This window comes from Leucobacter sp. CX87 (genome assembly GCF_018682295.1).
GTDB lineage: Bacteria > Actinomycetota > Actinomycetes > Actinomycetales > Microbacteriaceae > Cx-87.
On the sequence record NZ_JAFIRI010000002.1, the window covers coordinates 113,839 to 171,509 of the forward strand.

52 protein-coding genes and 1 tRNA gene (2 of these 53 only partly in view) are annotated in these 57,671 nt (G+C 67.3%); 11 read left to right on the top strand and 42 right to left on the bottom strand.

Annotation, left to right across the window (positions count from 1 at the left end; translation table 11 throughout):
• From atpD to prmC, 11 genes are all read right to left on the bottom strand, one after another.
• Positions 1–1,140: the 5' portion of a F0F1 ATP synthase subunit beta gene (gene atpD / locus KOE53_RS03525; RefSeq protein WP_188044195.1), read on the bottom strand. 324 nt of this gene lie to the left of the window's left edge; the window shows 1,140 of its 1,464 coding nt (coding positions 1–1,140); its start codon is at positions 1,138–1,140; the stop codon falls past the left edge of the window.
• Positions 1,141–1,165: 25 nt separating this feature from the next.
• Entirely contained in the window at positions 1,166–2,059 is an 894-nt protein-coding gene (locus KOE53_RS03530; protein ID WP_188044196.1) for a F0F1 ATP synthase subunit gamma, read from the bottom strand.
• A 79-nt stretch (positions 2,060–2,138) separates the two neighbouring features.
• The gene (gene atpA / locus KOE53_RS03535; protein ID WP_188044197.1) at positions 2,139–3,764 is read right to left on the bottom strand and encodes a F0F1 ATP synthase subunit alpha; all 1,626 of its coding nucleotides are present in this window, start codon (positions 3,762–3,764) and stop codon (positions 2,139–2,141) included.
• Positions 3,765–3,817: 53 nt separating this feature from the next.
• Positions 3,818–4,603 (bottom strand): F0F1 ATP synthase subunit delta, encoded by a 786-nt coding sequence (locus tag KOE53_RS03540; protein ID WP_188044198.1) that lies wholly within the window; start codon positions 4,601–4,603, stop codon positions 3,818–3,820.
• Complete coding sequence (locus KOE53_RS03545; RefSeq protein ID WP_188044199.1) at positions 4,603–5,160, bottom strand: F0F1 ATP synthase subunit B; 558 nt, start codon at positions 5,158–5,160, stop codon at positions 4,603–4,605. Before KOE53_RS03545 ends, KOE53_RS03540 begins: the two co-directional genes overlap by 1 nt.
• Before the next feature lie 32 nt (positions 5,161–5,192).
• Positions 5,193–5,420: an ATP synthase F0 subunit C gene (atpE, locus tag KOE53_RS03550; RefSeq protein WP_241095399.1), complete on the bottom strand. Its 228-nt coding sequence runs from the start codon at positions 5,418–5,420 to the stop codon at positions 5,193–5,195.
• 45 nt (positions 5,421–5,465) lie between these two features.
• The gene (gene atpB, locus KOE53_RS03555; RefSeq protein ID WP_188044200.1) at positions 5,466–6,269 is read right to left on the bottom strand and encodes a F0F1 ATP synthase subunit A; all 804 of its coding nucleotides are present in this window, start codon (positions 6,267–6,269) and stop codon (positions 5,466–5,468) included.
• Positions 6,270–6,445: 176 nt separating this feature from the next.
• Positions 6,446–6,925 (bottom strand): Cg1360 family ATP-synthase-associated protein, encoded by a 480-nt coding sequence (locus KOE53_RS03560; RefSeq protein WP_188044201.1) that lies wholly within the window; start codon positions 6,923–6,925, stop codon positions 6,446–6,448.
• Entirely contained in the window at positions 6,922–8,109 is a 1,188-nt protein-coding gene (locus KOE53_RS03565; RefSeq protein ID WP_188057397.1) for an MraY family glycosyltransferase, read from the bottom strand. Before KOE53_RS03565 ends, KOE53_RS03560 begins: the two co-directional genes overlap by 4 nt.
• Before the next feature lies 1 nt (position 8,110).
• Positions 8,111–8,776: an L-threonylcarbamoyladenylate synthase gene (locus KOE53_RS03570; RefSeq protein ID WP_188057398.1), complete on the bottom strand. Its 666-nt coding sequence runs from the start codon at positions 8,774–8,776 to the stop codon at positions 8,111–8,113.
• A gap of 62 nt (positions 8,777–8,838) precedes the next feature.
• On the bottom strand, positions 8,839–9,744 hold the full coding sequence (gene prmC / locus KOE53_RS03575) for a peptide chain release factor N(5)-glutamine methyltransferase (RefSeq protein WP_353055572.1): 906 nt from the start codon (positions 9,742–9,744) through the stop codon (positions 8,839–8,841).
• Between the two features lie 149 nt (positions 9,745–9,893).
• Between prmC and cysK the strand changes: the two genes are divergently transcribed.
• Positions 9,894–10,832, top strand: a complete 939-nt coding sequence (gene cysK / locus KOE53_RS03580; protein WP_188044205.1) for a cysteine synthase A — start codon at positions 9,894–9,896, stop codon at positions 10,830–10,832.
• A gap of 108 nt (positions 10,833–10,940) precedes the next feature.
• Positions 10,941–11,501, top strand: a complete 561-nt coding sequence (gene epsC, locus KOE53_RS03585; protein ID WP_188044411.1) for a serine O-acetyltransferase EpsC — start codon at positions 10,941–10,943, stop codon at positions 11,499–11,501.
• A 42-nt stretch (positions 11,502–11,543) separates the two neighbouring features.
• On the opposite strand, the gene KOE53_RS03590 is transcribed toward epsC, so the two are convergent.
• The 10 genes from KOE53_RS03590 to argS form a co-directional block, all read right to left on the bottom strand.
• The gene (locus KOE53_RS03590; protein ID WP_188057400.1) at positions 11,544–12,953 is read right to left on the bottom strand and encodes an MFS transporter; all 1,410 of its coding nucleotides are present in this window, start codon (positions 12,951–12,953) and stop codon (positions 11,544–11,546) included.
• Positions 12,950–13,495 carry a GNAT family N-acetyltransferase gene (locus KOE53_RS03595; RefSeq protein WP_188044207.1) on the bottom strand — a complete coding sequence of 182 codons (546 nt, stop codon included), beginning with the start codon at positions 13,493–13,495 and terminating at the stop codon, positions 12,950–12,952. Before KOE53_RS03595 ends, KOE53_RS03590 begins: the two co-directional genes overlap by 4 nt.
• Before the next feature lie 70 nt (positions 13,496–13,565).
• Complete coding sequence (gene prfA / locus KOE53_RS03600; protein WP_188044208.1) at positions 13,566–14,648, bottom strand: peptide chain release factor 1; 1,083 nt, start codon at positions 14,646–14,648, stop codon at positions 13,566–13,568.
• Positions 14,649–14,675: 27 nt separating this feature from the next.
• A complete protein-coding gene (rho, locus tag KOE53_RS03605) occupies positions 14,676–16,865 on the bottom strand; it encodes a transcription termination factor Rho (RefSeq protein ID WP_353055573.1) in 2,190 nt (729 codons plus the stop codon).
• A 170-nt stretch (positions 16,866–17,035) separates the two neighbouring features.
• A complete protein-coding gene (thrB, locus tag KOE53_RS03610) occupies positions 17,036–17,974 on the bottom strand; it encodes a homoserine kinase (protein ID WP_188057402.1) in 939 nt (312 codons plus the stop codon).
• Complete coding sequence (gene thrC, locus KOE53_RS03615; protein WP_188044211.1) at positions 17,971–19,056, bottom strand: threonine synthase; 1,086 nt, start codon at positions 19,054–19,056, stop codon at positions 17,971–17,973. The genes thrB and thrC overlap by 4 nt, the downstream gene beginning before the upstream one ends.
• Entirely contained in the window at positions 19,053–20,363 is a 1,311-nt protein-coding gene (locus KOE53_RS03620; protein ID WP_188044212.1) for a homoserine dehydrogenase, read from the bottom strand. The genes thrC and KOE53_RS03620 overlap by 4 nt, the downstream gene beginning before the upstream one ends.
• Complete coding sequence (gene lysA / locus KOE53_RS03625; RefSeq protein WP_188044213.1) at positions 20,360–21,805, bottom strand: diaminopimelate decarboxylase; 1,446 nt, start codon at positions 21,803–21,805, stop codon at positions 20,360–20,362. The genes KOE53_RS03620 and lysA overlap by 4 nt, the downstream gene beginning before the upstream one ends.
• Positions 21,806–22,023: 218 nt before the next feature.
• The gene (locus KOE53_RS03630; RefSeq protein ID WP_188057403.1) at positions 22,024–22,785 is read right to left on the bottom strand and encodes an LmeA family phospholipid-binding protein; all 762 of its coding nucleotides are present in this window, start codon (positions 22,783–22,785) and stop codon (positions 22,024–22,026) included.
• 2 nt (positions 22,786–22,787) lie between these two features.
• Positions 22,788–24,449 (bottom strand): arginine--tRNA ligase, encoded by a 1,662-nt coding sequence (gene argS / locus KOE53_RS03635; protein WP_188044215.1) that lies wholly within the window; start codon positions 24,447–24,449, stop codon positions 22,788–22,790.
• Between the two features lie 107 nt (positions 24,450–24,556).
• Between argS and KOE53_RS03640 the strand changes: the two genes are divergently transcribed.
• A tRNA-Arg gene (locus tag KOE53_RS03640) sits at positions 24,557–24,629 on the top strand.
• A 68-nt stretch (positions 24,630–24,697) separates the two neighbouring features.
• Here the strand turns inward: KOE53_RS03640 and KOE53_RS03645 are convergent.
• Positions 24,698–26,341: an alpha/beta hydrolase gene (locus KOE53_RS03645; protein WP_188057404.1), complete on the bottom strand. Its 1,644-nt coding sequence runs from the start codon at positions 26,339–26,341 to the stop codon at positions 24,698–24,700.
• A 115-nt stretch (positions 26,342–26,456) separates the two neighbouring features.
• On the opposite strand from KOE53_RS03645, the gene KOE53_RS03650 reads away from it, so the two are divergent.
• On the top strand, positions 26,457–27,200 hold the full coding sequence (locus KOE53_RS03650) for a VIT1/CCC1 transporter family protein (RefSeq protein WP_188057405.1): 744 nt from the start codon (positions 26,457–26,459) through the stop codon (positions 27,198–27,200).
• On the opposite strand, the gene KOE53_RS03655 is transcribed toward KOE53_RS03650, so the two are convergent.
• Together KOE53_RS03655 and KOE53_RS03660 are read right to left on the bottom strand one after the other, a co-directional pair.
• Complete coding sequence (locus KOE53_RS03655) at positions 27,197–28,474, bottom strand: APC family permease (RefSeq protein ID WP_188057406.1); 1,278 nt, start codon at positions 28,472–28,474, stop codon at positions 27,197–27,199. The two genes, KOE53_RS03650 and KOE53_RS03655, sit on opposite strands and share 4 nt — an antisense overlap.
• A 127-nt stretch (positions 28,475–28,601) precedes the next feature.
• Complete coding sequence (locus KOE53_RS03660) at positions 28,602–30,278, bottom strand: DUF6923 family protein (protein WP_188057407.1); 1,677 nt, start codon at positions 30,276–30,278, stop codon at positions 28,602–28,604.
• A 415-nt stretch (positions 30,279–30,693) separates the two neighbouring features.
• Between KOE53_RS03660 and KOE53_RS03665 the strand changes: the two genes are divergently transcribed.
• A complete protein-coding gene (locus KOE53_RS03665; protein WP_188057408.1) occupies positions 30,694–31,839 on the top strand; it encodes an RNA polymerase sigma factor in 1,146 nt (381 codons plus the stop codon).
• A 211-nt stretch (positions 31,840–32,050) separates the two neighbouring features.
• On the opposite strand, the gene KOE53_RS03670 is transcribed toward KOE53_RS03665, so the two are convergent.
• From KOE53_RS03670 to KOE53_RS13775, 11 genes are all read right to left on the bottom strand, one after another.
• On the bottom strand, positions 32,051–32,899 hold the full coding sequence (locus tag KOE53_RS03670; protein WP_188057409.1) for a class C sortase: 849 nt from the start codon (positions 32,897–32,899) through the stop codon (positions 32,051–32,053).
• Between the two features lie 139 nt (positions 32,900–33,038).
• Positions 33,039–35,885 carry a DUF7927 domain-containing protein gene (locus KOE53_RS03675; RefSeq protein ID WP_353055574.1) on the bottom strand — a complete coding sequence of 949 codons (2,847 nt, stop codon included), beginning with the start codon at positions 35,883–35,885 and terminating at the stop codon, positions 33,039–33,041.
• 152 nt (positions 35,886–36,037) lie between these two features.
• A complete protein-coding gene (locus KOE53_RS03680) occupies positions 36,038–37,564 on the bottom strand; it encodes a SpaH/EbpB family LPXTG-anchored major pilin (protein WP_188057411.1) in 1,527 nt (508 codons plus the stop codon).
• A gap of 206 nt (positions 37,565–37,770) precedes the next feature.
• The gene (locus KOE53_RS03685) at positions 37,771–37,980 is read right to left on the bottom strand and encodes a hypothetical protein (RefSeq protein WP_188057412.1); all 210 of its coding nucleotides are present in this window, start codon (positions 37,978–37,980) and stop codon (positions 37,771–37,773) included.
• 87 nt (positions 37,981–38,067) lie between these two features.
• Positions 38,068–39,516, bottom strand: coding sequence for a catalase (locus KOE53_RS03690; RefSeq protein WP_188057413.1), 1,449 nt, complete (start codon positions 39,514–39,516; stop codon positions 38,068–38,070).
• A 119-nt stretch (positions 39,517–39,635) separates the two neighbouring features.
• Positions 39,636–40,055 (bottom strand): Fur family transcriptional regulator, encoded by a 420-nt coding sequence (locus KOE53_RS03695; protein WP_188057414.1) that lies wholly within the window; start codon positions 40,053–40,055, stop codon positions 39,636–39,638.
• 72 nt (positions 40,056–40,127) lie between these two features.
• Entirely contained in the window at positions 40,128–40,907 is a 780-nt protein-coding gene (gene trmB, locus KOE53_RS03700) for a tRNA (guanosine(46)-N7)-methyltransferase TrmB (protein WP_188057415.1), read from the bottom strand.
• Positions 40,908–42,065, bottom strand: coding sequence for a flavodoxin-dependent (E)-4-hydroxy-3-methylbut-2-enyl-diphosphate synthase (gene ispG, locus KOE53_RS03705; protein ID WP_188057416.1), 1,158 nt, complete (start codon positions 42,063–42,065; stop codon positions 40,908–40,910).
• A 93-nt stretch (positions 42,066–42,158) separates the two neighbouring features.
• Complete coding sequence (locus KOE53_RS03710; protein ID WP_188057417.1) at positions 42,159–43,538, bottom strand: M50 family metallopeptidase; 1,380 nt, start codon at positions 43,536–43,538, stop codon at positions 42,159–42,161.
• A 33-nt stretch (positions 43,539–43,571) separates the two neighbouring features.
• Positions 43,572–44,657: a 1-deoxy-D-xylulose-5-phosphate reductoisomerase gene (gene dxr, locus KOE53_RS03715; RefSeq protein WP_188057418.1), complete on the bottom strand. Its 1,086-nt coding sequence runs from the start codon at positions 44,655–44,657 to the stop codon at positions 43,572–43,574.
• Positions 44,658–44,786: 129 nt separating this feature from the next.
• The gene (locus KOE53_RS13775; RefSeq protein WP_188057419.1) at positions 44,787–45,746 is read right to left on the bottom strand and encodes an FKBP-type peptidyl-prolyl cis-trans isomerase; all 960 of its coding nucleotides are present in this window, start codon (positions 45,744–45,746) and stop codon (positions 44,787–44,789) included.
• Between the two features lie 132 nt (positions 45,747–45,878).
• On the opposite strand from KOE53_RS13775, the gene KOE53_RS03725 reads away from it, so the two are divergent.
• Positions 45,879–46,562, top strand: coding sequence for a lysophospholipid acyltransferase family protein (locus KOE53_RS03725; protein ID WP_188057420.1), 684 nt, complete (start codon positions 45,879–45,881; stop codon positions 46,560–46,562).
• Between the two features lie 24 nt (positions 46,563–46,586).
• Here the strand turns inward: KOE53_RS03725 and rsmI are convergent, their stop codons facing one another.
• Positions 46,587–47,483, bottom strand: coding sequence for a 16S rRNA (cytidine(1402)-2'-O)-methyltransferase (rsmI, locus tag KOE53_RS03730; protein ID WP_188044228.1), 897 nt, complete (start codon positions 47,481–47,483; stop codon positions 46,587–46,589).
• Positions 47,484–47,524: 41 nt separating this feature from the next.
• Here rsmI and KOE53_RS03735 point away from each other — a divergent pair, with 41 nt between their 5' ends.
• Together KOE53_RS03735 and KOE53_RS03740 are read left to right on the top strand one after the other, a co-directional pair.
• A complete protein-coding gene (locus KOE53_RS03735; protein WP_188057421.1) occupies positions 47,525–48,682 on the top strand; it encodes a thioredoxin domain-containing protein in 1,158 nt (385 codons plus the stop codon).
• 48 nt (positions 48,683–48,730) lie between these two features.
• Entirely contained in the window at positions 48,731–50,017 is a 1,287-nt protein-coding gene (locus KOE53_RS03740) for an MFS transporter (protein WP_188057422.1), read from the top strand.
• Here KOE53_RS03740 and KOE53_RS03745 read toward each other — a convergent pair.
• Positions 50,001–50,678, bottom strand: a complete 678-nt coding sequence (locus KOE53_RS03745) for a trimeric intracellular cation channel family protein (protein WP_206348543.1) — start codon at positions 50,676–50,678, stop codon at positions 50,001–50,003. The genes KOE53_RS03740 and KOE53_RS03745 overlap by 17 nt on opposite strands.
• A 131-nt stretch (positions 50,679–50,809) precedes the next feature.
• On the opposite strand from KOE53_RS03745, the gene KOE53_RS03750 reads away from it, so the two are divergent.
• Complete coding sequence (locus KOE53_RS03750; RefSeq protein WP_188057423.1) at positions 50,810–52,198, top strand: aminotransferase class V-fold PLP-dependent enzyme; 1,389 nt, start codon at positions 50,810–50,812, stop codon at positions 52,196–52,198.
• A complete protein-coding gene (sufU, locus tag KOE53_RS03755) occupies positions 52,195–52,662 on the top strand; it encodes a Fe-S cluster assembly sulfur transfer protein SufU (RefSeq protein WP_188057424.1) in 468 nt (155 codons plus the stop codon). Before KOE53_RS03750 ends, sufU begins: the two co-directional genes overlap by 4 nt.
• Positions 52,663–52,722: 60 nt before the next feature.
• Here sufU and KOE53_RS03760 read toward each other — a convergent pair whose 3' ends face one another.
• The 3 genes from KOE53_RS03760 to mtnC all read right to left on the bottom strand — a co-directional run bounded on the left by KOE53_RS03760 (position 52,723) and on the right by mtnC (position 54,736).
• Complete coding sequence (locus KOE53_RS03760; RefSeq protein ID WP_188044233.1) at positions 52,723–53,310, bottom strand: 1,2-dihydroxy-3-keto-5-methylthiopentene dioxygenase; 588 nt, start codon at positions 53,308–53,310, stop codon at positions 52,723–52,725.
• Positions 53,311–53,381: 71 nt separating this feature from the next.
• Entirely contained in the window at positions 53,382–54,029 is a 648-nt protein-coding gene (gene mtnB / locus KOE53_RS03765) for a methylthioribulose 1-phosphate dehydratase (protein ID WP_188057425.1), read from the bottom strand.
• Complete coding sequence (mtnC, locus tag KOE53_RS03770) at positions 54,026–54,736, bottom strand: acireductone synthase (protein WP_188057426.1); 711 nt, start codon at positions 54,734–54,736, stop codon at positions 54,026–54,028. The genes mtnB and mtnC overlap by 4 nt, the downstream gene beginning before the upstream one ends.
• Positions 54,737–54,870: 134 nt before the next feature.
• On the opposite strand from mtnC, the gene KOE53_RS03775 reads away from it, so the two are divergent.
• Entirely contained in the window at positions 54,871–56,082 is a 1,212-nt protein-coding gene (locus KOE53_RS03775; RefSeq protein WP_353055575.1) for a pyridoxal phosphate-dependent aminotransferase, read from the top strand.
• 96 nt (positions 56,083–56,178) lie between these two features.
• Here the strand turns inward: KOE53_RS03775 and KOE53_RS03780 are convergent, their stop codons facing one another.
• Positions 56,179–57,111 (bottom strand): putative endonuclease domain-containing protein, encoded by a 933-nt coding sequence (locus tag KOE53_RS03780; protein ID WP_188057427.1) that lies wholly within the window; start codon positions 57,109–57,111, stop codon positions 56,179–56,181.
• Positions 57,112–57,208: 97 nt separating this feature from the next.
• Positions 57,209–57,671: the 3' portion of a hypothetical protein gene (locus KOE53_RS03785; RefSeq protein WP_188057428.1), read on the bottom strand. Its footprint extends 11 nt past the window's final position; the window shows 463 of its 474 coding nt (coding positions 12–474); the start codon falls outside the window, past its right edge; its stop codon occupies positions 57,209–57,211.

Sequence of the window (57,671 nt, forward strand, 5' to 3'; positions counted from 1 at the left end):
CGCAACACGGTAGTGGTCCGCACCTAAGTAGCGGGGGTCCATGATGCGGCTGGTCGAGGTGAGCGGGTCGATGGCCGGGTAGAGGCCCTTCGACGCGATCGCACGCGACAGCTCGGTGGTCGCGTCGAGGTGCGCGAACGTCGTGGCGGGAGCCGGGTCGGTGTAGTCATCGGCCGGCACGTAGATCGCCTGCAGCGAGGTGATCGAGTGGCCACGGGTCGAGGTAATGCGCTCCTGGAGCACACCCATCTCGTCCGCGAGGTTCGGCTGGTAGCCCACGGCCGAAGGCATGCGGCCCAGCAGGGTCGACACCTCAGAACCGGCCTGCGTGAAGCGGAAGATGTTGTCGATGAAGAGGAGCACGTCCTGCTTCTGCACATCGCGGAAGTACTCCGCCATGGTCAGTGCCGACAGGGCGACGCGCAGACGTGTTCCCGGCGGCTCGTCCATCTGGCCGAATACGAGAGCAGTCTTGTCAAAGACGCCCGCCTCTTCCATCTCGTGGATGAGGTCGTTGCCCTCACGGGTACGCTCGCCGACGCCGGCGAACACCGAAACGCCACCGTGATCCTGCGCAACACGCTGGATCATCTCCTGGATGAGGACGGTCTTGCCGACGCCTGCACCACCGAAGAGGCCAATCTTGCCGCCCAGCACGTAGGGCGTCAGGAGGTCAATCGACTTGATGCCGGTTTCGAAGAGCTGCGTCTTCGACTCGAGCTGGTCGAATGCCGGCGGCGTGCGGTGGATACCCCAGCGCTCGGTGACCTCGATGGTCTCGCCCTCAGCAAGGTTCATGACCTCACCGGTGACGTTGAACACCTTGCCCTTGGTGATGTCGCCCACGGGAACCGTGATCGACGAACCGGTGTCGGTGACTTCCTGGCCGCGGACGAGGCCGTCAGTCGGCTTCAGCGCGATGGCGCGGACAAGGTTGTCGCCCAGGTGCTGAGCGACCTCGAGGGTCAGCTTCAGGGGCTCCTGGCCGTCGCCGAAGTCAATCATGGTCTCGAGCGCGTTGTACACACCCGGGATCGCGTCGTGCGGGAACTCGATGTCGACGACGGGCCCGGTCACGCGGGCAATACGCCCGACGACCTTCGCGGCAGCCTCAGTCGCCACAGTGGCGGTTTCGGTCATGTTTCTCTCTCTTCTAGCGTTGCGACTAGTTGGACAGCGCGTCGGCGCCGCCCACAATCTCGGAAATCTGCTGGGTGATCTCGGCCTGACGAGCGTTGTTCGCGAGGCGCGTGTAGTCGCGGATGAGGGTATCCGCGTTATCGCTCGCCGACTTCATCGCCTTCTGCGTCGCCGCGTGCTTCGCCGCAGCAGACTCGAGCAGCGCGTTGAAGATACGCGACTCGATGTAGACGGGAAGCAACTTGTCGAGCACAGTCTCTGCCTCGGGCTCGAACTCGTACAGCGGCTGTGCGACCTTGTCCTCGACCTCAGCAACACCCTCAACGATCTCGAGGGGAAGCAGGCGGTGTACCTGAGGAACCTGGCTCATCATGCTGACGAGGCGGTTGTAGACGAGGTGAATCTCGTCGGCGCCGCCCTCGGACGCGGGCTTCGCGAACGTCGCGAGCAGCGCGTCCGTGATTTCCTTGGCCGTCTCGAACACGGGGTTCTCGGTGCCACCCGCCCAGGCACGCTCTGCCTTGCGGTTGCGGAACGTGAAGTAGCCCTGAGCCTTACGACCGATAAGGAAGTACTGGACGTCCTTGCCCTCGGCGCGCAGCAGCTCGTTGAGCTCCTCAGCCTCGCGCAGCACCTGTGAGTTGAACGCGCCAGCAAGGCCGCGGTCAGAGGTGAAGATGACGATCGCTGCGCGCTCGACCTTCTCCGGCTCGGTGGTGAGCATGTGGTCGATGTTCGAGTGCGTGGCAACGGCCGACACGGCGCGAGTAATCGCGTTCGCGTAGGGCGTGGACGCCGCGACGCGAGCCTTCGCCTTCTGGATGCGAGAGGCTGCGATCAGCTCCATCGCCCGGGTGATCTTCTTGGTCGTCTGAGCAGAACGAATTTTCTGCCGGTAGACCCGAAGTTGCGCTCCCATGTCTCTCCTGTGTCTGTGAGGATCTCGTCAAGAGGTAACCGGTCGGGGCGGGGAATCACTCCCCCGCCCCGGGGCCGAGTTACTTCTTGATGACGAGCTGCTCCTGCTGGATTTCGGACTCATCGAGCTTCTGGAACTGCTCGGCCAGGGTCTGGCCGGCGGAGGTCCGGAACTCGAGGGTGAAGCCCTCGATCTTTGCCGTGAGCTCGGAGACGATGTCGTCGGTGAGGACGTTCGTCTCTCGCAGCGTGGTGAGCGCTTCCGAGTTGCGGCCGAGGAAGTCGAGGAACTCGCGCTCGAAGCGCAGGATGTCCTCAACGGGGACCTTGTCGAGCTTGCCCGTGGTGCCGGCCCAGATCGAGACGACCTGCTCCTCCACCGCGTACGGCGAGTACTGCGGCTGCTTGAGCAGCTCGGTGAGGCGTGCGCCACGCTCGAGCTGACGACGGCTGGCCGCGTCGAGGTCCGACGCGAACATCGCGAAAGCCTCAAGCGAACGGTACTGAGCGAGCTCGAGCTTCAACGTGCCCGAAACCTTCTTGATCGACTTCACCTGAGCGTCGCCGCCCACGCGCGAGACCGAGATGCCGACGTCCACTGCGGGACGCTGGTTCGCGTTGAACAGGTCCGACTGGAGGAAGATCTGGCCGTCGGTGATCGAGATCACGTTGGTCGGGATGTACGCCGAGACGTCGTTCGCCTTGGTCTCAATGATCGGCAGGCCGGTCATCGAGCCAGCGCCCAGCTCGTCCGAGAGCTTCGCGCAACGCTCGAGCAGACGCGAGTGCAAGTAGAACACGTCGCCCGGGTATGCCTCGCGCCCCGGCGGACGGCGAAGGAGCAGCGATACGGCGCGGTACGCCTCGGCCTGCTTCGACAGATCGTCGAACACGATGAGGACGTGCTTGCCGTCGTACATCCAGTGCTGGCCAATGGCCGAGCCGGTGTACGGGGCGAGGTACTTGAAGCCAGCCGGGTCAGAGGCGGGCGAAGCGACGATGGTGGTGTACTCCATCGCGCCGGCTTCCTCGAGCGCGCCCTTTACCGAAGCAATGGTCGAGCCCTTCTGGCCGATGGCGACGTAGATGCAGCGCACCTGCTTCTGCGGGTCGCCGGTCTCCCAGTTCGCACGCTGGTTGATGATCGTGTCGATCGCGAGAGCCGTCTTACCGGTCTGGCGGTCACCAATGATCAGCTGGCGCTGGCCGCGGCCGACGGGGATCATGGCGTCAATCGCCTTGATACCGGTCTGCATGGGCTCGTGCACCGACTTGCGCTGCATGACGCCGGGAGCCTGGAGCTCGAGGGCGCGACGGCCTTCGATGCCCGTGATCTCGCCGAGGCCATCGATCGGGGCGCCGAGGGGATCAACCACGCGGCCGAGGTAGCCCTCGCCCACGGGGACCGAAAGGACCTCGCCGGTGCGGGTGACCTCAAGGCCTTCGACGATGCCGGTGAACTCACCGAGCACGACGACGCCGATCTGATCCTCTTCAAGGTTCTGAGCAAGGCCCAGCGTGCCATCCGCGAAGCGGATCAGCTCGTTGGCCATGACGCCGGGGAGACCCTCGACGTGGGCGATACCGTCGGCTGCGTCGATGACGGTGCCGACCTCAGTCGACGCCGCACCACTGGGCTCGTACGATGCCGCGAATTCCTTCAGCGCATCACGGATCTCGTCCGGGCTGATTGAGAGTTCTGCCATTTCGTTTCCTCTGTCTGTACCGGAAGCGCCGCCCCCGGGGTGGAAGTTGTGCTCTAGCCTGCGAGCTGCAGTCGGAGATCGTCGAGGCGGGCCCGGACGCTGCCGTCAATGACGGTGTCAGCCATCTGGATCCGCACGCCCCCGACGAGGTCGGGGTCGATGACGGTCGTGATCTTGACGGGACGACCGGCACTCGCGGAGAGCGCAACCCGAAGACGCTCGGTGCGCTGCGCATCGAGCGGAGCGGCAACCGTGACGGTGGCAAGCGCGCTGCCACCCTCGTCGGCGACGATCACTGCGGCCTGCTTCAGCAGGGTACGCAAGCGACGACCGCGCGGGTTCGCTACAAAGTAGGCGACCAGTGCGAGCGCGGAGGTCGAAACCTTGCCCTTGAGCAGGCTGGTGACCAGTTCGGCCTTCGCCGCAGGGGCGACCAGCTTGCTGCCGAGCGTGAGCTCGAGTTCGTGCTGGCTGCCAATGATGGCGGCGACAGCCTCGAGCTCGTCGGCCAGGTTCTCGGCCGCCCGCGCCTCAGCGCGGATACCGATCTCCTCGACGCCGTCGACCAGTTCCTCTGCATTCGACCAGCGCGCCGAGGCGACTGCGTCGAGCACCCGGCGGGCCGGATCCTGCAGCGAACCGAACAGTTTCGCAACGACCTGCTGCTTCGAGGAAGCTGCTGCCGCCGGATCTGCCAACGAGCTACTCAGCGCGGGGGCGGCCGCAATGGTCGCCGCCGCACCGAGAAGCTCGCGGCCGAAGCCGAGGGGTGCCTGGCCGGTGAGGTCGCCCAAGACGACCCTCACCTGGCTCAGAGCTTCACGAGACGCGCTTCCCATTACTGGGCTGCCTTCTGCGATTCCTCGAGATCGGCAAGGAAGCGGTCGACCAGCGCAGCCGACTTCGCATCGTCAGAGAGGGACTCTCCGACTACGCCCGAGGCCAGGTCGATCGCGAGCGAGCCGACCTCCTTGCGCAGCGAGACAACAGCGCTCTGGCGCTCTGCCTCGATCTGCGCCTGAGCGGCCTGCGCGATGCGCGTCTGCTCGAGCGTTGCGTCCTCCTTGGCCTTCGCCACGATCTTCGCGGCGTCGGTGCGAGCGGAATCCCGGATATCTCCGGCTTCCTGACGCGCACCAGCAAGCTGGGCGGTGTACTCCTGGAGTGCGGCCTCGGCCTTCGCCTGAGCCTCATCGGCCTTGGCGATGTTGCCTTCAATGGCCTCAGCGCGTGCGTCGAGCATCGTCTGCATCTTGGGAAGGAAAACCTTCCAGAATGCGACGAGGATGACGATGAAGCAGACCGCCGACCACATGATGTCGTACGTCGCGGGCAGCAGGGGGTTTTGGGACGCCGCGGCGACCGGCCCTGAAACAGCGACAACTGCGTTGATCATCGAGCCTCCCTTTCGAGACTAAGAGGGGCTGCTTAGGAAGTGAAGATGAAGTACGTGGCGATACCGATGAACGCGAGCGCCTCGGTGAACGCGATACCGATCCACATGAGGACCTGGAGACGGCCGGCGAGCTCGGGCTGACGAGCAACACCCTCGATCGTCTTGCCTACGACGATACCCACACCGATGGCGGGGCCGATCGCGGCGAGACCGTAACCGACGGTCGCAATGTTGCCCGAGATTTCAGCGAGAACAGACACTGTGTTTTTCCTTCCGTAGTGAGCTTGGCGGTTGCCAAACCCGATTTAGTGCTCTTCAGCCAGCGCGAGCTGGATGTAAACAGCGGTAAGCAGTGCAAAGACGTAGGCCTGGAGAACAGCAACCAGGATCTCGAACAGCGTGAACGCGAATCCGAAGGCGAGGGTGCCGACGCCAAACAACTTCATGAAGCCGTCAGCTTCGAACAGGAAGAACTGGGTCGCGGCAAAGAACAGCACCAAGAGGAGGTGCCCGACGACCATGTTCATCAGGAGACGAAGCGTGAGCGTGACCGGCCGAATGACGAACGTGGAGATCAGCTCGATCGGGGTGACGATGAAGTACACCGGCCACGGAACGCCCGCGGGGAACAGCGAGTTCTTGAAGAACTTCGCCGGACTCTTGCGGATACCGGCATAGATAAAGGTGATGTACGAGACAAGCGCCAGCACGAGCGGGACACCGATCACCGACGACGCGGCGATGTTGAAGAACGGCACCACGCCGGTGAGGTTGAACGCCAGCACCATGAAGAAGATGGCGGTCAGGATCGGCAGGAAGCGACGTCCGTCCTTCTTGCCCAGGAGGTCCTCGGCAATGTTGACGCGCACGAAGTCCAGTGCCATCTCAGCAAGGCTCTGGCCGCGACCAGGGACAACCTGCATGCGGCGAGTGCCCAGCCAGAAGAGGAGCACGAGAAGCACCGTCAGGATCACGCGAATGATCATGATGCGGTTCATCTCGAACGGGGTTCCTACAAAGAGGATCCCCTCCGGGAAGAACTCGTCAATCGACGGCGGGTGGAAGCCGCCTCCCTCGGAAGCGGCAACGAGTGGGGCCACGAGATTCATAGCGTTAGCAAACAGCGCTTTTCTCCTGATTCGGGGTGCGACCTCTGGCCGCACGGCGTCGAACGATGGTGAGCCCCCTCACCCGCAAGCGCACACCCGAAGGGGGCGCGCGGCAGGGAACTTCTCAATCCTACCAATAGATTCGCCCTCAGAGAAACCGAGGAGCAAGTTTGTTCCTAGCTATCGCTGACGTACGGGAGGCGGGAGCGCAGGATCACGATCGCGTCCACTGCGAGCGAGAAGATCACGCCCGTGATGACCCCAATAAACAGGATCGTCGGGTTGAGCCAGGGCTGGTCTCGCAACAGCACCGCGGCGACGATAAAAGCAATGAATTTGATGAACCAGGACCCGAGGATCAAGGAAAAGAAGATGATGACGTAGAGATCCTGGCCGTAGAAGCGGTTCGAGAAGGCGATGCTCCCCACCGTGATCGCCAGGAACACGACCGAGAACGCGGCACCGAGTCCCCCGCCAATGGCGCCGCGCGAACCGTCGATGAGGAAACCGATGACGACGAAGGCCAAGATCAGCAGGATCCCACTGATCGCGCTCCAGCGCAGCGCCTTCAGCAATAGCGGCTGCGAGCTCGGCCGCTTGGGTTCGGGGGCCGAATCTGCCGCCGGGGCGGCGCCGGTCTCCTGGGGGTCCGTCACGCTGAAGTCCTCTCATCGGGGTGTGGTGCATCGGCCGGATCCGGCCCTGTCAACGGTAGCAAGTCCTGCTGACCGCTCGATTCAGCTACAGCCGGTCGTCGCTTGAGCGGGAAGATGGTGACCAGCACGCATACGAGCGCGCCGCCGAAGAACACGATTCCCGGAATCACGAAGTCTTGCAGGGTAAAGACGAGCAGGCACGCGAGGGAGATCACGGCTGTCCACAGGTAGAAGATGCTCACCGCCTGCACGTGGGAGTGCCCCATGTCGAGGAGCCGGTGGTGCAGGTGCTTGCGGTCCGCCGAAAAGGGACTCTTTCCCGCCTGCACGCGGCGCACGACGGCCAGCGTGAAGTCCGCGATCGGAACCGCGAGCACCGCGATGGGCAGAATGATCGGGATGTAGCCGGCGAGCACGACTTTCTGGTCGAGCGCGGCTGGGTTCAGCTGCCCAGTCACCGAGATTGTCGACACCGCCATGAGCAGGCCAATCAGCAGGGCCCCGGTGTCTCCCATGAACATCTTGGCGTGATGCCAGTTGAAGGGAAGGAAGCCGACGCACACCCCCACCAAGATCGCGGCGATCAGGCTCGAGAGTTCGACCGCGTCGGCGGAGCCCGATTGGGCCACGAGGAGGCGCGTGTAGATAAAGAAAGCGAGGTTTGCGATGATCGCGACCCCCGCGACGAGGCCGTCGAGGCCGTCCACGAAGTTGACCGCGTTCATCACGAGCGTGATGAGGAAGACCGTAATCACAAAGTTCACGACGGGCGAACCCACGATGAGCGTGTCGCCAAATGGCAGCGACACGATCTGCACGCCTTGCCAGGCGAGGAGGCCGGCCGCGGTGAGCTGCACCGCAAGCTTGACCATCCAGTCCAGGTCCAGCAGGTCGTCGAGCACGCCGACCGCGACGATCAACGCACACGCGCCGAGCACCGCGAAGAGCTGCGCCGGACGGGCGGCCAGACCGGAGAACTCCTCCTGCAGGTTCGCGAACCCGAATGCCGCGAGCACCCCCACGAACATCGCGATGCCGCCGAGGCGCGGAGTCGGGTTGCTATGCACGTCCCGCTCGCGCACCTCGGGGGCGAGTCGGAACCGGCGGCTCAGCCGGAGCACCACCATCGAGGCCGCAGCCGAAACTAGTGCCGCGACGGCTGCGACGATGAGGTACGGGGTCACGCTACGGCTCGATCGTGACCTGCGGGAGCAGCTCGGCGATCGCCTCCCGGCTCACGCCTCCCTCGCGCAGAATTCGGATGCTTCCGCCGTCATCGTCGAGCTTCGTCGCGTCAATGATGGTGGAGGCGACGCCGTCGCTTGAGGAGGGTCCGTCGTTCAGATACACGGCGATCGAGTCCCCGAGCATTGCCTGGGCCTCAGCGACCGTCATCGCCGCCGGCTCGCCGGTGCGGTTCGCGGAGGACACGGCCAGGGGGCCCGTCTCGCGCAGGATCTCGAGCGTGAGCGCACGGTCCGGCATGCGCAGCGCCACGGTGCCGCCGGTCTCGCCCAGGTCCCACGCGAGCGAGGGCTGCGCGGGAAGGACGATCGTGAGCGGCCCAGGCCAGAACGCGTCAACGAGCTGCTGCACCGGCGCGGGAACGCGTTCCGCAAGCGCGGCAAGCGTCGCCGTGTTCGGCACGAGTACGGGCGGCGGGGACTGACGCCCGCGGCCCTTGGCGCGGAGCAGCTTGTCGACCGCCTGTGGGCTAAACGCATCAACCGCGACTCCGTACACGGTGTCAGTCGGCAGCACGACGACCTCCCCGCGCGCGATCGCCTGACGGGCCTCGCGGGCGCCGGAAAGCAGCTGGGAGTTATCGGAACAGTCAAAGACCTCGGCCATGAGTCACGATTCTACTCGCGTGGAGACCGATCCGGATCCCGCGCCGTCTCGCGGCCCGTTTCCTACGCGTGCGCGACCGTCGCGCGGTCGCGCCCCGTGAGGTCCCGGTGCGTCGCGGCGGCCCGCCAGCCATCGCGGGTGAGCAGCGCGCGAATGTCTGCGCCCTGCCCCTCGGCGTGCTCCAGGACGAGCAGGCCGCCCGGCGCGATCAGGCCGCGCGCGGCGCGGCTGATCACCCGGATGAGATCCAGGCCGTCCTCACCCGAGTACAGCGCGAGCTCGGGATCATGCTCACGCACCTCCGGCTCGCGCGGAATCGCGCCCGATGGCACGTACGGCGGGTTTGAGACCACGACGTGGACCCGTCCGCGCAGGGGTGCGAGCGCTTGGGTGATCGGCGCGTCGGCAGCCTCCGACTGCGCGTGCGCAGGATCCAACTCGCGGAGGTCGCCGCAGAGGAGGGTGACTCGGCCGTCCCCGAGCTCGGCGACGTTGCGAGTCGCCCATGCATGCGCCTGCGGGTCCTTCTCGACCGCCCAGACACGCGCCGTCGGCAGCTCGTTCGCGATCGCGAGCGCGATCGCGCCTGAGCCGGTGCAGAGGTCCACCGCGAGCGGCTCGGCGGTGGGTACCGCCTGCAGGGCGTCAATCGCGAACTGGGTCACCATCTCGGTCTCGGGACGCGGGGTGAAGACGCCCGGACCCACTGAGAGCTCGATGCCGCGAAAGGGCGCCCGCCCCGTGAGGTGCTGCAGCGGCACCCGCTCAGCGCGCTGTTCCGCGAGCGCCCGGATTGCGCGGGTGTCGTCGTCGGAGAGGTCCTCCCCAAGCGCGACCAGCACCTGGACCCGGCCGCGGGACGCGTCCAGGCGGTGACCGGCCAGGAGCTCCGCGTCGGTGCGCGGATCTGGCACTCCGGCGTCCGCGAGCTGCCGCTCAATCTCGTCAAGCAATGCCTTGAGCAGCACGCCGCCTCGCTTCCCGCGGGCCCGCCGCAGTTTTTGTTGACACAATTCATAACACACAGTGAAGACTGAGATAATCTCGCGATATGCTTCATCACGGCCCCGCCTCGCGCGGGTCGACCCTTGTTCGCTCACCGGAAGGCGCATCCGTTATGGCACGGACCTACGACAACATTACCCAGGCATTCGGCAACACCCCGCTCGTGCGCCTGAACCGCGTGACCGACGGCGCCGCTGCCGAGGTCTACGCGAAGCTCGAGTTCTACAACCCGGCCGGCAGCGTGAAGGACCGCATCGGCGTCGCGATCGTCGACGCGGCCGAGCAGTCGGGCGAACTCAAGCCCGGCGGCACCATCGTCGAAGGCACGAGCGGAAACACCGGCATCGCTCTGGCGCTCGTCGGCGCAGCCCGCGGCTACCGCGTCGTCTTGACGATGCCCGAGACCATGAGCATTGAGCGGCGCAAGCTGCTGCGCGCCTACGGTGCCGAAATCGTCCTCACCGAAGGCCCGCTCGGCATGCGCGGGGCGGTCGAGAAGGCAAAGGAGATCGTCGCCGAGACCCCTGGCGCGATCCTGGCGAACCAGTTCGGCAACGCCGCCAACCCGGCCATTCACCGCGCCACCACGGGCGAAGAGATCTGGCGCGACACCGATGGCGAGGTCGACATCTTCGTCGCCGGCATCGGCACCGGCGGCACCATCACCGGCGCCGGCGGCCTCCTCAAGGAACGCAAGCCCGACCTCCAGGTCATCGCGGTCGAGCCCGTCGACTCCCCCATTTTGAACGGCGGCCAGGCCGGCCCGCACAAGATCCAGGGCCTCGGCGCAAACTTCGTTCCCGACATCCTGAACCGCGACGTGTATGACGAGGTGTTCGACGTCACCCTTGACGACTCGATCCGCGTCGCCCGCGCGCTCGGCACTGACGAGGGCATTCTCGCCGGCATCTCGGGCGGCGCGGCCGTGCACGCGGCACTCGAAGTCGCGAAGCGCCCCGAGAACGCTGGGAAGAAGATCGTCGTCATCGTCCCCGACTTCGGCGAGCGCTACTTCTCGACCGTGCTCTTCGCGGACCTGAACGAGGGCTAACCCCCTCACCGGAATACGGACGGGCGAAACCCCGTTCCACCCCTAGCGGGGGCTTCGTGCAGACGGGGCCCCCGCTCCCCCGTTTCACCCGACGAAAGCGAGCACACGATCCTTTCCCGCATCCTCGAGGACATCCGCTCCGCCCGCGCACACGACCCGGCCGCGCGCGGCACGGCCGAGGTGTTTTTCGTGTACTCGGGGCTTCACGCGGTGTGGTGGCATCGCGCGGCGAACGCGCTCTGGCGGCGCGGCCTGCGCTTTATCCCGCGCGCGATTTCGCAGGTCGTGCGCTTTGGAACGGGCATCGAGATTCATCCCGGGGCGACGATTGGCCGGCGCCTCTTCATTGATCACGGGATGGGCGTGGTGATCGGGGAGACCGCCGTCATCGGCGACGATGTGCACCTTTACCACGGGGTTACCCTCGGCGGTACGGGCCACCAGCACGGCAAGCGGCACCCCACGATCGGCGACCGGGTGGTGATCGGTGCGGGCGCGAAGGTGCTCGGCGCGATCGAGATCGGCGCCGACAGCGCGATCGGCGCGAACGCGGTGGTGGTGCGCTCTGCGGCTCCGTGGACGACCCTGGTCGGCATCCCTGCCGCGGCGCGGCCACGCCGGGGCGCCCCGGCAGAACAACCGGACGACGCAGACTTCTACGTTATCTAGCACCTGCAGGCGCTCGGGCCCTCCGGCGGGTCCAGACCGCGCCTAGAGCTGCCGACCGCGCTCGCGCAACCAGCGGCGGGCCTTCGGGAACTCCACCAGGATCATCGCGATCCCGAGGATCCAAAACGGCGCCTGGAGCGCAAAGGCGACCTCGAACGCAACGAGCGAGTAGTCATCTGGTGAGCCGGCGCCCTGCAGATCCAGCGCGAGCCCGATCAGCAGGATCACGAGCAGCGACGCCGTGAAGCCTCCCGTGTTCACAAGGCCCGTCGCGAGGCCAGCTCGGCTTGCGGGGACGTGCGTGCGGACCACTTCGAAGGCAATCATTGAGGTCGGGCCGCCGATCGGCACGACGATCATGAGCACCAGGAGCAGCCAGGTGGGAGGCGTGCCGGGTACCAGCAGGACCGCACCCCAGGACAGCGCGACGCAGACGGTGACGAACACCACAACCGCGACGCGATGCTGCGCAAATCGCGACGTGATGGGGCCGAGCAGCAGCCCGGCCACGATAGACGAGACGACCGCGATGCTCAGCATCCCCGATGCCTCCGCCGGGGTCATGCCCACCCCACCCGTGAGGAACGGGGTGCCCCAGAGCAGCCCGAAGGCGTTCATTGCGAACGGCGGGGTGAAGTGTACCCAGTACGCAAGGCGCACGCCGGGGAGACGCAACAGGCCCCGAAGGCTCGCCCAAATGCCCTGGCCCGGCGCGGTCTGCATCGTCCCCGTGATCGTGGGGATGGCGCCCGTCACGGCGGGGAGCGCACCAGAGTCCCCCGACATCTTGCCCCCGAGCGCGATGCCCGCGGCCCGGCTCGTCTTGCCGAGCCGCCCCGTCATCCGCTCCAGCAGGGTGCCCGTGCCGGGCTTGTCACGCAAGACGACGATGAACAGAATCGTCATGAGCAGGCCGACCGCGGCGACGCCCATGAACCCGCGCGTCCAGCCCAGGACCCCGATCGCGAGTGACAGCGGGGCGAGCGCGAGCAGCTGACCGGCCTGGCCGATGATGGCGGTGACCTGGCTGAGCACCGGCAGCTGCCTGACCGGGAACCAGTCCACCAGCAGGCGCATGACGCTAATGAAGGTGCAGGCGTCGCCGGCGCCGATGAGCACCCGCGCGACGACCGCGAGCCAGACCTGGTCCGCGGTCGCCATGAGGAGCTGGCCGGCGAACATCCCAAACCCGCCAGTGACAATGAGGGCGGTGACGCCGAACCGGTCGAGCGCGATGCCGACCGGGATCTGCAGCCCCGCGTAGACAACGAGCTGGATCACCGCAAAGATCGAGAGCATCGTCGCGTCGATGCGGAAGTGTTCCTGCGCCGCGGGACCGAGTGCCGCGAGTGAGGTGCGGTTGACAATCGCGATCATGTAGCTCAGGGAGGCGACGCCCCACACGAGCCAGCGTACCCAGGCGCCCGAGGGTGCCCGGGACGCCGCTGTCATTCTCGCACCGGCAGCGGCGGGCCGTCCGGAAAGTCGCGACGCGTGAGATCCATGAAGAGCGCATCGTCGAGGCTGCCGTCGGGGCGCACTTGGTAATCCCGCAGGATCCCGATGGGCCGAAAGCCAAGCCGTTCGTAGCTCCGAATGGCGCCCAGGTTCTTGGCGTTCGGGTCAAGCGTGATCCGGGTGATGCCGTCGGCGAACTCCCCACGGATGGCGAGAGCGAGCGCCTCCTCGCCGATGCGGCGGCCACGAAAGCGGGTCGCGAGGAACAGGTGAATCACGGTCGTGGGGTACTCGGGGTCGCTCCCCCGGATGACGTAGAGCATGCCGGCGGTCTGGCCCTCGACCTCGATGATCCGGGTGATGTCAGGCGCGTCGATCATCTCGGCCTGCACGCGATCTGGGGTGTAGCCCACCCACCACGTCGCAACTTCAGGCTCGTGCAGGGTCGCGACGAGCGGCGCGTGATCGCGCTCCTCGGGCAGACGAAGCGTGACCAGGGGGCCGACCGAGAGCGACTGTGCTGCGGGGGTATGCATACCGATAAGCGTACCGCCCGTGTCGCCACGCAATGCGCGGGCGACACGGGCGGTACGTGCGATGCGGGAGCTAGCCGCGCGATTCGCCGAGCTCGGCGAGCTGCGCCTCTTCGTCAGCCTGGATGCACGCCTCGACCACGGGTCCGAGGGCACCATTCATCACCTGGTCAAGGTTGTACGCCTTGTACCCGGTGCGGTGATCAGCGATGCGGTTCTCCGGGAAGTTGTACGTCCGAATCCGCTCGGCCCGATCCATCGTGCGAATCTGGCTCTTGCGGTACACGCTCGCCTCGGCGGCGGCGTCCTCTGCGATTTTCGCGAGCAGGCGAGCCCGAAGCACGCGCATGCCTGCTTCACGGTTTTGCAGCTGGCTCTTCTCGTTCTGCATCGCCACAACAATTCCCGTCGGAAGGTGGGTGATGCGCACGGCGGAGTCCGTGGTGTTCACCGACTGGCCGCCGGGGCCGCTCGAGCGGTACACGTCGATCTTGAGATCGTTCTGGCTGATCTGCACCTCTTCCGGCTCATCCGCCTCGGGGTAGACGAGTACGCCCGTCGTCGAGGTGTGGATGCGGCCCTGCGACTCCGTCACGGGGACGCGCTGCACGCGGTGCACGCCGCCCTCGTACTTCATGCTCGCCCAGACGCCCTGCGCAGGATCGGCCGTGTTCGACTTGATCGCCACCTGGACGTTCTTGTAGCCGCCGAGATCGCTCTCGTCGCTCTCGAGCATCTCAGTCTTCCACCCACGAGACTCGGCGTAGTGCAGGTACATCCGGAGCAGGTCGGCAGCGAACAGCGCCGACTCGGCGCCGCCCTCACCACCCTTGATCTCGAGAATGACATCGCGAGCATCGTCGGGGTCACGCGGGATCAGGAGTCGGCGAACCTTCTCCTGCGCCTGCACGAGGCCCTCCTCGAGCGAAGGGACCTCCTCGGCGAACGACTCGTCCTCTTTCGCGAGCTCTCGCGCAGCCTCGAGGTCTTCCCCGGCCTGCACCCAGGACTCGTAGGCCGCCTTAATCTTGCTGAGCTCGGCGTAGCGCCGGTTGACCTTCTTGGCGCGCGCGGCGTCCGCGTGGAGCGCGGGGTCAGCGAGCTGACCCTGCAACTCCAGGTGCTCCTCAAGGAGCCCAATTACCTGTTCAAACATTTCGTATCCTTACGCGGTATCGCTGGCTCAGCTGAGGCCGGACGACTTCTGCATGTGCATGAGGAACTCGACGTTCGTGGAGGTCTCGCGCAGCTTGCCGAGCACCGACTCCAGCGCCTGCTCGCGATCGAGCCCGCCGAGTGCACGGCGCAGCTTCCACGTGACCTTGACCTCGTCGGGGCCCATCAGCATCTCCTCGCGACGAGTCGACGACGCGTTGAGATCGACCGCGGGGAAGATCCGCTTGTCGGCGAGCTGGCGCGACAACCGCAGCTCCATGTTGCCCGTGCCCTTGAACTCCTCGAAGATGACCTCGTCGGCCTTGGAACCGGTCTCGACGAGCGCGGTCGCGAGGATGGTGAGCGAGCCGCCATTCTCGATGTTGCGTGCCGCGCCGAAGAAACGCTTGGGCGGGTACAGCGCCGCAGCATCCACGCCGCCCGTGAGCACGCGGCCCGAGGTCGGCGAGGAGATGTTGTAGGCGCGGCCCAGGCGGGTGATCGAGTCGAGCAGCACGACGACGTCGTGGCCCAGCTCGACGAGGCGCTTCGCGCGCTCGATGGCTAGCTCGGCCACCGTGGTGTGATCCTCCGCGGGGCGGTCGAAGGTCGAGGCGATGACCTCGCCCTTCACCGTGCGCTGCATGTCGGTGACCTCTTCTGGGCGCTCATCCACGAGCACGACCATGAGGTGAACCTCGGGGTTGTTCTGAGCGATCGCGTCGGCGATCTGCTGCAGGACGATCGTCTTGCCCGCCTTCGGGGGCGCGACGATGAGGCCGCGCTGGCCCTTGCCGATGGGTGCGACGAGGTCGATCACGCGCTGCGTGAGCTTTTCCTGACCGGTCTCGAGCCGCAGGCGCTCCTGCGGGTAGAGGGGGGTGAGGTCGCTGAACTCGACGCGGTCAGCGTTCTCCTCCAGCGTGCGCCCGTTGACCGAGTCAATGCGAACGATCGCGTTGTACTTCTGACGGCCAGTACCCTCACCGTCGCGCGGCTGCCGGATCGCGCCGACGACCGCGTCGCCCTTGCGCAGGCTGTACTTCTTGACCTGGCCGAGCGAGACGTAGACGTCGTTCGTGCCGGGCAGGTAGCCACTCGTGCGCACGAAGGCGTAGTTCTCGAGAACGTCGAGGATACCGGCGATCGGCAGCAGGACATCGTCCTCGGTGATCTCGGGCTCAAAGTCGTCTCCGCCGCCACGACGCTTGCGGTCGCGCTGGCGGGTGCGGCTCGAGCGTGCGGAGTTGTCGTCCAGCTCAGCGCGGTTGTTGTCGCGGCCGTTCTCACGGTTGCCGCGATCGCTACGCTCGTTCGACTTCTCCGGAGCCTTCTCGCCGCGCTCGGGGCGCTCTGCGCGCTCCCCCTGGTTCTTCTCCGAGCGTTCAGCCCGATCGGTACGATCCGACTTCTCGCGGTCGTTCCGGCCGCGCTCGTTCTGGTTCTTGTCCGCGGCGGCCTGCTCGCCGCCCTGACGCTCGCTGCCCTGACCGCGGCGACCGCGGCGACGGCTGTTGCCGGAGCGCTCCGCGCCTGCGTCGGCATCGCTGGCGGCCGCGGCATCGGCCGACGTCGCATCGGACTCGGGTGCGTCAGTCGTCGACGCCGGGGCGCTCTCGACCGAAGACTCGGTGGCGGCAGCGGGCGCTGCCTCCGCTGCGGGTGCGGCCTCTGCCGCGGCGTCCGCGGCCTTCGAGCCCGCGCGGCGGCGAGTGCGCTTCACAGCGACCGCGGGAGCAGCCTCCTCGGCGACGACCTCGACAGCAGGAGCCGCCGCTTCCTCGACTGCGGGGGCCTCGGCAACGACCTCTGCGGCCGCCTCGGCGGGGGCTGCTGCGGCCTTCTTCGTGCGGCGAGGCGCACGAACTGCCTTCGTCGCGGGCGCGGGCTCCGCAGCGGCCTCTGCCTCTGCCTCTGCCTCTGCGGCCGGCGCAGCCTCGACGGCCGGCTCGACCTTCTTGCGGCTGCGGGTGGCGCGCTTCTTGGGCGCCTCGGCCACGGGTGCCTCAGCAGCAGCTGCGTCTGCAGCCGGCGCCTCGGCGGCCGGCGCTGCGGCAGCAGTGGTCGCGGCGGTCGTAGCCTCAGCGGCCGGGACAACCGCGGCCTCGGCCGCGATCGTCTTCGTGCTCACGCGGCGCGAAGCGCGCTTCTTGGGCGCCTCGGCTACGGGTGCAACCTCTGCGGTTGCATTGGTGGTCTCGTCGGAGATCTGCTCCACGGTCATCCTTTCAGGACGGTTTCGTGTCGCGGGGCGGCGCGGGCAATGCCCGTTCGCCGAAGGTTCAACCCGCGGCATCGCACAGGTGTGCGGTGGGGATCATCGGGCAAGAATCGCCTCGATGAAGGAATGATTCACCAGTCCGCGTGGCTAGACCACAGTCGACGTGGCTAGGCCACGCCTGCAGATTCGGGAATCGTCACCACTGTAGCACCCATCAGGTCAACCGCCAGCATGAGGGCCTTCCACTCCGGGTCGTGTCGCGCAGCGGTTTCCGCGGCAGCCATGCGCTCGGCCGGGCTGTCGCAGAGCACCAGGATCGACGGGCCCGCACCCGAGACGACGGCCGCGTGGCCGGCCTCCCGGAGGGCCGAGACGAGATCCCGCGTGCGCGGCATTGCCTCACCGCGGTAGTTCTGGTGCAGCCGATCCTCGGTCGCTTCAAACAAGAGCTCGGGGCTCTGCGTCAGCGCGGCGACGAGCAGCGCCGAGCGGGACACGTTGAACACCGCGTCCTCGTGCGGCACCTGAGCGGGCTGCAAGCTGCGGGCCAGTTCGGTCGACATCGTGAACGGAGGCACGAGCACGAGCGGCGAGACGCCACGGTGCACCGTGAGGCGCTTCGAGCGCGGCCCGTTCGCCGAGGTCCATGCAATCGTGAGGCCGCCGAACAACGCGGGCGCCACGTTGTCGGGGTGCCCCTCAAGCTCGGTGGCGAGGCCCAACAGCTCGTCGTCGCTGAACTCGCGACGATCGGCGAGTAGACCTGCGGCCGCCATGACGCCGGCCACGATCGCCGAACCCGACGAACCCATACCGCGACCGTGCGGGATCCGGTTCGTCGCATCGATCGTGAGCCCCGGCATCGGCACACCGACGCTCGCGAAGACGTGCGCAATTGAGCGCGCGACGAGGTTCGTCTCGTCGGTCGCGACTTCGCCCTCGCCCACGCCCGTCACACGGACGAGCACGCCGGGCTCGGCCCGTTCGGACACCACGATCTCGTCGCCATAGGCGAGCGCGATCCCGAGCGTGTCAAATCCGGGGCCGAGATTGGCGCTGGTCGCCGGGACGCGCACGCGCACCCGGCGGGCCGAAGCTACGCTCACGCGGCTTCCGAGCGTGCAAGACCGAGCACCGACGCGACATCCGCGGTGGACGCGGAGACGATGGTGGGCTGGAACTCCGCACCGTCTGCACGGTGCATCGCCCACTGGGGGTCCTTGAGGCCGTGACCGGTCACCGTGATGGCGATCGTCGCACCCTTGAAGTTCTCGCCAGCCTCGGCGCGCTTCAGCAGCCCGGCAACGCCGGCGGCCGAAGCGGGCTCGACGAACACGCCGACCTCGGCGGAGAGGATGCGGTGAGCCGCGAGGATCTCAGCGTCGGAGACCGCGCCGAAGAACCCGTTCGAGTCGTCCCGCGCCGTGAGTGCGAGCTCCCACGAGGCAGGCTTGCCGATGCGGATCGCGGTCGCGATCGTCTCGGGGTTCTCGACGGGAGCGCCCAGGACGAGCGGGGCCGAGCCCTCTGCCTGGAAGCCGAACATGCGGGGAAGCTTGGTCGCGCGGCCAGCGGCCAGGAACTCGCGGTATCCCCGGTGGTAGGCGGTGTAGTTGCCCGCGTTGCCGACCGGAATGAAGTGGAAGTCGGGAGCGTCTCCGAGCACGTCTACGACCTCGAATGCGCCCGTCTTCTGCCCCTCGATGCGGTCGTTGTTGACCGAGTTCACGAGGTGCACCGGGTAGTCCGCCGAGAGCTCACGAGCAATGTCGAGGCAGTCGTCGAAGTTGCCCTGCACCTGGAGCAGCTGCGCGTTGTGCGCGACGGCCTGGGCCAGCTTGCCCATGGCGATCTTGCCCTCGGGCACGAGCACGGCGGCGGTGATGCCGGCGTGGGTCGCGTAGGCGGCGGCGGAGGCAGAGGTGTTACCCGTCGAGGCGCAGATGACAGCCTTCGCGCCGGCCTCGATCGCCTTCGTCATGGCCATGGTCATGCCACGGTCCTTGAACGAACCGGTCGGGTTCATGCCCTCGTACTTGATGTACACGTTCGCGCCGGTGCGCTCAGAGAGCGCGCGGGCCGGAATCAGCGGGGTGCCGCCCTCGCCCAGGGTGACGACAGGTGTCGACTCCGTGACGTCCAGGTGATCGGCGTACTCGCGGATGACTCCGCGCCATAGGTGTGTCATGAGTTTCCTTCGACTCGCAGAACGCTGGTCACTTGCGAGACCACGGCGCTCGCCTCCAGCGCGGAGACAGTGGCCGCAAGGGCCGACTCACGCGCGGTGTGGGTTCCGATAACTAGCGTAGCCGTTCCGTGCGCGTCACGCGGCACGGACTGCTCGACGCTCGCAGCGCTCGCACCGTTTTCTGCCAGGATCCCGGCGACCGTCGCGAGTACGCCGGGTTCGTCCGAGACCTCGAGCATGATCTGGTAGCGCGAGAGGACATCCCCGATCGGGAGGAGCGGGAGGTCCGCGTGCATCGATCCCGGAATACCCGGGCCGCCCGCGACGTGACGCCGGGCAGTCGAGACGAGGTCGCCGAGCACTGCAGAGGCGGTCTCCACTCCCCCGGCGCCTGCGCCGTAGAACATGAGCTCGCCGGCGGCCTCGGCCTCGACGAATACCGCGTTCTTGCCCTCGTAGACCGCGGCCAGCGGGTGCTGGCGCTCGATGAGCACGGGGTAGACGCGGGCCGAGATGCCCTCGACGCCGGCCTCGTTCTTCAGCCGTTCGGCGACGGCCAGCAGCTTGATGACGTGGCCGGACTTGCGCGCGGCTTCGACCTCGGTCGCGGTCACCTTCGTGATGCCCTCACGGTGCACGGCCGAGACCGGGACCTCGGTGTGGAACGCGATCGAGGCGAGAATGGCGGCTTTCTGCGCCGCGTCATAACCCTCGACGTCAAGCGTCGGGTCGGCCTCGAGGAAGCCGAGCTCTGCCGCGACGCGCATGGCGTCCTCGGCCGAGTCGCCGAACCGGTCCATTCGGTCGAGGATGTAGTTCGTCGAACCGTTGACGATGCCGAGCACACGCGTGACGTGATCGCCGGCGAGGCTCTCGCGCAGCGGGCGAATGATCGGGATCGCCCCGGCCACCGCGGCCTCGTAGGTCAGCTGGGCACCGACACGCTCTGCGGCCTCGGCCAGCTCGGTGCCGTGCGCGGCGATCAGGGCCTTGTTCGCGGTCACGACGTCGGCGCCAGCCTCGAGTGCCTGCAGGATCAGGGTGCGCGCCGGCTCAATGCCGCCGATCAGCTCGACCACGATGTCCGCGCTGAGCACAAGCTGCTCAGCGTCGGTCGTGAACAGCTCCTGCGGCAGGTCGACGTCGCGGGGAGCATCGAGGTTGCGCACCGCAATGCCCGCGAGGGTCAGCCGCGCGCCAATGCGGGCCGCGAGCTCGTCGCCGTGCTCAATAATCAGGCGCGCCACCTGTGATCCGACTGACCCGCTGCCGAGCAGGGCGACCCGTAGGTCTCGGTATCCGTTCATCGGGATTCTCCGTTCGTGAAGGGGTGGGGATCGCTGACGCTGCGAGCAAGGAGGTCATCCTCCGTCTCGCCGCGCACGATCAGTCGTGACTCCCCGTCCCGCACGGCAACCACCGGCGGGCGAGGGACGTAGTTGTAGTTGCTCGAGAGCGACCAGCAGTAGGCACCCGTCGCGGCAACAGCCAGGAGGTCGCCGGGGGCGACGTCGCCGGGAAGCTCGTCGCGCGGGACGACGATGTCGCCCGACTCGCAATGCTTGCCGACCACGCGCACGAGGGCGGGGGCGGTAGCGCTTCGACGATTGGCGAGGCGGACCTGGTAATCGGCGCCGTAGAGCGCGGGGCGAGCGTTGTCACTCATCCCGCCGTCCACGCTGACATACAGTCGCTCGGCGAAACCGCGGTCGGCGGGGTCGGCGTCGGCGTCGCTGCCAGCAAGGGCCACCGCTTTGGTGGTGCCGACCGTGTACAGCGTCAGGCCGGCCTGCCCGATGATCGAGCGACCCGGCTCGAACGCGACGGCGGGGATCGGAAGTTCGAGCTCGGCGCACGTGGCGGCGACGATGTCCGCGATCTCGGCCGCGATCACGTCGATTCCGGGCAGCGCGTCCGCCTCGTCCGAGGTGTAAGCGATGCCGAAGCCGCCGCCGAGGTTGAGCTCAGGCACGGGGGCGACCGCCGCGAGCTCGGCGTACACTCCCAACAGGCGACGGGCCGACTCGCGAAACGCCTCGGTCGCGAAGATCTGGGAACCGATGTGGCAGTGCAGCCCGACGAACTCGAGCGACGCGTGCGACCGGATCCGGTCAGCCAGCGGGACCGCGCGCGAGAGCGGCAACCCAAACTTCTGGTCCTCGTGCGCCGTCGCGAGGAAGCTGTGGGCGCCCGCGTGCACGCCGCTGTTCACGCGCAGGCGCACCCGCTGGCGACGCCCGGCCGCCGCTGCCGCGGCCGCGACGCGCTCAATCTCGATCTCGCTGTCTAGGATGAGCGTGCCCACTCCACCCTGCACCGCGCGGGTGATTTCGGCGACCGACTTGTTGTTGCCGTGGAAGCCGATGCGCGCCGGATCGACGCCCGCCGCGAGGGCGACAGCGAGTTCTCCGCCGCTCGCGACATCGATCGCCAGTCCCTCGTCGACCATCCAACGGGCAACCTCGACGCACAGAAACGCCTTGCCCGCGTAGTACACGGTGGCCGTGGTGCCGATACGCGCGAACTCCCGTTCGAACGCCTCGCGGGTCTGGCGGGCATGGGACCTGGCGTCCTGCTCATCGATGACATAGAGCGGTGAGCCGTAGCGGGCGACCAGCTCGGAGGCCTTCAACTCACCGACCTTGAGCTCGCCGCAGCTCGAGCCGCGACGCGAGGTCTGTGGGAACACGCGGGGATCGATGTCAGTGAGGTCGGTCGCGTGCGAGGGGTCGACGTGCTGCGCGGGCATGCAAGTCCTCCAGGAAATTCAGGGGTACGAAGGTCCGAACGCACGCTGCCGCAACACGCGACGGTGGCGAGCGGACCCGGATTGGCCCCTGAAGCCGGACGAACGAGAGCCATGGCTCCGATCGGACCTTTCAATCCTAGCGGGGCGCACGACGCGAGGGCGCATGTGACGAGTCGCATGATCGCCTGGGAAGCGATCCCTCACGGCCCAGGCGCGCCTTACGGGCAGACACCCGGCTGGCGCAGGGCGGCATCGTTCAAGATTCGAGGCGAGAGCGCAACGTCCACGCTTGCCGACCCGGTAGTGGAGAGCCCAATGTCCGTCAGCGTAATTCCCGCGGGAATCTCGGAACGTACGCAGAGCGGAGCGGGCCGCAGGATCGGATCGAGCAGCGTACCGGTCGCGGCGGAGAGCTGCTCGGCGGTCAGTGAGAGTCCGACGAGATCAACGCTGGTGGGGCTCAGGACGACGTCGCCGTCGACAACGCTCAGCGCGAGCCTGACCTGCAACGGAATGGACTGGCCGAACAGGTCAACCGAGCGCCCCACGATGAGCTCGCCCTGATCGACCTCGCCCGTCTGCGCGACGCCACGCGTCAGCAGTGCGATGGCGGAGTCCAGCTGCTCGGGGGCGAGGGTGATGCGGGCGGTGCCGCCCGAGATCTCGCCGCTGGCCACGTTGAACGGCACCGAGTCGGCATGTGCCGAGAGGTCGGCGACGATCCCGGACACGACCGGGGCGTCCGGCACCCGAACAGACACGTCGCCCACGCGGCCGGTGAGGGCACGAAGCGCGACGGACCCCCCGAGCTCGGTCTCGACCGGGTGATCGGCGCTGAGATCGAGCGCTTGCCGCACCTGAGCCGAGACGATCCCCGGAATAATCATGCGCAGCGCGAGCTCCGCCGCGCCGCCGAGCAACGCCAATACCGCGACTCCCGACAGGATCCGCAGCCACCAGCGGGGCCGGCGCTCACTCATCGCTACATCCGTTCCGGGGCCGAGACGCCGAGCAGGTCAAGTCCGTTGCGAATGACCTGGCCAACCGCGTCGTTGAGCCACAGCCGCGTGCGGTGCACATCCTCCACCGGGGCCTCGCCCTGCGGGATGACGCGGCAGCTGTCGTACCAGCGGTGGTATGAGCCGGAGAGCTCCTCGAGGTATCGGGCGACACGGTGCGGCTCGCGCAGCTCGGCGGAGAACGCCACGACCCGCGGGAACTCCTGCAGTGCCCCCAGCAGCTCGGTCTCGGTCTCGTGGGTCAAAAGCTCGGGTGCGAACACTGAACGATCGACGCCGCTCGCCGCCGCGTTGCGCTGCACGGCGCAGGTGCGGGCGTGCGCGTACTGCACGTAGAAGACGGGGTTGTCGTTCGTGCGGCTGCGGAGCTTCTCGCCCTCGAGCGCGAGCGGCGAGTCAGCCGGGTAGCGCGAGAGCCAGTAACGCAGTGCGTCGGCGCCGAGCCACTCGAGCAGGTCGTCCAGCTCGATGATGTTGCCGGCACGCTTCGAGAGGCGCGCGCCATTCAGATTGACGAGCTGGCCGATCAGCACACTAATGCTGGTCTCGGGGTCGTCGCCCGCCGCCCCGGCGATCGCCTTCAGACGGCCGATGTAGCCGTGGTGATCGGCGCCGAGCAAGTAGATCTTCTCGGTGAAGCCGCGATCCATCTTCGAGAGATAGTAGGCGGCATCGGCGGCGAAGTAGGTGTAGATGCCGTTGCCGCGGGTGAAGACGCGGTCCTTGTCGTCACCAAAGTCGGTCGTGCGCACCCAAATGGCATCGTCCTCTTCGAAGACGTGGCCCTGCGCGCGCAGACGATCGATCGCGGCCTCGATGGGGCTCTTCTCGCCGTGCTCACCGGGGGTGTGCAGGCTGCGCTCCGAGAAGAAGACGTCGAAGTGCACGTTGAAGCGCTCGAGCGAGTCTTTGATCTCGACGAGCTGCAGCTGGTAAGCCAGCTCCTGCGCCTGCTCGAGCGCGTCCGCTTCGGGAAGCTCGGCGAGCCCCGGGATTTGCTCGCGTACGCGCTTGCCCAGGGCCTGAATGTACTCCCCCGGGTACGCGTCCTCCGGCGCGGGGCGCTCAAGGGCCGCGGCGAGCACCGAGCGCCCGAACTTGTTCATCTGCGCGCCGGCATCGTTGATGTAGTACTCGTTGGTCACCTCTGCGCCGGCCGCGCGCAAGACCCGCGAGGTCGCGTCTCCGAGCGCCGCCCAGCGGGTGTGGCCGAGGTGCAGCGGCCCGGTCGGGTTCGCTGAGACGAACTCCATGTTGATGCGCTGGCCAGCGAGCACATCGCCGTGGCCGTACTTCTCGCCCTGCTCGATGATGCGGCGAGCGGTCTCGCCGGCGCTGGCCGCGTCGATGCGCAGGTTGATGAAGCCGGGGCCGGCAACCTCTGCGGCGGCAACCCCCTCGATCTCGCTCAGGCGCGCGGCAATCACGGTGGCAAGTTCGCGCGGGTTTTGGCCGATTCGCTTGGCAAACTTCATCGCGATGTTCGACGCCCAGTCGCCGTGTTCGCGCTGCCGCGGACGGTCGAGTACCGCATCCTGCTCGGTGACCTCGAGGTCGGCGCCGGCGTCGGCGACGATCTCCGTCATGATGCGGGCGAGGGCAGCGGAAAGTTCTTGTGGGGTCACGAGGGTCAAGTCTAGCGTCGGCGCGCCCCGCGCTCGTGCTGCGAACGAATCGCCCGGGGCTAGAGCGGCTGCAATGGCCCCCGCCTGTGCGCTAGACTCGATGAGTCGCCTCCGTAGCTCAGGGGATAGAGCGTCGGTTTCCGGTACCGTAGGTCGGGGGTTCAAATCCCTCCGGGGGCACGATTAAAAAACGGCTCCGATCAGGTGTTTATCACCTCATCGGAGCCGTTTTTGTCTCGTCCGCGACGTTACTCAGCGTCCGCGGGTTCGGCGTACGCCTCGATCACGCGCTGCACCCGCGCGAACGCTGCATCGTTCAAGCCGTCGCCGTCCTGACCGTGAGACCCAATCACCTCGCGCCAGCCCAGGCTCACGACGTCGCCATAGTTGTGCCCGTGCCGCGCAGGAACAGACTCCCCCATCAGCATGTCCACCGTCACCTGCATCGCGGTGACCCCCGGGATCCAGCGCATCGATGGGCTCACGTCGCTGGCGCGCTGCGAGTCTGCGAGCCACTCGGGCGATTCCCAAATCAGTTCGGGGCCGAGCCAGGTCACGGGGTCAGTTGCGTGCTGCAGGTAGAGCACTCTCGGGGCACGCCACTCGCTGGGGAGCAGTTCCTGATCCCCCGCCTGAGACATCCACCGGACCTCGCGCCCACCGTCCAGCACTGGTCGCCAGGCCGGACTGCCGCTGTCGCGCGCGGCTTGGAGCGTCCGCCAGAGCGCCGAGCCGTTGGGGCTGCCCACGAAAAGCGCGCCGTCCGTGCGCTCTCGAATCTCCTCCACGGAGCCGAACACGGCCTGGCTGCCGTGCGCGCCGAGACTCAGACCGTAGCTGATGAGCACGGGGCGGTCGTCCTCCGGAAGTATGCTCCAGCGCTCATGAACGGCATCGAACAGCACGCGGGCCGCGTCTACGGGGGCATCCGGGTCAAAGACGAACGACACCCAGCTCGGCGTGTAGGCGTACTGCATCGCGACGCTCGCGGTGTCGCCCCCGTACAGGTACTCAACGGCGTCCATGGTCTGTGGCTCGAGCCATCCTGAGCCCGTCGGCGTGGCCACAATCATTACCGACCGACTGAACGCGCCGGTCCGCTCCAGCTCGGACACGGCAAGTTGTGCCCTCGCCTCCGCACTACCGGCCGAGGCCAATCCAGCGTAGACCCGAATCGGCTCGATCGCCGGGGCCTCAGTGACCTCGACGATCTCGGCGGCGCTCGGCCCGCCCCCGACGAAGTTCGATCCGTGTCGACCCAGCGTCTCCCAGTCGATCGCAGAGTCCGCGCCCGCCGAGCGATACTGCGATGCCGGTTCGGTCGCCTCAGCGTCCGGCTGCCCATTTCGTTCCAAATAGACACCGTCAATCGCGACGGTGACGCCCCAGGTTGCGCCCGCCGCGAGCACGAGCGCAGAAAACGCCATGCCGACCGAGGCGCCGATGGTGCCGTATCGCCGCCGCCCGAAGCCCCACAGCCGACGCAGGCCCTTCCCCACTGCGAGGAGCACGACGCTCAGAGCCACGAACGCGAAGAGGAACGTCCCAACATTTGCGGCCTCGAGGGGCGGCATCTCGACCAGCGCGCGCACCTCGTTCTGCCAGAGCGTGCCGAGCGAGGTGAGTGCGGCGAGCGCGAGCACCCAGGCCCCCACGTAGCCAAGCCAGAGCGAGCGTTGCATCCGTTGCGACGGGCGCCATGGCACGCGCCGGCGTACCATCTTCCACACCAGAGCGCCCAGCGCATACCCCAAGACGAGCGAGAGCGCAGCGAGTATCCCCTGCAAGAGTGCGGGGCGCGGCAGCAGTGAGGGAGTCAGCGAGAGAAGCGCACAGACCAGCCCGAGGACGGAGCCACCCGGGTCCAGATGCCACCATCTGCGTGTATTCATATGCGTGTTCCTCGGCCCTGTCATCCTGCAGTGTGTTCTCGAGGCAGAATATCGTGGCGGGAAGCCGAGCCTTGCCTTGCTAGCGTCCGGAGCCCGACTGTGTTTGAGTACTGCCATGTCCACTTCGAGCGCAGCCGCCGACAATTCCTCCTTTCCGCACCCGAACGAACCGCACCGTGGCGGGCTCGCTCAGCGGCTGAACTGGCTGCGCGCGGGCGTGCTCGGCGCAAACGACGGCATCGTCTCGACCGCGGCCACTGTGGTGGGTGTCGCCGGTGCGACCGCAGCATCGGCCCCCATCCTCATCGCGGGGCTCGCGGCCGCGGTCGGCGGAGCCGTCTCGATGGCGCTCGGCGAGTATGTCTCGGTCAGTAGCCAGCGCGACAGCGAACGGGCCCTCATCGCGAAGGAGACGCGCGAGCTCGCCGAGATGCCCGAGCAGGAGCTCGCCGAGCTCGCCGGGCTGTACGAGCAGAAGGGGCTCTCCCCCGCAACCGCGCTTCGGGTGGCCACCGAGCTCACCGAGCACGACGCCCTCGCCGCGCACCTGTCGATCGAGCTCGGCATCGACCAAGAAGACGTCGTGAGCCCCTGGCACGCCGCCCTCGCCTCGGCGCTCGCGTTCACCCTCGGCGCGATCCTGCCGTTACTCGCGATTCTGTTGCCGCCGCCCGAGTGGCGCGTTCCGGTGACGTTCGTCTCGATGCTGATCGCCCTCGCGCTCACCGGCGCCGTCGCCGCACATATCGGCGGCAGCTCCCGGTCCCGCGCCGCGATCCGCGTCGTCATTGGAGGCGCGCTCGCGCTCTCCGCCACCTATGCGATCGGCGTGTTCCTCGGCACCACCGGCATCGTTTAGCGGGGCCTGCCTCGCAGGATCCTGCCCGCGACGACCCGGCCAAGAACGCCAGCGAGCAGGACGAGCACACCCACCCCGATTGACGCGGGCGGGAGGGTCACCACGAGCGTCAGGCAGCCAAGCGCGCCGAGCACGGGGAAAACGCGCGGGTAGCGACGGTGGGCGCGATCCTGCGTCAGCGCGGACAGGTTCGTAACGAAGTAGTACAGGAGCACGCCGAAGGACGAGAACCCGATGGCGCCGCGGAGGTCGGTGAGCAGGATCATCGCGCACGCGACCAGCGCGAGTGCGAACTCCGCGCGGCGAGGCACGAGGTACCGGGGGTGCACTGCGGCGAGCACGCGGGGAAGATCACCGTTTCGTGCCATCGCGAGGCTCGTTCGCCCCACCCCCGCGATCAGCGCCAGCAGCGCGCCGAGGGAGGCCAGTGCGGCGCCGACGCCGACGATCGGAACCGCCCAGCCCGCCCCGCTTGCCGCGGCCAGATCGCCGAGCGGTGTCGGGCTGGCGGCGAGACCTTCAGCCCCCAGCACCGTGAGTACCAGGAAAGCGATCACCGCGTAGAGGGCCAGCGTGCCCGCAAGCGCCAGCAGGATCGCGCGCGGGATCGTGCGAGCCGGGTCGCGCACTTCTTCGCCCAGGGTCGCGATGCGGGCGTACCCGGCGAAGGCAAAAAAGAGCAGCCCCGCGGACTGGAACACCCCGTACCAGCCGTCGGCGAGCAGTCCTGCCGTGAGCGGGCTCAGCGTGTCACCGTCCGCACCGCGGCTCGCTGCGACCCCGCCCAGCACGATCACTAGCGCCAGGACCGCCAGCACAACAGAGACGATCACCCGGGAGAGCCGCGCGGTACGGGTGATCCCGAGCGAGTTCACCCCGGTGAGCAGCAGGATCGCCGCCACAGCAACAACCTGCTGCCACCCGGCCGGGACCGCGTAGGCGGCAAAGGTCAGCGCCATCGCGGCACAGCTCGCCGTTTTGCCGATCACGAAGCTCCACCCGGCGAGAAACCCGGGCCATTCCCCCAGTCGCTCACGACCGAACGCGTAGGTTCCGCCGGACGTGGGGTACTGCGCGGCGAGCTGCGCCGAGGAAGTCGCATTGCACACTGCGACCATCGCTGCCACCGCGAGACCGATCAGCAGTCCCGCACCGGCGGCGCCTGCAGCCGGCGCGAACACCGCGAAGATGCCGGCGCCAATCATCGAGGCGAGGCCGATCGACACGGCGTCAGTGGTGCCGAGGTGACGGGCGAGTGCGGGTTGACCGGTCATTGGCGTCATCTCTCGGTGAGCGGCCGCCCACAGTCAGCTCGGCCGTGCAGGCGACCACCTGCCGGATCAATCCTAGGTCGGGCCAACTCCCCTCGCGGGCGCCCCTCCCGCGCGCCCGGGCGAGCGTTCAGCCGATGTTCATTCGGCGTCGACGAAACAACAATACGAGCAGCCCCGCACCGACGAACGTAGTGGCCGCCGCAGCAGCCCAAGGCACGGTGATGTCACCCGTCGATGAGAGCCCCGATCCGCCGGTTCCGCCGTCGGAGGCACGTGCCGAACCGGACCCCCAGCCTGCACCAGATCCATGTGATCCATCTGAGCTCTGCCCACCCGTGCCTCCGGAACCACCGGACTGCCCATTTCCGCCGGATCCGCCGCCTGTTCCGATGGCCCCGACAAGCTTCAGCGAGTCCTCGCCCAGCAGGAGAGGAACCCCGTCGGCCTCGCCGCGGAACTCCATCACCACGTTGGTGGGACCACCCGGCGTTGCTGCGGGCATCACTCCGGAGAAGCGCACGGTGCGTTGTTCGCCCGGCTGCATGGGACGTTCGAGTCGTTGGGAGTCCTTGAGGAGCCCTGACGCATTCACCACGATCGAGTACACCGTCACTGTGCTGTCGTTGCGCAATACCCCGAACGCGTCGTACGTCTCACCGGGGTCGGCCGCCGCGTTCCCGTTGCTGTCCTGCAAACGGATCCGGATGCCGAGGTCACCTCCGACCGAATCAGCGATTGTCGATTGATCGTTCGCAGGCTCGGGGTCAGCCTCGTACCCCAGGACGGCCGCCCGCCACGACCACGAGATGTCCGGGTCGCCGGGCTGATAGGTCACGACGAACGTATGGCTGCGCTCTTCTCCGGGCAGCAACGGCCCTCCTGCGCAGTTTGAGCCAAAGCGCAGGTCCATGCACCCCTCGCCCGGAACCACACTTCGGGTGTCTGCCCCGACGGGCGCGAGATCGAGCACATAGCCGGAGGACGGACTGGCACCGTGATTGCGGACCGTCGCCCGCAAGGACAACGGCTGGCCGGGGCCGGAACGTTCGGCGACCAACTGCACGCCAAGATCGGTAGGGGCGTAGGGAAGCGTGGCCGCATCCACTGACGACGACGCCGGGCTGCTCGCGTAGCCGACCGTTTCGGTCGACATCGCGACGCTGTCCAGGATCCGAATCTGCAGGATCCCCCCGCCGTTGTTCGAGAAACCGAGATTGCCGTTCCCGTACTTCCAGGCGCCGCCGAACCCGCTGCTCGGGAACGCTGATGCGACCACATCGGGCATCGTCTCGCTCGAGACCAGTCCGTCTAGGCCAACCCGCACCAGGATCGCCGCGTCGTTCTCGATGGTCACCCCCCAGAAGGCATCGTGGCTAAAGACGAAGTCGACCGGGGCGTAGCTCGCGTCCATCGCCGTCGTTCCGCGCTCATGCGTCAGGACATTCACCCACGAGAGCTGCTGCGTGTTTCGCGGAATGTAGTAGAAGCGATCCTGCAACGCCCCCTCAGCAAAGGCAGCGACCGACGACGTCTCACCGAGGAAAAGCTCGTCGTGCAACGCCCCGGCGGAATCGATTGACACGAGCGACTGGCTCGCCGCACCCACCGCGTAGAGGGTTCGCGTGGGGAGATGCGCCCCGAGCGCGTTGTATCCGCCGGGATCGGGAGAACCGACCGGCACGAAGTCAAAACCGCCGCCCGGGTTCACGTCCGCGCGCATGAGCTGGGTCGGCTGACCCATCGAGAAGTAGACGCCCGGAGTAGAACCATTCGGGCTCGCGCTCGCCGACGATGGCTGGAGCAATGTCGAGATGATGATCGCTGCGACTGCAATGCGGGCGAGTGCTCGCCTTAGAACTTGAGTGCGATGAGTGACGACGGTTCCCACGTGATACGGCCCTTCAGAGTATCCCGCGGCCCCCACCGGGTATGAGCATCTCGGCGATTCTGGCGCGATACTCACTCCAGTCTGAGGGAAGTGACTCGACCTCGCAATTCAGGACAGGGTTTAAGATTATTGCCGAGCCAACCTACAAAGATCACAATCGTTCGTAGTGATTTTTCGGAGTAGTGCCACAGTTCTTCGAGATTCTCATCCAGATCAGGCAGGCGACAGGCGGTTTATGGGGTGATTCAGCCATTTGAGAATTGGAAACGATCGAATCTCGACGTAGCCTAGCTAGCGCGGGGGGCCGCTATGACAATGGAGAATCTCCACGATGCAGCAGACACAGGAGCGCTCAGACGAAGAACTCTGCGACCTCGCGCGAAGCGGCGAATCCTGGCCAATCGGCGAACTCTGGAAGCGTCACGCACCGGTCGCACTGGCCTGGGCAAAGAAGAAGGACCCGGTCAACGGCGAGGATGCGGTAGCCGACGCGTTTGACTCCGTCTTCCACGCTCTCGTCGGGGGCGGCGGTCCCGAGACTTCTTTTCGCGGATACCTCTTTCGCACCGTTCACACCCAGCTCATCCGGAGGTGGGAGAAGCAGCACCGCAGTACTTCTCTCGACGAGTTCGAGTTCGAGTTCCCGGACCTCGGGCAACCGAGCTCGATAGAACATCTGTCGAACGGCGAGCAACAGCTGGCGGCCGCGCGCGCGCTGTCCGAGCTTCCCCCGCGCTGGCGGGAGGCCATCGAGGCAGTAGACGTCAAGGGCACTCGGGTCAAGGACTTTGCCGAGCAGAACGGGATGTCCCAGAACGCCGCGACCGTGCTCCTCAAACGGGCACGCGAGGGTCTCCGCCGTTCCTGGCTCGGGCAGATGCACCCGAGTCGCGACCTGCCCGAGGAATGCGCGGACACCGTCTCGCTCTTCTCCGAAATGCGCTGGGGGCGACGAAACGGCCAGCAGCGCAAGGAAGCTGAGGCACACACCGCAACGTGCCCCAATTGCGGCTGGCGTTGGAGTCAGTTCATGAGCCAGGCGAGCCTCGTCGGTCTCGCGAGCGCCGGCATGATCGGCCTATTTCAAGGCTGGAACAGGCGTTTTGCCAAGCCGGCAGTGGCTACGGCAGCGTCCGTCGCACTGGCCTTTGCCTTGGGAACTTCGCTCGGCCCAGCGTTCTCTGGCCAGAGCGCGGCTCCAGCGGCGCCCCCGGTCGAGTCGCTGCCCGCACCTGCGCCCGCGCCGGAACCGACCACCACAGCCAATCCCGTCGTGCAGGTCGAGCCGAGCGTGACCCCACCGCCGCCGTCTGTGGATCCCGCGCCTGTCCAGACAGAGACCCCGGCGCAGCCTGAGGCACCTGCGTCTGAGGTGGTTGCTCCGCCCGAGCCTACGCCGCCGGGCGAAGTCCTCTTTGGAGATTGGTCAGACTGGTGCGAGTCGACGCAGTCGTTCACCTTGGACTGCCCCGCGTAGAAATGCACCCCCAGAGTCGAAGCACGGGGGCGGCGCTTCATCGTGACTCTGGGAGTGCATCCCGCTGATGTCCACGCTGGGCGGGGGGGGGGTGGTATTGCCCGGCGCGCACATCTACCTGATACGAGTACCCGGAGTCAGAAAAGTGACGCGGGTCCGCAGAATATTTTGAGCGGGGAGGCCGGCACAGCGTTTCGCGGATTTCCGGGCGTCAACTCTGGCTCGCTCGAATCCGCGAATCGACGAAGCCGCGCCGCGCAACGTACACACTGATCGCCACGATCCCGCCTATGCCGATGACCGCCCACCACGGAAAGCCTGGGATCGTCGGGGACATTCCAGCTGCACGAACGTCCTTTTCGGGAGTGGGAGTGATCCGTTCACCGGTGACAATAATTCGGTGAGTGTTAATGCCCAGCGGAGTGCAGGTGATGAGCGTCACCAAGTCTTCTCCGACCTCGGCACGCAGCGTGTCCGTGTCTTCGGGCGCGATGACCTTCGTGTCCCGCACCCGGTAGGTCAACACCTTGCCAAAAGTCTCGAGCGTGAAGGTGTCTCCCGCCTGCACCCGATCGAGGTGTGTAAACATGGTCGCCGTGGCGAGCCCTCGGTGCGCGGTAATCACCGATCGCGTGTCTGAACCTCCGATAGGCAGGTGTGACCCCTCGAGATGCCCAGCTCCTTCGAGCAGCGCCTCGTCACTCGTCCCGTGGTAGATCGGCAGGTCAACGTTTATCGAGGGGATCTTGATGCGCGACATCATCCCATCGGTATTCGCGGCCAGGATCGAGTTGTAGTCGAGCGACGAGTCAGACAGCGAGCCGTCACCGGTCGGAATGTTCGCGTTCTTTCCCAGCACGACTCCGGCACTCAGGGCGTCGTTGTACTGACGGGCGAGCGCGAGTTGTTCCTCGACGGAGGGCTTGACTGTGCTGAGACTCGCTTCGAAGGCCTCGATAATCTTGGATTGATTGTACGAGGTGAGCCAGGCCGCGGTCATGGGGTAGAGCCCCGCCACCATGCCCCCGATCGCGAGCACCGCGATGAACCACGTGATCATGCCGGGGCGCCAGCGGCCCCTCGGCCGACGGACCAAGTCCTGCCGCAGGCCCGGTGGAATCGGCTCGGCTATCGCCGAGTCAATCCCACCTGATGCCTCGCTTCCCCGCATCGGACTCCCCCTCAATCTGCCCCGCACCTTACTCGCTGAGCACCTGGGTGCGTCGTCGCTGGTACCACAGTGCTGCAACAACCAACGCGCCAATTCCGCCCGCGCTCCCCCAGAAGAGGTAGCTGCCCACCCCGCCGGTGAGCGGAATTGATGGCACCTCGATCTGCAGGTTCTTGATGTCCCCATACGCCACGTTCGTGTTCACGACCACGTCAATGGGGCTCGTCAGCAGCTGATAGCCAGCCGGCGCCTTCGTCTCGACCAGCTGGTACTTCCCGAGCTTCAGAGACTGCAGCAGGAACTCACCGGCCTGCGGATCCTTGTCGACCCCAGTGCATGCGGCCGCCGACGCCGCGACGCAGTCCACGACCGCAACCTGGTTCGCAGGGACCAACTGTCCTTGCGCGTTGTACGGCGTGAGTGCCCATTCGGACCCCGAGAGGCGCACTCCCGTCTGGTTCACCTTGTTCCAGGTGAGACTTCCCACAATCGGATGCACGGTGCACGGGTCAGTCGGCACGCAAGTGGTCGGCGGCATCTCGCTGGTCTTGACGACATAGTTGCCCAACACGCCGTTGCTGGTCGTGGAGATCGGGTCATTCACCTTGACGGTGTACGTCACTGTCTTCACTTCACCCGGGGCCAGCGTTCCGGTAATCAGGATGCGATTTCCGGCCGTGTTCAGCGCGGCCACCAGCGGACTCTGTGCAGTAATGGCGCCCTGCAGCGTCGCATCGTCAAGCACGTCTGTCAGGACGTCGTCGTGCGCTACCGCGATGGGCGTGCCGCCGGTATTACTGAAGGTGAGGGTGTAGGTCACGTTTTGGCCGGGCTTCACCTCGGTGCCGGAGACCGGGTTCGCGCTCTTCTTGATGTCCAGATTGCCAGGTGCCGGTGCTCGGTTGTAGATTTTGCAGCTGGCGCGGTAGTCCTTCTGTCCGACAACGGTAAATCCTGGTTGAGCCGCAGTGCCGGCATTCGTCACTGGCAGCGCGGCGCCGGTGGCGGCATTGACACACACGGCGTTGCGGGCCGCGGTCCCTGCGCCGACCGGCACAATGCTGTAACCCGGCTGTTGCGTCTCGCGAATCTGAACAGCACCGCTCGTGGTCGCGGTGGGGAAGGTGAGACCAAAGTCGACGACGCCGTTGCCGCCCACGACCGTCGTCTTCGACGCGGGAGCATCGATCGTGACGGTGGCGGCTTGTGAGGTCGCGTCGAACTGCCAGCCGGCCGGGGCCGGCGTAGCGTTCGCGATGTTCCCGTCAGACGGAACAATCATCTTCTGCACTTCAATCGCACCGGTGCAGTTTTTCTCGGCGAGAGCCTTGAGCGCAGCAGAGGCGGCTGCGAAGTCTGTCGCACGGATGTAGTCCTGGCCCGCAACCGTGCCTGAAACGGCACGCAGGTTGTACTCACTCGAGGTGGTGAGCGCGGGGCCCACACCCAGCGCAACAACGCGCGTGCCCTTGGCCTTGAGCTGGTTCGCCGAGAAGATGCCTGCATCGACATCCTGCAGCGAGTTGAACGCACTGGACCCTGCATTGGAGTTGCCGCGCATCACGGTCGGGTTGCCGTCGGTCAGCAAAATCGCGACGTCGTAGTACGCGGCGGCATTTGCCGTGGCGGCGAAGCCCGCATCCCAGTTTGTTCCTCCGCCCGAAACCCAGTCTCGATACTGAAGTTTGTACGCTGCTGCCTGCGCGGCTGTCGTCACGGGCAAGAGCGTCGGGAAGTTCGTCGCCGTCGAAGTCCCCGGAGCGTACGCACCCAAACCAGGACTCACGTTCGAAAATGATAGGAGGGCCATGCGTGAGTTGGTGCCGCGAAGCGCATCTACGAATGCCGTCATTGTGCTCTTCAAGGAAGCTATTCCCGTGGCACCTAGCGAACCCGACGTGTCGGCAATGATGGCAATGTCGACTCCACACTGCGCAGGGGGCGCAGGGTTGTTTCGCGACTCACTCCAAACGCCCGTTGTCCGGGTCACGTTCGACGATTGCCCCCCCTCTGCGTTGCTATCGATGCGGTTGCGCATAAAGTACCGGTCGGGATTGTTTTGAGCTGCAGTGTCGCTCCAGGGCATCGCCGTCGTGGAGGCGTACGTTGTCTCGGCGCGCAGCTGCGTATCGGTGCGGAAGCGGTAGCTCCACGTCGTTTCGGGGCTGGTCCCGAACCCTCCGACGCGCAGTGTGGGATTCGAATACCAGCCGGTGGGCGTCGTCTCCTGGACGACCCAGAAGCGAGTATCTTGCTGCACACCCGTTGCCGACGGCGTGCTCCCCGAACGAATCGGCACAACGAAACTGCAGTCACCAGCTGAATCGGAGATGCAAGTGGTCCACGACCAGCTCTCGTCGTACCGCGTCCCCGCCGCCCCTTGCGTCGGCATGTTCGCACCCGAGCTCGCAGCAGTGCTCGCAGTACCGGGACCGTACAGACCCAGCTTCACCCCGGCAAGGCCAACGACGGTGCCGTTCGCGACTCGGTCACCGCCCACTTTCACGGTGATCACGGCAGAACCCGCCGTCGGGACCGGAATGGAGAGCGGACTGATCGCGGACTCATTCGAGTGGGCGGCATCGGGAGCAGCAGCAATCTCCTCCGCATCGACAGCGCTTGCTTCCTCTTCGGCGGGAGGCACTTCCGCAGTCGGGGTCCTCACCCAGTTCGGGTCCGTCGTGGTCGGGGTATCAGGCATTTCTTCGACCGGAGCCGCCTCTGCGGCGGCCGGGGAAGCTGCGACAACCGATCCGGCAAGACTCAGCCCGCAAATGAGAGCCAGCGCGGCCGTGAGCTGCGCTGCTCGCCTGAGCGACCCCAGGTTCATTGTGGCCCTGTTGCGCCGACTGACCCGGCTTTCGCGCATCTGCATGGCTGCCTCATTCTCTTCATTCAAAGCTTCGATTCGCCGAACGATTCGTTCGGCCTTCACCCGGCGAGTCAGGCTCAAGCGCGGGTGGTGGAACTGGATGTGTGCCGGGGAGACGCGGACTTGCCGCGCCTCCCCGTCACTCGGGGACCTGCTTAGTTGCTGGCGGCCTCGCGTCGGCGGTTCATGAGCACGAGGCCCATGGCGACCGCGACGGCGGCAGCGCCGCCGGCAATCAGGAGGACCTGGCCCGCGGCACCCGTGAGCGGCAGCTCGGGGACTTCCTGCTGCGTGTTCGAGATCTGCACGTTGTCGGCGATCGTGGTTGCATCGATCTTGACGGTGACGGCGGTGTACGGGTTTGCCGGAAGCACGAAGCCAGCGGGAGCCGCGACCTCCTTGAGCACGTAGCAGCGCTGTAGCGCATCCTTGGTCGGGTTCACATTGTCACTCACAAACAGACCGGGAATAGTGATCAGGCCTGTGCCCTCCGAGGTGAACTGCGTTGCGCCGTTCACCGTGATCGCGGAACCGGTCTGGACCGCCCCCGTGCAGCTGGCAGCGTACGGAGCGACCGCGTTGTAGACCTCAAACACCGCGCCGTTCAGGGTGCCTTGCGCGCCGGTGGTGCCCGCGGCGCGCTTCTGCACCTGCAGGTCACCCCAGTTCGACTTCACCTCGTTCGAGGGCAGCGGCGGACGAACCGCCGGATCAAAGCCCGGGTTGTTTGGCCACAGCACCGCGGTGTTCTTGATGACGCCGTCGCCGACGGAAGTAACGGTACCTGCGAAGACAACCTGGATCGTCTTGCCGGCCTGGACGTTCTTCGGGTCCAGGTTCAGCCACTCAATGCCTGCCGCATTGAAATTCATGGTGACCTGCTGACCGGTCACCGTGACGGTGTAGAGCGAGGGATCCAGCGCAGCGCCACCGAGCGTGACCGCGGTGTTCGCCGCGGTCACCGGGGTGAGGCGCGAGTCGAGCGTGTCACGGATGGCGAAGCCGGTCCAGACGTCCGCACTGGTCGGGATGACGACCGACACCGGGAACGAAATCACCGAGCCGAGCCCCGTATTGAGCTGTGGGTCGATGCTCTTGATGATCTCGCCCTTGCCGTTCTTCGGGTAGGCATGGACGTCGTAGACCCAGCCGGTCTCGTGCGGCATCGGGATCGTGAGAATGAAGGGAAGCGCGCGGTCGATGATCTCAGCAGGAGCGGCGGTCTCACAGATCTGGTACGCGCCGATGGGGAGGCTGGCGGCCGCGGCGCCAGCGGCGTCCGTCGCCGGGAGAACAACCGCTGTGCCGAGCGTGAAGCCGGCGGGGGCGGTGCAGCCTGCGCCCGGAGTAACCGTCTTCAGTCCGGTCCAGTTGGCGGCGACGCTGAGGTCGAGCGCTGACCCATCTTTGAGCAACGGGTACGCCGTGAAGACGACACCCGCGACCGGGTCAGTGAAGTCGTCACTCGCCGGAGGCGCGCTGATGTCGCCCGTCACGGTGCCGGACTGGTGCAGGTACTTGTGGACCGTCAGCGAACCCATGCGGTCAAAGTCAATGTTTCCGTAGTCCCCCGGCAGCGGCGCAGCGTTCGCCGTCGTGTTCGCGCCGAGGAGCGCGACCATTCCGAGTACGGTCGCTCCGAGCATCGCTGCCCCGCGCCGCATCATTTTCCGTTCAGCCATCTGAACGTCTCCTTTTTCTCAACGGCCACGAACCTGCGGCCTGAAGCGAGTGATTGATAGCCAAATGTGGCTTCCACAGGAGATGTTCAGTGGGTCGGCAAAAAGTGACGCGCCGTTACCCTTTCGTTACAAAATGTGCGCCGGAGACACCAACGCCGCCCACCCCGAAAACGGGGCGAGCGGCGACAGCGCAGACGAAGGACGACTTAGTCGACGAGAAAGAGGCCCCGTGCCACGACACGAATCTGCCCCTCGGCACCCATCGCCGATTGCTGCGGGTCGAGCGTCGGCGTCGGCGAGCCGGCCGCACGCCGCATCGCCGCGCGCAGCACCTCGTGCTGTGCGCCGGCTCCCATCGCCCGCTGGGTCTGATCGAGCGCTCGGCTGTCGTATTGTGGGTTCTGTTCGATACTCATTGACACTGCTTCTTTCGGGTGGGTCGAGATGACGGACAGTGGTGCCGGGGTTGCCGCCCCGGCACCACACTTGTTTCTGCGCGCGAACTACTTCGCGAGTGCCGCGCGCAGCGCCTGGCCAAGATCGGCGTCGACGTTCGTCCAGTACTGGATCGCCCGCTCGCGGATCTCGTCGCTCTGCACGCCACCAACGGCGCCCGTGATGGTGACGAGGAAGCGAGCCTTCGCTGCGTCATCGAAGACGTCCCGGTACAGCGTGCCGGCCTGGCCGAAGTCGCTATCCTCCGCGTGCAGGGCGGCGGCCGAGCGCTGAAGGGCGCCGTCACTTTCCCAGCTCCCCTCGCCCGCGACGGCGGCATCGGCGACCGGCCCGCCGAACGAGTTCGGCGCGTAGACCGGGGCGCTTGCCGGCTTAAAGCCGTGACGCGTCGCACCGTCCTGCGAGTAGTTATTGACGGGCGCGACCGGAGCGTTCACCGGCAGCTCGTTGTAGTTCGTGCCGACGCGGTAACGCTGGGCATCCGGGTAAGAGAACACGCGAGCCAACAGCATCTTGTCGGGGCTGATGTCGATACCGGGCACCGTGTTCGCGGGCGAGAAGGCGGCCTGCTCGATCTGCGCGAAGAAGTTCTCGGGGTTCTGGTTCAGCGTGTGCACGCCCACCTCGATCAGCGGGTAGTCCGCGTGCGGCCAGACCTTCGTGAGGTCGAACGGGTTGAAGCGGTACGTCTTCGCGTCCTCGTACGGCATGACCTGAACCGAGAGCTTCCAGGCGGGGAAATCCCCACGCTCAATGGCCTCGTACAGATCCCGGCGGTAGTAGTCGGCATCGGCGCCGGCGATCTGCTCGGCTTCCTCGTTCGACATTTCTTCGTTGCCCTGCAGCGCCTCGAAGTGGTACTTCACCCAGAAGCGCTCGCCCGCGGCATTGATCCACTGGTAGGTGTGCGAGCCGAAGCCGGGCATGCTGCGCCACGAGCGCGGCAGGCCACGGTCGCCCATGAGATAGGTCACCTGGTGAGCCGACTCGGGCGAGAGGCTCCAGAAGTCCCACTGCATGTCGGCGTCGCGCAGGCCCGACCCCGGAAGGCGCTTCTGCGAGTGGATAAAGTCGGGGAACTTGATGCCGTCGCGGATAAAGAAGACCGGGGTGTTGTTGCCGACGATGTCGTAGTTGCCCTCGCTCGTGTAGAACTTCACCGAGAAGCCACGCACGTCGCGCCAAGTGTCAGGCGAGCCCTGCTCGCCGGCGACCGACGAGAAGCGCTGCACGGTCTCCGTAGTCGTACCCGGCTGGAACACCGCCGCACGCGTGAACGCCGAAACGTCACCCGTGACAACGAACTCACCGAATGCGCCGCCGCCCTTGGCGTGCACGACGCGCTCGGGAGTGCGTTCACGGGCAAACTGCGCGAGCTTCTCAACGAGGTAGCGGTCATGCAGCGCGATCGCGCCGTCGGTGCCAGCAGCGAGCGAGTGCGCGTCGCTCGCAACCGGGGTACCGGTCTGGGTGGTCGTCGGGTTGGGGTTCGACATAGTGCTCCTTCGATTTTCGGGTACGGGACAAGTCATTGGGCGCGACGAATAACGCCACCGTCGGTGCGGCGCGCATCAGTGCGAGAAAGAGTGCGGGTTGTGGACGATCAGGCGGCGGCCTACGCGGCCGCCTGACATTCGGGGCACAGGCCCCAGAACGTCACTTCGGCGGATTGCACCGCAAACCCAGCCGTCGAGGACGGCACCAGGCAGGGCGCGTGCCCCACGACACAGTCGACGTCAGCAACCGCCCCACAGCTCGTGCACACCAGGTGGTGGTGATTGTCGTCGATGCGTCGCTCAAAACGCGCCGCCGAGCCGGCCGGCTCGATCCTGCGCAACAGGCCCGCCCCGGTGAGGTCGGCGAGGATATTGTGCACCGACTGGATCGACGTCGTCGGCAATGCGGCGACGACGTCGCGAAACACTCGCTCGGCGTCGGCGTGCGGGCGCGCATCGAGCGCTCCCAACACCGCGAGGCGCCCGGCCGTCGCGCGCAGGCCTGCGGCCTGCAGCGTGTCGGCGTAGGTCGTCTCCATACCCACCAGTATAGCTTCTTTTTAGTTATTCACCAAAAGGAACTTCTGGGCCGGGCGCGGCGACGCGTGCTCCTAGCGGAGGCGGTAGCTCAGATCGCGGATGTCGCGGCCCGCAGCCGAGCCCTTGCGCTCGAACACGGTGAGCACGCGACCGTCGAAACGCTCGTCCCACTCCCCCGCGAAATTACGCTCGAAGCCCTCGGCGGCGTCAAGGACGTCACGCATTTGCAGCGCGTACTCCTCCCAATCGGTCGCGAGGCGCAACACGCCACCCGGCTTCAACGCCCGGGCGACGAGGGTCGCAAACTCCGGCGAGATGAGGCGCCGCTTGTTGTGCCGTGCCTTCGGCCACGGGTCAGAGAAGAACACCCAGAGTTCGTCAATCGACGCCGCGGGAAGCAGACGCTCGAGCACCTCGGGCGCATTCGCCTCGACCACCCGCACGTTATCGAGCCCTGCGCGATGCGCAGAGCCCATAGTGCGCGCAAGGCCCGCGCGGAACACCTCGACCGCGAGGAAGTTCGTGTCGGGACGCTGCTCGGCGGCGTGCACGATCGCGTGCCCCTGCCCCGAACCGATCTCGACGACCAGGCGCGCCTTGCGCCCAAAAAACTCGGCGGGATCGCGCTCTGAGTTTGCTGCGACACTCGTCACCGAACGCCCACGAGGGACGTCAATGCGCATCTCGCCGGACAGGTGGGTCCAGGCCCACTTCTGCCCCTCGGTCAGCCGAGCGCTCCTGCGCACGAACGACAGGATCCCCTCGGGGTACGCCTCATCGGGCGCCTGGGAGGCGGCATCCTCCGGCTCGACGATTACGGCAGGCTCCGCCTGCGATTCCAGCGAGGCCATCTAGTAGGTCTCAACCGTCGGTGCGCCGAGGCGGCCGGCCTCGGAGGCGGGCATCTCGGCCGCAAGCCGGTTTGCCTCCTCGATGAGCGTCGCCACGATCTCGCTCTCGGGAACGGTCTTAATGACCTCGCCCTTCACGAAAATCTGGCCCTTGCCGTTGCCCGAGGCAACGCCGAGGTCGGCCTCGCGGGCCTCGCCCGGGCCGTTGACGACGCAGCCCATGACGGCGACGCGCAGCGGCACGCTCATGCCCTCGAGTCCCTTGGTCACGTCCTCCGCGAGCGAATACACGTCCACCTGGGCGCGGCCACACGAGGGGCACGACACGATCTCGAGCTTGCGCTCGCGCAGGTTGAGCGACTGCAGAATCTGCAGGCCGACCTTGACCTCTTCCACGGGCGGGGCGGAGAGCGAGACACGAATGGTGTCGCCAATGCCCTCGGAGAGCAGGATCCCGAACGCGGTCGCGCTCTTGATCGTGCCCTGGAATGCCGGCCCGGCCTCGGTCACCCCGAGGTGCAGCGGCCAGTCGCCGCGTTCGGCGAGCTGGCGATACGCCTTCACCATCACGATCGGGTCGTTGTGCTTGACGGAAATTTTGAAGTCGTGGAAGTCGTGTTCCTCGAACAGCGACGCCTCCCAGACAGCGCTCTCAACGAGCGCCTCGGGCGTGGCCTTGCCGTACTTCTGCAGCAGGCGCGGGTCAAGCGAGCCCGCGTTCACGCCGATGCGGATCGAGGTGCCCGCGGCCTTTGCGCGCCGCGCAATCTCGCCGATCTGGTCGTCGAACTTGCGAATGTTTCCCGGGTTCACGCGCACCGCGGCGCACCCGGCGTCAATCGCGGCGTACACGTACGCGGGCTGGAAGTGAATGTCCGCGATCACCGGGATCTGGCTCTTCATCGCGATGATCGGCAGCGCTTCGGCGTCGTCCCGGCTCGGGACCGCGACGCGCACGATGTCGCAACCGGACGCGGTGAGCTCCGCGATCTGTTGCAGAGTCGCGTTGATGTCGGTTGTCGGGGTCGTCGTCATGGACTGGACCGACACTTGAGCGTCGCCGCCCACGAGGACCTTGCCGACCTTGATTTGACGGGACTTGCGCCGAGGTGCGAGAACTTCAGGGACCTTCGGCATTCCGAGATTGATTGCTGCCACGCGCCGAGTCTACCGGCCAACCCTGCGCCTGGGCCGGGCATCACCTGCGGGTACGTCGGGCAGGATCCTGCCGGGGGCGCGCCCCGAGCGCGCCTAACCGAAGAGCGAGACCGGCTTCACGATGTCGGCGTAGATGAGGAGGAGACTCATCGCGCCGAGCAGGATCGTCACCACGAAGGTGATCGGCACCATCTTCGCGGTGTCGACGGGGCCCGGGTCGGGGCGGCCGAAGAGCTTCGCGAGGAAACGGCGGAGCCCCTCATACAGGGCGCCGGCAATGTGACCGCCGTCGAGCGGCATCAGCGGGATGAGGTTGAACACGAACAGCGCGACGTTCAGCGAGGCGAGCAGGCCGACCATGGCCTGCACCTTCGAGGCGACGGGTGCCTCGTCGAGGCTCACGATCTCCCCCGCGAGACGGCCGACGCCGACGACGCTGATGGGGCCGTCAGCGCTGCGCGCCTCGGTACCGAACGCGGCGTTCCAAATGTCGACCATGCGCTGCGGCAGGTGCAAGATCATGTTGCCGACCTGGGCGACGTTCTCGCCCACATAGCCGGGCACCGCGGAAAGCGGCTGCGAGACGAGCTCGCTCGTGGGAGTCGCGCCGATCATGCCGACCAGCTCGGTCTTCGCCGAGCCGTCCGCGGCCAGCACGGGCTTGCCCGCGGCGTCGTACAGTGCGCGCTCGTTGGCGACCGGGGTGAGCGCGAGGTCCATCGTCTCGCCATCGCGCACAAATTCGACGTTGATGGTCGACCCGGGCGAGGCGGCAATGGTTTCGCGAAGTGCGTCCCAGGACTGCACCGCGCGGCCGTCGAGCGCCACGATGCGGTCGCCCGGCAAGAGCCCGGCCGCGGCCGCGGGGGCCGCCGGGTCGTCCGGGGCACAGCTTGTGGCCTGGCTGGTGGCGGGCACGAGGCACTCGCTCACACTGCCCAGGGTCGTCGTGTTCTGGGGGACGCCAAACCCGGTGACCAGGATCGCGAAGAACACGAACGCGAGGACCAGGTTCATGAAGGGGCCGCCCAGCATGATCACGATCTTCTTCCAGACCGGCAGCCGGTAGAACGCGCGGTGATCCTCGCCCTCGGCGATCGTGTCGGCGCTCGCCTCGCGCGCCTCGTCGACGAGGGCGGCGATCCGCCCGCGCGCGGGGGCTGGGCTGCCCTCCGTGGCGACGGAATTCAAGAAGCCGGTGGTCGAGGCGCGGGCCGCCTCTCCCGGCTTCTCCGGCGGGTACATTCCCGTCATCGCGACGTAGCCGCCGAGCGGGATCGCCTTGACCCCGTACTCGGTCTCGCCCTTGCGGCGCGAGAAGAGGGTGCGCCCGAAGCCGATCATGTACTGCGTGACCTTCACCCCGAAGAGCTTCGCCGGCAGCAAGTGCCCGATTTCGTGCAGCCCGATCGACACCGCGAGGCCGATCACGATGATGAGGATTCCGAGAATATAGAGCAGCACGTCTTGCACCTGCTCAGGCTAGCGGTGGCGCCTGTGGCGCAGCTACGAAACCCGCGAGAGTTCGAGCTGTGCCCGCGCGCGCGCCCAGCGCTCCGCCTCGGCGAGCGAATCGAGGTTCAGCTCTGCCGGGGCGTCGTGCGCGTCGACGACCCGACGAATCGTGTCTACGATGCCGAGGAACGGGATGCGCCCCGCGTGGAATGCCTCGACCGCCTCCTCGTTGGCCGCGTTGTAGACCGCGGGGAAGGTGCCCCGCGAGCGCCCGACCTCCTTGGCCAGCGCCACAGCCGGGAACGCCTCGTGATCGAGCGGTTCGAAGGTCCAGGCTGTCGCCTTCGACCAGTCGAGCGGGGCACCGACCCCGGGCACGCGCGTCGGCCAGTCCAGCCCCAGCGAGATCGGGAGCCGCATGTCGGGCGGCGACGCCTGCGCGAGCGTCGATCCGTCGATGAACTCGACCATCGAGTGCACGATGGACTGCGGGTGCACCACCACCTCGATGTCGCTGTAGGGCACCCCGAACAGGAGGTGCGCCTCGATCACTTCGAGCCCCTTGTTGACGAGCGTGGCCGAGTTTGTCGTGACCATGCGGCCCATGTCCCAAGTGGGGTGCGCGAGGGCCTGGGCCGGCGTCACCCGGGCAAGTGCCGCGCGGTCCATCCCGCGAAACGGACCCCCCGAGGCGGTAACGACGAGCCGGCGCACCTCGCCCGCGCGTCCCCCGCGCAGCGCCTGCGCGATTGCGGAGTGTTCCGAGTCGACCGGCACGATCTGGCCGGGTTTCGCCATCGCCGTCACGAGGTCGCCGCCCACGATGAGCGACTCTTTGTTCGCGAGCGCGAGCGTGCGGCCCGCCTGCAGAGCCGCGATCGTGGGGCCGAGCCCGATGGACCCGGTGATGCCGTTGAGCACGACATCCGCGTCGACGTCGCGCGCCAGCTGGGCGGCCTCGTCCGCACCGAAGCCCGTGTAGTCGACATTGAACTCGTCGGCCTGTTCCGCGACGCGTTCGCGGTTGCTGCCCGCCGCGAGCGCCACCACCTGGAACCGGTCGGGGTGGCGGCGGATCACGTCAAGCGCCTGCTCGCCGATCGAACCGGTGGACCCCAAAATCGTGACGCGTTTCATGCCGCCATTCAAGCAGAGTGCGCCGATCGCCGCGCTCGCGCGCCGGGAAACGCCGGCGGCGGGCAGGATCCTGCCGGGCGTACGTGCCCACCGGATCCTGCCCGCCGCGACTGCGCCGAGAAGCTCGCGCTACTTGATGGCGAGGATGTCGAGAACGAAGACCATGACGTCGTCCTTCTGGAAACCCTTGCCCTCGAGGCCGGCCGCGCCGTAGCCGCCGTCTTCTGCGGGCACGACGGAGATGATCTGCGAGCCGACCTTCTGTCCCTCGAGCGCCTTCTGGAAGCCGCCGATGACGCCGGTCGTCGCGAAGTCCACGGGGGCCCCGCGGTCCCAGCTCGAGTCGAAGGTCTCGCCCGTGCGCCAGATCACGCCGGTGTAGTGCACGGTGACGTTGTCGCCGGGCTTGACGACTGGGCCGTCACCCTCGATGAGTGTGGCGATCTCCAGCTTCGTGGGGGCCGCCGCGTCCTTCGAGATCGTAATGGTCGGGGCGCCGTCCTCGGCGAGCTTGACCGTGGGGAAACCCTTCGGGGCGGGCTGCTCGGTGCCCTCGGCGCGATCAAGCGCGGGCTCGGCTGCCGGAAGGATGCTCTTCACATCGAACACCAACACGAGGGAGTCTTCCGAGGTGAGGTCTTCGAAGCCCGACGACTCAGCGCCGTCCGGGCCGAAGATGTCGGTCGCGGGGGCGACGGAGACGACGCGGTCACCGACCGAGGAGCACTTGAGCGAGTCGACGACCCAGGCGGCGGAGATCTCGGGATTGTTCTCGAGCGTCGCTTCCTCGCTCGAGAGCTGCTTCCCGTTCTTGCCGTTGAACACGGTGAAGGTGACTTCGGCGCGATCGCCGTCCTTGAGCTGATCGCCGTCGCCCTCGGTGAGGACGCTCCGCTCGAGCGCTTCAGCCTGCACTGGCGTCTTCGACGTGAGCTCAAGGTCCTCGCCAGCCTTGCCCGTGATCGTGACGCTCTTGCTCGCGCTCCCCTCGGGAGTGCAGTCCTGCGGCGCGGCGTCTGCCGAGCAGCCGACGAGGCCGAGGGTCGCGGCAAGCGCGACGGCGGGAAGAACAGCGAGGGAGCGCTTCACGAATAGTCCTTTGCAACAGTGACAGAGTTGCGGGCCCGCCTGCAACGACGAACCCGAGTAGGTCGATTCTGTCGGAGATTTCTCGCCATCGCCTGTGTACCGGGCGGGAAAACGCCCGAGTAGGCTCGCTGGGTGCACGATTCTCTGTCAGCGCCCGCCCGCCCAGGCCCCATCTTCTTCATCGGTCGGGCCATCCTGCGCCCGCTCCTGTGGCTGCGCTACCGGCCGGCCGTGCGCGGCGCCTCGCACCTTCCGCGCGTAGGCGCCGTGCTGCTGGCAAGCAATCATCTCTCGGCGGTCGACACCATCCTCATCCCGTCCTTTGCCCCACGCCAAGTGCAGTTCCTCGCGAAGGCGTCGCTCTTTCGCGGCCGCCTCCGCGGCTGGTTCTTCCGCGCAGTTGGAGCGATCCCGGTCCACCGCGAGGCGGGCAGCGCCGCACAGGCCGCGCTGGACGCCGGCCGCGAGGTCCTCGCCGCCGGCAGCGTCTTTGCGGTGTTCCCCGAGGGAAGCCGATCGCCGGACGGCCGACTCTACCGGGGCCGCTCGGGCGCGGCTTGGATGGCGCTCGAGACCGGGGCGACCGTCGTCCCGGTGGGGCTCGTCGGAACCAACCGCGCGCTGCGGGACCCCGCCACCGGGCGGTCGCCCCGCGTCTCGATGACGTTTGGGGAACCGGTCGATCTGGCCGACCTCGCAGGCCTTCCCGCCGGTCAGGCGAGGCGCGAGGCAACCGAGCGCATCATGCAGGCAATCGCGGCGCTCACCGGGCAGGATCGCGCTGACGAGTACTCGGCTGGCGGCCGCGGCGCGTAGCGCGCTGCGCCGCGCGCACGCTGCCTAGCGCGTCGGCAGCGTGTGCATCGCGTTCGCCGCGTCCGCGTGCTTCGCGCCGGGCGTAGCGGCCGCGCGCTCACCTGCAGGGCGCGCCGCCAACGCGGCGGTGTAGAGCTCCCGCGCGTGCAGGCCCGTCTGCGCCGCGACCTCGCGAGCGGCGTCCTTCATGCGCGTACCTCCCGCGACGAGACGCAGCACGTCCGCGAGCGCGTCGGCCGGAGAGGCCTCCCGCTCGGGCGCGCCGCCCACCACGATCGCAATCTCACCGCGCACGCCCTCGGCCGCCCACTCGGCGAGCTCGCCCAGGCCGCCGCGTTTGACCTCTTCGTGCAGCTTCGTGAGTTCCCGGCAAACGGCGGCGGGACGATCCTGTCCGAAGCCCTCGGCCAGCGCGGCGAGCGCCTCGGCAAGGCGGGTCGGCGCCTCGAAGAAGACCAGCGTGCGGCGTTCATCGGCGAGGGCGGCCACGGCGCGGACCCGCTCCCCTGCCTTGCGTGGCAGAAATCCCTCGAACGCGAACCGGTCGGTCGGGAGTCCCGAGACCGCGAGGGCGGTAATGACGGCGCTCGGGCCGGGGATCGCGCTGACCTGTACTCCGCGCTCGGCGGCGAGCTGCACGACGCGGAAACCCGGATCGGACACCGTCGGCATGCCGGCGTCACTGACGAGCACCACGTCTTCCGTCTCGGCCCGCTCAACAAGTCGCTCGGCGCGTTCGCGCTCGTTGTGCTCGTGCAGCGCGATGAGCTCGGGGCGGTGCTCGATGCCGAGCAGCCGCAGCAACTGGGCGGTCCGCCGGGTGTCTTCGGCGGCGATGACCGCCGCGCTACCCAGGACCTCGCGCAGCCGCGCTGATGCGTCCCCGAGGTTTCCGATCGGAGTTGCCGCAAGGAGAATCATGGTTTCAGCTTACGCCGCCCGCATCCTGGCAGGATGGGGGTATGCCCGATACGCACGAGCCCAGCGACCACGTCACTCCGCCCGCGGTCACGCCGCCCGCCCCGGCCTATGCGCCGCCGCACCCGTACGCGGCTCCCGCGGCTCAATCCGGAAGCGGCCTCGGGATCGCCGCGATGGCGCTCGGCCTCGTATCACTGCTCACCGTCGGCGTCGGCTTCTTCGCCGTCACCCCCCTGGGGCTCTTCGCCGCCCTCTTTGGCATCGTCGCCATCGTGCTCGGCATCGTGGCGCTCGTGCGTCGCCAGCGCGCCAAGGCCCCCGCGATCGCGGGCATCGCTTCCGGCGCCATCGGCGTGATCGCCTCGATCGTGCTCGCGGCGTACGTCCTGATGGTCGCGCTCAGCCCCGGATGGACCGGCGGCTTCGACAGCGCCCCGACCGAGACGCACAGTCACGAGTCGGATCCAGAATCGGGCGAATCGGGCGGCCCGCAGTCCTTCACCCCGCTGGACTTCACCGGCGAGTGGCCCGAGAACTATGCCGACGGCGGCATTACCTTCGGCGAGGACTTCGCCCCCGTGCCGTCGAAGGCGCTCACTCCGGGCGACGTCCCCCTCTTGCCCCGTGCCGAGCGCGGCGAGGGACCCGCGGACATCCTCTTGTTCGTCGACTACCGCTGCCCGATCTGCATGAGCTTCGAACAGGCCAACGCCCCGACGCTTGAGTCGGTTATCGAGAGCGGCGCGGCCACCCTGCAGGTGCGCACCCTGACGTTCCTCGATCGCGCTTCCTCCGGCAGCGCGTACTCCTCCCGCGCCGCCGGCGCCCTCGCCTGCATCGCGACCGAGCAGCCGGCCTCGTCCTGGCTCGCCCACACCACGCTGTTGAGCGCCAACGTGCAGCCGCCAGAGAACACCCCAGGCCTTGACGACAAGGAGATCATCGCGGCGATCGAGCAGGAAGCGGGCGCGCTGAGCCCCGCCGCACGCTCGTGCATCACCGACCAGACGTTTGTGCCGTTCGCCCAGGCGTTCACGAACTGGAGCTTCGAAAACCCCGTCCCGAACGCGGTCAACTCGGCACTCATGGTCGAGGGAACCCCGCTCGCGGTCGTCAACGGCGTCCCCTACCAGGGCCCCGTGAACGATCCGGCCGAGTTCCGCGCCTTCCTCGAGGCACAGGGAGTCACGGTCCCGTAACCGCGTCTCCCAGCTCGGGGATTTCCGCGCTGCTAGGCTTGGTCGGCTATGCACTCAACAGACTCGACCGACGCCCACGCCCCACGCCCCGAGAAGGACGATACGGTGATGGCGCACACCGGCTTCGGGTATTTCCCGCTCGCACTGGTGGCGCGCCTGCCCTTCGCGATGATGATCGTCGGAGTGCTCACCCTGGTCGTCGCCGCCCGCGGATCGATCGAGCTGGGCGGTCTGAACTCGGCAATGGTCGGGCTGGGAGCTGCGTGCTTTGGTCCGCTCATCGGGGCAGCCGCGGACCGGTTCGGACAACGTCCGACCCTACTCATCTCCGGCGCGGTCAACAGCGTCGCGCTCGCCTCCCTTGCCTGGGTCGCGTTTAGCCCCGCCGCCGACTGGGTCATGCTGCTGAACGCCTTCGTCATTGGCGCCTCAGCCCCGCAGATCTCGCCGATGTCGCGCTCGCGCCTCGTCATGATCATTTCGGACAAGCTGCCGACCAGCCGTCACGCCAAGGTCCTGAACTCGACGATGGCGTACGAGTCGGCCGCTGACGAGATCATCTTCGTATTCGGCCCGGTCATCGTGGGCCTGCTCGCGACGTTCTTCGGACCGCAGGCGTCCGTGTTTGGCGCAGCCTTGCTCACCCTCATTTTCGTGACCGCCTTCGCGTTGCACCGCACGAGCGCGCTCGCCCAGTCACACGCCGAGCGCGCCGAGACGCTTGCGCCTGCGGCCGAGCTGCGCCGTCCCGCGCTGCTCGTCGTCGTCCTCGGCATCTTCGGCGTCGGCCTCTTCTTCGGCGCGATGTTGACGTCGCTCACGTCGTTCATGCAGGAGCTCGGCGCCCCAGAACGAGCCGGCCTCGTCTACGGGATGATGGGCATCGGCTCGGCCTTGCTCGCCCTCGGCGTCGCGCTCTTCCCGCCGGCATTCACGCGTCGCGCACGCTGGCTCGTCTTCGGCCTGACGCTCCTGGTGGGCACCCTGATCCTGCAGTTCACCGACACGCTGACCGGGATGATCCTGTCGCTGCTCGTCATGGGCCTCGGAATCGGCCCAACGCTGGTGACCCAGTACAGCTTCGGCGCAGACCGCAGCCCGATCGGCCGTTCGGCCACCGTCATGACGATCCTTGGCTCGGCGATCGTCGTCGGCCAGTCCATCTCATCGGCGGTCACTGGCTACCTCGCGGAGGCCTTCGGGTCGGAGAGCGCGCTCCTGATGCCGCTCGTGTCCGCCGCGATCGTGGTCGTCGCCGGCGTCGCCAACTGGTTCCTCACCCCGAGCGGCCGCGAGGCCTCTACCCGCACCGGTTCCATCACTCTGCCGCTGTAGGGCTGATCCTGCCGGGCTCGCCGTCCGTCCCGCGCCGGTGCACCGCAAAGCCGGCGCTTGGCCGGGGCAGGTGCCAGCCAAACCAGTAGGACGCGAGGCGCAGGGCGACCGCAAGCGCGCCGCCGACGAGCGATGCGACAAGGGCTCCCCCGCCCGCCGCGAAGATCAGCACGGCGACGCCCGAGCCGGCCAGCGCCGAGACCGCGTACAGCTCGCGCGTGAGCACCGCGGGCACGTCGTTCACGAGGACGTCTCGAATCACGCCGCCGCCGATCGCGGTGAGCGCTCCCAGCAGGATCGCGGTGAGCGGCGGCTGCCCCAGCGCGGCGGCGATGACCGCGCCGTTGGCCGAGAACAACCCGAGGCCGAATGCGTCAAAGATGACCTCGAACGACCGGATTCGGCTGATGCTCGGGTGAAAGACGAAGACGGCGAGCGAGCCGGCGACGGCCACCGCGAGATTCGGCCAGGACACGAACGCGATGGGCGGGTGCACTCCGAGCAGCAAGTCCCGCAGGATCCCACCGCCGAGGCCCGTCGCGGCGCCCACCACCACGACGCCAAGGAGGTCGAGGTCGCGTCGCACCCCGACGAGGGCGCCCGAAATCGCGAACGCTAAAATTCCTGCGAGCGACAGTGCTTCATGGATGATCTCTCCCACGCGTTGATCCTATCCGCGCGGGCGTTCGTGGCCCACGGCGCACCACGGCGGATCCTGCCCGTCGGCCCAGAAAGCGCGCGCCCTCAGCGAACTCGCCACCGCCGCCCCGGCCGAAATGGGAGGATGGGGACATGACTTCTCACCCCGATCTGAGCACCGCCGCGCTCACCGCGAGCGACGTGACGGCGCTTCGGGCGCTCTTTCCCATCCTGGACCGCCCGGCCCAGCCCGGCGCGCCCAGCGACGCCTACCTGGACTGGGCTGCGACCGGACAGCGCCCCGCACGTGTCGTGGAGGCGGAACGGGACTTCCTGTTCACGCAGAACGCCGCCGTGCACCGCGGAGCATCGATGATGACCGGGCACGCCACCGAGGCATTCGAGGGCGCTCGCGAACGCGTCGCCCGCTTCGTGGGGCGCTCCCCCGACGAGATCGTGTGGGCGGAGAACGCGACCGACGCGCTGAACCTGGTCGCCGGCGGGATCGCCGAGGCGAGCGCGGCCTTCGCCGGAGCGTCGGCGGCAGAGGGCCCGTCCGCGGCAGCCTCGCTCGGGGTCCCGGGATCGGACCGGCTCGCGATCGGCGCGGGCGACGAGATCCTGGTCACCGAGGCGGAACACCACGCGAATCTCATCCCCTGGCAGCGCCTGGCGGCACGCACGGGAGCGACGCTTCGCTTCATCCCGGTTCGCGAGGACGGCACATGGACACTCGACGACGCCCGCGCAGCGTTGAACGCACGCACCCGTGTGTTCGCGTTCGGGCACGTCTCGAACGTGACCGGGTATGTCGCCCCCGTCGCCGAACTCGTTGCGCTCGCGCAGGCGCACGGCACCATCACGGTGCTCGACGCCTGCCAGTCAGTGCCGCACCTCCCCGTCGACCTGGGCGCGCTCGGCGTTGATTTTGCCGCGTTCTCGGGCCACAAGATGCTCGGCCCGTACGGACTCGGTGTGCTCGCCGGCCGCGCCGAGATGCTCGCCGCGCTGCCCCCCGCGCGCACCGGCGGCTCGACCATCACGACGGTCACGATGGAGCGCGCGGAGTTCCTCCCGCCGCCCATGCGGTTCGAGGCCGGCACGCAGCCGGTCTCGCAGGTGATCGGCCTCGGCGCCGCTGTCGACCTGCTCGATGAGGTCGGCATGCATCGCATCGCCGCCCACGAGCACGCGCTGGTCACCCGGCTCGTCGAGGGGCTCAGCGAGCTGCCAGGCGTGCGCCTGCTCGGCCCGAGCGACCCCGCCAAGCGCGTTGCGCTCACCGCGATCGATATCGAGGGAGTGCACGCACACGATGCCGGGCAGTTCCTCGACGAGCAGGGCATCAGCGTGCGCGTCGGCCACCACTGTGCTCAGCCGCTGCACCGGGCGCTCGGTGTGACCGCGAGCGTGCGCGCGAGCGTCCACCTCACCACCACGGCCGACGAGGTCGACCGGTTCCTCGCCGCGGTGCGCGGGGCTCAGGAATACTTCGGCGTGCTCCCCGCGGGCGCCGCCCACACTGCGGAGGTTGCCCGATGAGCGCGCTCGATGGCCTGTACCAGCAGCTGATCCTCGACCACTCCCGGCGGCCGATCGGGAAGCGCGAGCTGACCGAGACGCCCGGTGCACTCACCGCGAGTCACCACGAGCTGAACCCGAGCTGCGGGGACGAGATCACGCTGTCGATCGCTGTCGACCCCGCCTCCGGCGAAGTCGTCGACCTCGCCTGGGAGGGCGCGGGGTGTTCAATCTCAATGGCCTCGGCATCGGTGCTCAGCCAGCTTGTGCGGGACACCCCCGCACTGACGGCGGCCGACGCGCACGCGCTCATCGCCGCATTCCGCGAGATGATCCAGTCGCGTGGGAACACCGAGTTTGAGCCCGACGAGGACCTGCTGGGCGACGCCGTCGCGTTCCAGGGCGTCTCGAAGTTCGTCATGCGCATCAAGTGCGCCATGCTCGCGTGGGTCGCGCTCGAGGCCGACCTCAAGAAGGTCGGCTAGGGCCGGAATGAGCGGCAACAGTCCGGCCGAGCCTCATGGCTCGACCGGACTGTTGCGTTTCTAGACCGTGGCGAGCTGCGCACGACGGGCGTGCAGCTCGTCGAACGTCGGGAAGGCCTCGGCGATCGGGTTGCCCGTGAAGTGGCCGATCCAGCCGTCGTCGTCATGGAAGAAGCGGATCGAAACGAACTCGGGGCTCGTGCCCATGTCGAACCAGTGCGTCGTGTTCGCCGGCACCGACACCAGGTCTCCGGTCTCGCAGTACAGCGCGTAGACCTTCCCGCCCACGTGCAGGTAGAAGACGCCGGCGCCCTTCGCGAAGTAGCGGTCCTCATCGTCGTCGTGCTGGTGCTCGGAGAGGAACTTCTCGCGCGAGACGGTCTTCACCTCGTCGTAGTTCTCCTGCTCGGGAGTCAGCCCGACGATGTCGACGAGCGTGTAGCCCTCGCTCTGCTTGACCGCCTCGATCTCGTCGGCGTACAGGCTCAGCGCCTCGTCGAGGGTGGCGGTATCGTCGAGATCCTTGATCTCCCAGCGCGAGAAGCGCGCACCCAGCTCAGCGAGCGCCTCACGAATCTCGGCCTCGTCGGTGCTCTCAAGCACGGGCGTTGCGGCATCGGTTTCATTCCAGACCGTGAGCAGTGTCATGGTGGCTCCTCTTCCTGTGGCATTCTCTGTCGTTGTTGGGCGCGCATCTCGCGCGGTGTCGAAGGGGCGAGCTAGCGACTCGCGATGGCGTAGCGCAACAGCCACTCGGCGATCTCGAGGTGGCGCCGGGCCGAGGGGATGTCCTTGCCCCACGCGTACATGCCGTGGCCGGCGATGATGAGCACAGGCACCTCCGGCGTCTGGGTCGTCGCGCGCTGATACACCTCGTCGAAGCGCGCAGCCTCCACGCGCATGTCCTGGTGATTCGGGATCACCGGGATGCTCACCGTCGCGTCGTGCGCCGGGTGGCCGATGCCCTTGAGCATCTCGAGATCGCGAAACTCGACGCCGTCGGGCCAGCGGTCCCCCGCGATGACCGGGTCAATCGCGTGCACGTGGAAGATCGCCTGGGCGCCGGTCCGTGCGGCGATGTGGGCGTGCAAACCCGCCTCCGCCGACGGGGGGCGCGGGTCGTTCACATCGACCGCCTGCCCGTCGGCGTCGATGAGCACGACGTCGCGCTCGGTGAGCTCCGACTTGTCGAGCCCGGACGCCGTCACGGCGAGCAGCAGCGGCTCGCGGTCGAGCACGATCGAGAGGTTGCCCGAGGTGCCACGCATCCAGCCATAGCCCGAGAACCGGGCCGCCTCAGCGGCGAGGATGCGGCCACCCTCACGGACCTTCGCATCGGAAATACGCTCAGCGAGCAGCGTGGTCATGCGGTCACCTCAATCTGGTCGAAACGGGAAACGGCGGGCGCCGGGAACTCCGCGCCAGCCCAGGGCTCACCCACCCGATCAAGCGCGACGGACTGCCAGCCGGCGCTCAGCGCGGCGGCCACTTCGTCGGGGTGATCGGTGAGGAAGACGATTCTGGCGGGCTCGGCGCCCAGCGCCTCCGCGATCCTGAGATATGACGCTGGCTCTTTCTTCGGGCCGGCGTTCACGGTGTCAAACCAGGCCTCGACCAAGCCGGAGAGATCGCCTTGCGGCGCGTGGCGGAACCAGGGCTGCTGAGAGGCAACCGAACCAGAGGAGTACACGGCGACTCGAGTGCCCTGCTCGTGCCACTGCCGAAGCTTCGGCGGCACGTCGTCGAAGAAGTGCGAGGTGATTGCCGAGGCGGCAAAGCCCTCTGCCCAGATGATCCCCTGGATTGTCTTCAGGGGGGTGGACTTCACGTCCGCCTCCATGAGCCCGCGCAAGGCGTCGGCGATCTCGGAGTCTGTCGCGTTCGCGCTGAGCCCGGCGTCAACGATCGCTTGCGCCCGGGCAGCGCGCACGATGTCGTCGTCTCGCCCGAGCACTGCTTCGAGGCGGGGCCGCGCGTAGTCGTAGAGGTCGCCGAGGATGAATCCGGCCGCGCTCGTGGTCCCCTCAAGGTCGACGACGACAACGTCTGCGTGCACGGTGATCGGGCCAGTCATGCGTCCTCCGGGTCGGGGTGTCGAACCTCGTCAAAGTAGCACCGCGAGTACGTCGGTGACGCGAGCATTACGCTCTGTTGCACGCCTTCCCCTGGACGCCCTGCCCGCAAGGCAGCGCACCCTACGATGGGATCGTGAATCTCAGATGGCAGTCCGTCGCGTCCGCTACCGGTTTGGCATCCGCCGACGGCACCACGCGCCCCACGATCTTTGCGGAGATGACCGCGCTCGCCACGCGGCACCGAGCCGCAAATCTCGGACAGGGATTCCCCGACGCCGACGGGCCCGAGTGGATCCGCGACATCGCGGCGCAAGCGATCATGGACGGCGCGAACCAGTATCCGCCCGGACGGGGCGTTCCCGAGCTGCGTCGCGCCATCGCCGGCCACCAGCAACGCCACTACGGCATCGAGCTGGATCCGGAAACCGAAGTGCTCGTCACCGCTGGGGCGACCGAGGCGCTCGCGGCGGCAATCCTTGCGCTTGCCGGCCCGGGCGACGAGGTCGTCACGCTCGAGCCCTTCTACGACTCGCACGCCGCCGCGATCGCGATGGCAGGGGCGACGCACGTCACCGTCCCGCTCGTGCCTGATTCGACCGGGTTTCGGCTCGATGCCGCGGCGCTGGAGGCGGCGATCAGCGAGCGCACGCGCCTGATCTTGGTGAACACCCCGCACAACCCGACCGGCACGGTGCTCACCCGCGCCGAGCTCGAACTCATCGCCGCTGCCGCAGCGCGCGCCGACGCGATCGTAATGACCGACGAGGTCTACGAGCACCTCACGTTCGACGGGCTCAGCCACGTTCCGCTCGCGACGCTGCCCGGCATGGCGGAGCGCACGCTCACGATCTCGTCCGCGGGGAAGACGTTCTCCCTCACCGGCTGGAAGATCGGCTGGGTCTCGGGGCCCGCGCACCTCATCGAGGCCGTCCTCGCGATCAAGCAGTTCCTGACCTACTCGGGCGGGGCACCCTTCCAGCCCGCGATCGCCCGCGCGCTCAGCGATGGCGACGACGACGTGCGCGAGCTGCGGGACGCGCTCGCTCACCGCCGCGACGTTTTGTTGGAGGGACTTCGGGCGGCGGGCTTCGACGTCGTGGTGCCGGGCGGCACCTATTTCGTGTGCGCCGACGCGACCCCGTTCTTCACCGCCGAGATCACCGACGGCGCCGCGTTTGCGCGCGCGCTGCCCGAACTCGTGGGCGTCGCGTGCGTGCCGGTGTCGGCGTTCTGCGCGGAGGGGTCGGCGACCGCCGCTGCCCTCGCGTCCTGGGTGCGCTTCACCTTCGTCAAGGAGGAGTCGACGCTCAGGGACGCGATCGAGCGGCTGCAGGGGCTCCGGTAGGAGGTGCCGGGCGGTGCCTGAGGCGCCCCTTCAGAAAATGCACCCTTCCGACAGGGTGTATCGCCCCAACACCCTGTCGGAAGGGTGCATTTTGCCCTAGGACCCACCACGCTCGGCGATGATCCTGCGAAGTCGCGTGGTGAATTCGCCGAAATCAGGAAGATCTCGAGCCGTCGCGCGCACGACGCGCCAGCCCGCATCGGTCATGAGCTCCCATCGCTCCACGTCGCGCCTGGCTCGACCCAGGTCGGTGAAGTGCACCCCTCCCTCATATTCGCCGGCGATCTTCCACTGCGGAAACCCGATGTCAGAGTGGAGTTCAATTGGGCCGTTTCGCCCAGCCACCATCACCGGGCACGAAACGACCGGCGCTGGGAGGCCCGCTCGGTGCATGGCGAAGCGCATCAGCGACTCAGGCCGGGAATCCACGGGTGACCGCAGCAACTCAATCGCCTCGCGTCGCGCTGGAGCACCGGGAGTCCCCCGGAAACGCTGCTCGCTCTCCCGCAAGTCCGCAATCGTTGCGAGAGGTACCCGCGGTCGTCGCACCGTTCCCGACAAGAGAAAATCCCCTACGGCCACCAGCTCACCGAGCGAGATTACGGGGGCGAGCACACACCACACATCCGCTGGCATGGGCACCGGCAGACCATACCGCTGTCCCGTCCGCAGGATCCCACTCGAAATCTCGTGCCCGCGGACGTTCCGTCTGCGCGGTGCATGACGCGGTCGAACCGCCCCCACTTCGATCGCGCCGTTTGGAGCGTCTGGCACCGGGATCCCCCACAGCGCCGCCGCCGAGCGCCGCGTGAAGAACCAGCCGGGGCGCATCAGCGGCCCAAATGCCAGGCAGCGGTCCACCATCGAGTCCGGGTCATACGCGGTCGAGGGAAGCAACACCGACCCACGGAAGGCGCGCTCTATGCCAGAGGCGGCAAGCCTCGACCGCGTCACCCCCATCGCGCGCAATTGATCCGGGCGCAACGCAAGCCCCGGGCCGCCGTGCGGCATCCACGACTGACGCGACATGCGCCGATCCTGAGCCAAAAAGCGTGGCTCGGGGTCCGCAGCCCGAGAACTGTGCACAACTCCCCAGCGAGCCCCGCCTGTGAACGGGGCATCGTTCCTAACTCGTCACGAGCAATATCGCGAGCGCGACCACGAGCAGCGCCTGCAGCCCCGCGAGCGAGGCGAGAAACAGGGTCCGTCGATGATCGGTCGCGAGGAACATCCGAAAGATCCACACCATCCCGTAGAGCAGGATCGACACCGCGATCGCCCCGGCCGCGAGCGCCTCGTTGAAGGGAATCAGGGTGAAGCCGAGCGCCAAAGAAACGATCCACAGAATGGTTGATGCGACGACCCAGCGCCGCGTCTGGGCCACGTGCATCGTGTGCTGCAGGTGCGGCAGCCGACCGGGATCACTCTCGCCGAAGTACGGATTCTCGGTGCCCGCCTCCGCTCGTCGTTCGGCGTCGGCGTCGAGGTGGTTCATGGGGTCAAGTACCGGCCGCCCCGGGATATGGACATCCTCCAGCCGCGCTCCGCCCGCATCGTGCGGCATGGTCCCGAGACGGGGCTTGCGTTCG

Coding starts and splice junctions, on each gene's coding strand:
- KOE53_RS03530 (WP_188044196.1), bottom strand. CDS start 2,059: ATGGGAGCGCAACTTCGGGTCTACCGGCAGAAAATTCGTTCTGCTCAG.
- atpA (WP_188044197.1), bottom strand. CDS start 3,764: ATGGCAGAACTCTCAATCAGCCCGGACGAGATCCGTGATGCGCTGAAG.
- KOE53_RS03540 (WP_188044198.1), bottom strand. CDS start 4,603: ATGGGAAGCGCGTCTCGTGAAGCTCTGAGCCAGGTGAGGGTCGTCTTG.
- KOE53_RS03545 (WP_188044199.1), bottom strand. CDS start 5,160: ATGATCAACGCAGTTGTCGCTGTTTCAGGGCCGGTCGCCGCGGCGTCC.
- atpB (WP_188044200.1), bottom strand. CDS start 6,269: ATGAATCTCGTGGCCCCACTCGTTGCCGCTTCCGAGGGAGGCGGCTTC.
- KOE53_RS03570 (WP_188057398.1), bottom strand. CDS start 8,776: ATGGCCGAGGTCTTTGACTGTTCCGATAACTCCCAGCTGCTTTCCGGC.
- cysK (WP_188044205.1), top strand. CDS start 9,894: ATGGCACGGACCTACGACAACATTACCCAGGCATTCGGCAACACCCCG.
- KOE53_RS03590 (WP_188057400.1), bottom strand. CDS start 12,953: ATGACAGCGGCGTCCCGGGCACCCTCGGGCGCCTGGGTACGCTGGCTC.
- KOE53_RS03595 (WP_188044207.1), bottom strand. CDS start 13,495: ATGCATACCCCCGCAGCACAGTCGCTCTCGGTCGGCCCCCTGGTCACG.
- prfA (WP_188044208.1), bottom strand. CDS start 14,648: ATGTTTGAACAGGTAATTGGGCTCCTTGAGGAGCACCTGGAGTTGCAG.
- thrC (WP_188044211.1), bottom strand. CDS start 19,056: ATGACACACCTATGGCGCGGAGTCATCCGCGAGTACGCCGATCACCTG.
- KOE53_RS03620 (WP_188044212.1), bottom strand. CDS start 20,363: ATGAACGGATACCGAGACCTACGGGTCGCCCTGCTCGGCAGCGGGTCA.
- lysA (WP_188044213.1), bottom strand. CDS start 21,805: ATGCCCGCGCAGCACGTCGACCCCTCGCACGCGACCGACCTCACTGAC.
- KOE53_RS03630 (WP_188057403.1), bottom strand. CDS start 22,785: ATGAGTGAGCGCCGGCCCCGCTGGTGGCTGCGGATCCTGTCGGGAGTC.
- KOE53_RS03645 (WP_188057404.1), bottom strand. CDS start 26,341: ATGAATACACGCAGATGGTGGCATCTGGACCCGGGTGGCTCCGTCCTC.
- KOE53_RS03650 (WP_188057405.1), top strand. CDS start 26,457: ATGTCCACTTCGAGCGCAGCCGCCGACAATTCCTCCTTTCCGCACCCG.
- KOE53_RS03655 (WP_188057406.1), bottom strand. CDS start 28,474: ATGACCGGTCAACCCGCACTCGCCCGTCACCTCGGCACCACTGACGCC.
- KOE53_RS03665 (WP_188057408.1), top strand. CDS start 30,694: ATGCAGCAGACACAGGAGCGCTCAGACGAAGAACTCTGCGACCTCGCG.
- KOE53_RS03670 (WP_188057409.1), bottom strand. CDS start 32,899: ATGATCACGTGGTTCATCGCGGTGCTCGCGATCGGGGGCATGGTGGCG.
- KOE53_RS03675 (WP_353055574.1), bottom strand. CDS start 35,885: ATGCAGATGCGCGAAAGCCGGGTCAGTCGGCGCAACAGGGCCACAATG.
- KOE53_RS03680 (WP_188057411.1), bottom strand. CDS start 37,564: ATGGCTGAACGGAAAATGATGCGGCGCGGGGCAGCGATGCTCGGAGCG.
- KOE53_RS03685 (WP_188057412.1), bottom strand. CDS start 37,980: ATGAGTATCGAACAGAACCCACAATACGACAGCCGAGCGCTCGATCAG.
- KOE53_RS03690 (WP_188057413.1), bottom strand. CDS start 39,516: ATGTCGAACCCCAACCCGACGACCACCCAGACCGGTACCCCGGTTGCG.
- KOE53_RS03695 (WP_188057414.1), bottom strand. CDS start 40,055: ATGGAGACGACCTACGCCGACACGCTGCAGGCCGCAGGCCTGCGCGCG.
- trmB (WP_188057415.1), bottom strand. CDS start 40,907: ATGGCCTCGCTGGAATCGCAGGCGGAGCCTGCCGTAATCGTCGAGCCG.
- dxr (WP_188057418.1), bottom strand. CDS start 44,657: ATGAAACGCGTCACGATTTTGGGGTCCACCGGTTCGATCGGCGAGCAG.
- rsmI (WP_188044228.1), bottom strand. CDS start 47,483: ATGATTCTCCTTGCGGCAACTCCGATCGGAAACCTCGGGGACGCATCA.
- KOE53_RS03735 (WP_188057421.1), top strand. CDS start 47,525: ATGCCCGATACGCACGAGCCCAGCGACCACGTCACTCCGCCCGCGGTC.
- KOE53_RS03740 (WP_188057422.1), top strand. CDS start 48,731: ATGCACTCAACAGACTCGACCGACGCCCACGCCCCACGCCCCGAGAAG.
- KOE53_RS03750 (WP_188057423.1), top strand. CDS start 50,810: ATGACTTCTCACCCCGATCTGAGCACCGCCGCGCTCACCGCGAGCGAC.
- sufU (WP_188057424.1), top strand. CDS start 52,195: ATGAGCGCGCTCGATGGCCTGTACCAGCAGCTGATCCTCGACCACTCC.
- KOE53_RS03760 (WP_188044233.1), bottom strand. CDS start 53,310: ATGACACTGCTCACGGTCTGGAATGAAACCGATGCCGCAACGCCCGTG.
- mtnB (WP_188057425.1), bottom strand. CDS start 54,029: ATGACCACGCTGCTCGCTGAGCGTATTTCCGATGCGAAGGTCCGTGAG.
- mtnC (WP_188057426.1), bottom strand. CDS start 54,736: ATGACTGGCCCGATCACCGTGCACGCAGACGTTGTCGTCGTCGACCTT.
- KOE53_RS03780 (WP_188057427.1), bottom strand. CDS start 57,111: ATGTCGCGTCAGTCGTGGATGCCGCACGGCGGCCCGGGGCTTGCGTTG.